The 55,583-nt window shown below is 69.8% G+C and carries 55 protein-coding genes and 4 tRNA genes (1 of these 59 running past the window's edge); 43 read left to right on the plus strand and 16 right to left on the minus strand.

The annotated features are described in order from the left end of the window. The first annotated feature begins 89 nt into the window (after positions 1-89). The 4 genes from ACYSUO_RS17115 (at position 90) to ACYSUO_RS17130 (ending at position 4,429) form a co-directional block, all read left to right on the plus strand. Positions 90-995 (plus strand): CHRD domain-containing protein, encoded by a 906-nt coding sequence (locus ACYSUO_RS17115; protein ID WP_461777014.1) that lies wholly within the window; start codon positions 90-92, stop codon positions 993-995. A gap of 253 nt (positions 996-1,248) precedes the next feature. Then, positions 1,249-2,490, plus strand: a complete 1,242-nt coding sequence (locus ACYSUO_RS17120) for a LolA family protein (RefSeq protein ID WP_461777015.1) — start codon at positions 1,249-1,251, stop codon at positions 2,488-2,490. 66 nt (positions 2,491-2,556) lie between these two features. After that, entirely contained in the window at positions 2,557-3,576 is a 1,020-nt protein-coding gene (locus ACYSUO_RS17125; protein WP_461777016.1) for an ABC transporter ATP-binding protein, read from the plus strand. Beyond that, a complete protein-coding gene (locus tag ACYSUO_RS17130) occupies positions 3,563-4,429 on the plus strand; it encodes an ABC transporter permease (protein ID WP_461777017.1) in 867 nt (288 codons plus the stop codon). The genes ACYSUO_RS17125 and ACYSUO_RS17130 overlap by 14 nt, the downstream gene beginning before the upstream one ends. Positions 4,430-4,448: 19 nt before the next feature. Here ACYSUO_RS17130 and ACYSUO_RS17135 read toward each other — a convergent pair whose 3' ends face one another. The 4 genes from ACYSUO_RS17135 to ACYSUO_RS17150 all read right to left on the minus strand — a co-directional run bounded on the left by ACYSUO_RS17135 (position 4,449) and on the right by ACYSUO_RS17150 (position 8,754). Beyond that, positions 4,449-6,047 (minus strand): SLC5/6 family protein, encoded by a 1,599-nt coding sequence (locus tag ACYSUO_RS17135; protein ID WP_461777018.1) that lies wholly within the window; start codon positions 6,045-6,047, stop codon positions 4,449-4,451. Positions 6,048-6,302: 255 nt separating this feature from the next. Further along, entirely contained in the window at positions 6,303-6,752 is a 450-nt protein-coding gene (locus ACYSUO_RS17140; protein ID WP_461777019.1) for a VOC family protein, read from the minus strand. Beyond that, positions 6,749-7,762 (minus strand): EamA family transporter RarD, encoded by a 1,014-nt coding sequence (gene rarD, locus ACYSUO_RS17145; protein WP_461777020.1) that lies wholly within the window; start codon positions 7,760-7,762, stop codon positions 6,749-6,751. Before rarD ends, ACYSUO_RS17140 begins: the two co-directional genes overlap by 4 nt. Positions 7,763-7,896: 134 nt before the next feature. Further along, positions 7,897-8,754 carry an SDR family oxidoreductase gene (locus ACYSUO_RS17150; protein WP_461777021.1) on the minus strand — a complete coding sequence of 286 codons (858 nt, stop codon included), beginning with the start codon at positions 8,752-8,754 and terminating at the stop codon, positions 7,897-7,899. Between the two features lie 136 nt (positions 8,755-8,890). Here ACYSUO_RS17150 and ACYSUO_RS17155 point away from each other — a divergent pair, with 136 nt between their 5' ends. Further along, positions 8,891-9,238 (plus strand): winged helix-turn-helix transcriptional regulator, encoded by a 348-nt coding sequence (locus tag ACYSUO_RS17155; protein WP_461777188.1) that lies wholly within the window; start codon positions 8,891-8,893, stop codon positions 9,236-9,238. Between the two features lie 60 nt (positions 9,239-9,298). Here the strand turns inward: ACYSUO_RS17155 and ACYSUO_RS17160 are convergent, their stop codons facing one another. The 5 genes from ACYSUO_RS17160 to ACYSUO_RS17180 form a co-directional block, all read right to left on the minus strand. Then, complete coding sequence (locus tag ACYSUO_RS17160) at positions 9,299-10,300, minus strand: 2-oxoacid:ferredoxin oxidoreductase subunit beta (protein WP_461777189.1); 1,002 nt, start codon at positions 10,298-10,300, stop codon at positions 9,299-9,301. Between the two features lie 121 nt (positions 10,301-10,421). Then, complete coding sequence (locus tag ACYSUO_RS17165) at positions 10,422-12,368, minus strand: 2-oxoacid:acceptor oxidoreductase subunit alpha (protein ID WP_461777022.1); 1,947 nt, start codon at positions 12,366-12,368, stop codon at positions 10,422-10,424. 309 nt (positions 12,369-12,677) lie between these two features. Further along, on the minus strand, positions 12,678-13,337 hold the full coding sequence (locus tag ACYSUO_RS17170; protein ID WP_461777190.1) for a LuxR C-terminal-related transcriptional regulator: 660 nt from the start codon (positions 13,335-13,337) through the stop codon (positions 12,678-12,680). A gap of 891 nt (positions 13,338-14,228) precedes the next feature. Then, positions 14,229-15,638: a sensor histidine kinase gene (locus ACYSUO_RS17175; RefSeq protein WP_461777023.1), complete on the minus strand. Its 1,410-nt coding sequence runs from the start codon at positions 15,636-15,638 to the stop codon at positions 14,229-14,231. Between the two features lie 140 nt (positions 15,639-15,778). Further along, entirely contained in the window at positions 15,779-16,972 is a 1,194-nt protein-coding gene (locus ACYSUO_RS17180) for a sensor histidine kinase (RefSeq protein WP_461777024.1), read from the minus strand. 229 nt (positions 16,973-17,201) lie between these two features. Between ACYSUO_RS17180 and ACYSUO_RS17185 the strand changes: the two genes are divergently transcribed. The 13 genes from ACYSUO_RS17185 to ACYSUO_RS17245 all read left to right on the plus strand — a co-directional run bounded on the left by ACYSUO_RS17185 (position 17,202) and on the right by ACYSUO_RS17245 (position 29,063). Then, positions 17,202-17,600, plus strand: a complete 399-nt coding sequence (locus ACYSUO_RS17185; RefSeq protein ID WP_266712948.1) for an NADH-quinone oxidoreductase subunit A — start codon at positions 17,202-17,204, stop codon at positions 17,598-17,600. Positions 17,601-17,605: 5 nt separating this feature from the next. Continuing rightward, complete coding sequence (locus tag ACYSUO_RS17190) at positions 17,606-18,253, plus strand: NADH-quinone oxidoreductase subunit B (RefSeq protein ID WP_461777025.1); 648 nt, start codon at positions 17,606-17,608, stop codon at positions 18,251-18,253. Then, positions 18,250-19,314: an NADH-quinone oxidoreductase subunit C gene (locus ACYSUO_RS17195; RefSeq protein WP_461777026.1), complete on the plus strand. Its 1,065-nt coding sequence runs from the start codon at positions 18,250-18,252 to the stop codon at positions 19,312-19,314. The genes ACYSUO_RS17190 and ACYSUO_RS17195 overlap by 4 nt, the downstream gene beginning before the upstream one ends. Next, the gene (locus ACYSUO_RS17200) at positions 19,311-20,279 is read left to right on the plus strand and encodes a complex I subunit 1/NuoH family protein (protein WP_461777027.1); all 969 of its coding nucleotides are present in this window, start codon (positions 19,311-19,313) and stop codon (positions 20,277-20,279) included. The genes ACYSUO_RS17195 and ACYSUO_RS17200 overlap by 4 nt, the downstream gene beginning before the upstream one ends. Beyond that, positions 20,279-20,938, plus strand: a complete 660-nt coding sequence (locus ACYSUO_RS17205; RefSeq protein ID WP_461777028.1) for a NuoI/complex I 23 kDa subunit family protein — start codon at positions 20,279-20,281, stop codon at positions 20,936-20,938. Before ACYSUO_RS17200 ends, ACYSUO_RS17205 begins: the two co-directional genes overlap by 1 nt. Then, entirely contained in the window at positions 20,935-21,534 is a 600-nt protein-coding gene (locus ACYSUO_RS17210) for an NADH-quinone oxidoreductase subunit J family protein (RefSeq protein ID WP_461777029.1), read from the plus strand. The genes ACYSUO_RS17205 and ACYSUO_RS17210 overlap by 4 nt, the downstream gene beginning before the upstream one ends. Beyond that, entirely contained in the window at positions 21,534-21,929 is a 396-nt protein-coding gene (gene nuoK / locus ACYSUO_RS17215) for an NADH-quinone oxidoreductase subunit NuoK (protein WP_461777030.1), read from the plus strand. The genes ACYSUO_RS17210 and nuoK overlap by 1 nt, the downstream gene beginning before the upstream one ends. Beyond that, positions 21,926-23,953 carry an NADH-quinone oxidoreductase subunit 5 family protein gene (locus tag ACYSUO_RS17220; RefSeq protein WP_461777031.1) on the plus strand — a complete coding sequence of 676 codons (2,028 nt, stop codon included), beginning with the start codon at positions 21,926-21,928 and terminating at the stop codon, positions 23,951-23,953. Before nuoK ends, ACYSUO_RS17220 begins: the two co-directional genes overlap by 4 nt. Before the next feature lie 6 nt (positions 23,954-23,959). Next, positions 23,960-25,552, plus strand: coding sequence for a complex I subunit 4 family protein (locus ACYSUO_RS17225; RefSeq protein ID WP_461777032.1), 1,593 nt, complete (start codon positions 23,960-23,962; stop codon positions 25,550-25,552). Then, entirely contained in the window at positions 25,549-27,084 is a 1,536-nt protein-coding gene (locus tag ACYSUO_RS17230; RefSeq protein WP_461777033.1) for an NADH-quinone oxidoreductase subunit N, read from the plus strand. Before ACYSUO_RS17225 ends, ACYSUO_RS17230 begins: the two co-directional genes overlap by 4 nt. Before the next feature lie 84 nt (positions 27,085-27,168). Further along, positions 27,169-27,624 carry an MscL family protein gene (locus ACYSUO_RS17235; protein ID WP_461777034.1) on the plus strand — a complete coding sequence of 152 codons (456 nt, stop codon included), beginning with the start codon at positions 27,169-27,171 and terminating at the stop codon, positions 27,622-27,624. Positions 27,625-27,810: 186 nt separating this feature from the next. Continuing rightward, complete coding sequence (htpX, locus tag ACYSUO_RS17240; protein WP_461777035.1) at positions 27,811-28,674, plus strand: zinc metalloprotease HtpX; 864 nt, start codon at positions 27,811-27,813, stop codon at positions 28,672-28,674. After that, entirely contained in the window at positions 28,671-29,063 is a 393-nt protein-coding gene (locus ACYSUO_RS17245) for a YccF domain-containing protein (protein ID WP_461777036.1), read from the plus strand. The genes htpX and ACYSUO_RS17245 overlap by 4 nt, the downstream gene beginning before the upstream one ends. Here ACYSUO_RS17245 and ACYSUO_RS17250 read toward each other — a convergent pair. Continuing rightward, the gene (locus ACYSUO_RS17250; protein WP_461777037.1) at positions 29,060-30,328 is read right to left on the minus strand and encodes an APC family permease; all 1,269 of its coding nucleotides are present in this window, start codon (positions 30,326-30,328) and stop codon (positions 29,060-29,062) included. The genes ACYSUO_RS17245 and ACYSUO_RS17250 overlap by 4 nt on opposite strands. A gap of 168 nt (positions 30,329-30,496) precedes the next feature. On the opposite strand from ACYSUO_RS17250, the gene ACYSUO_RS17255 reads away from it, so the two are divergent. Beyond that, a complete protein-coding gene (locus ACYSUO_RS17255) occupies positions 30,497-30,769 on the plus strand; it encodes a GlsB/YeaQ/YmgE family stress response membrane protein (protein ID WP_385755817.1) in 273 nt (90 codons plus the stop codon). Positions 30,770-30,867: 98 nt separating this feature from the next. On the opposite strand, the gene ACYSUO_RS17260 is transcribed toward ACYSUO_RS17255, so the two are convergent. Continuing rightward, on the minus strand, positions 30,868-31,356 hold the full coding sequence (locus tag ACYSUO_RS17260) for a YajQ family cyclic di-GMP-binding protein (RefSeq protein WP_425830669.1): 489 nt from the start codon (positions 31,354-31,356) through the stop codon (positions 30,868-30,870). 224 nt (positions 31,357-31,580) lie between these two features. Here ACYSUO_RS17260 and ACYSUO_RS17265 point away from each other — a divergent pair. The 4 genes from ACYSUO_RS17265 (at position 31,581) to ACYSUO_RS17280 (ending at position 34,751) form a co-directional block, all read left to right on the plus strand. Then, a tRNA-Tyr gene (locus ACYSUO_RS17265) sits at positions 31,581-31,662 on the plus strand. A 219-nt stretch (positions 31,663-31,881) separates the two neighbouring features. Further along, on the plus strand, positions 31,882-33,792 hold the full coding sequence (locus ACYSUO_RS17270; RefSeq protein WP_461777038.1) for a RiPP maturation radical SAM C-methyltransferase: 1,911 nt from the start codon (positions 31,882-31,884) through the stop codon (positions 33,790-33,792). Further along, positions 33,789-34,442 carry a DUF5825 family protein gene (locus ACYSUO_RS17275; protein WP_461777039.1) on the plus strand — a complete coding sequence of 218 codons (654 nt, stop codon included), beginning with the start codon at positions 33,789-33,791 and terminating at the stop codon, positions 34,440-34,442. Before ACYSUO_RS17270 ends, ACYSUO_RS17275 begins: the two co-directional genes overlap by 4 nt. Positions 34,443-34,532: 90 nt before the next feature. Further along, positions 34,533-34,751, plus strand: a complete 219-nt coding sequence (locus ACYSUO_RS17280) for a hypothetical protein (RefSeq protein WP_266713014.1) — start codon at positions 34,533-34,535, stop codon at positions 34,749-34,751. A gap of 96 nt (positions 34,752-34,847) precedes the next feature. Here the strand turns inward: ACYSUO_RS17280 and ACYSUO_RS17285 are convergent, their stop codons facing one another. Together ACYSUO_RS17285 and ACYSUO_RS17290 are read right to left on the minus strand one after the other, a co-directional pair. Continuing rightward, positions 34,848-35,504 carry an SDR family oxidoreductase gene (locus ACYSUO_RS17285; RefSeq protein WP_461777040.1) on the minus strand — a complete coding sequence of 219 codons (657 nt, stop codon included), beginning with the start codon at positions 35,502-35,504 and terminating at the stop codon, positions 34,848-34,850. A gap of 68 nt (positions 35,505-35,572) precedes the next feature. Next, positions 35,573-36,823: an amidohydrolase family protein gene (locus tag ACYSUO_RS17290; RefSeq protein WP_461777041.1), complete on the minus strand. Its 1,251-nt coding sequence runs from the start codon at positions 36,821-36,823 to the stop codon at positions 35,573-35,575. Between the two features lie 247 nt (positions 36,824-37,070). Between ACYSUO_RS17290 and ACYSUO_RS17295 the strand changes: the two genes are divergently transcribed. From ACYSUO_RS17295 to ACYSUO_RS17335, 9 genes are all read left to right on the plus strand, one after another. Further along, positions 37,071-37,143 (plus strand) — tRNA-Thr (locus ACYSUO_RS17295). Between the two features lie 34 nt (positions 37,144-37,177). Next, a tRNA-Met gene (locus ACYSUO_RS17300) sits at positions 37,178-37,250 on the plus strand. Between the two features lie 94 nt (positions 37,251-37,344). Next, complete coding sequence (gene rpmG / locus ACYSUO_RS17305; RefSeq protein ID WP_003948671.1) at positions 37,345-37,509, plus strand: 50S ribosomal protein L33; 165 nt, start codon at positions 37,345-37,347, stop codon at positions 37,507-37,509. Positions 37,510-37,607: 98 nt separating this feature from the next. Next, positions 37,608-38,060 carry an FAS1-like dehydratase domain-containing protein gene (locus ACYSUO_RS17310; protein ID WP_461777042.1) on the plus strand — a complete coding sequence of 151 codons (453 nt, stop codon included), beginning with the start codon at positions 37,608-37,610 and terminating at the stop codon, positions 38,058-38,060. 5 nt (positions 38,061-38,065) lie between these two features. Then, the gene (locus tag ACYSUO_RS17315; protein ID WP_461777043.1) at positions 38,066-38,494 is read left to right on the plus strand and encodes a MaoC family dehydratase; all 429 of its coding nucleotides are present in this window, start codon (positions 38,066-38,068) and stop codon (positions 38,492-38,494) included. Positions 38,495-38,635: 141 nt separating this feature from the next. Continuing rightward, positions 38,636-39,190, plus strand: a complete 555-nt coding sequence (locus ACYSUO_RS17320; RefSeq protein WP_461777044.1) for a TetR/AcrR family transcriptional regulator — start codon at positions 38,636-38,638, stop codon at positions 39,188-39,190. Between the two features lie 85 nt (positions 39,191-39,275). After that, entirely contained in the window at positions 39,276-40,712 is a 1,437-nt protein-coding gene (locus ACYSUO_RS17325; RefSeq protein ID WP_461777045.1) for a DHA2 family efflux MFS transporter permease subunit, read from the plus strand. A 43-nt stretch (positions 40,713-40,755) separates the two neighbouring features. Then, positions 40,756-41,136, plus strand: coding sequence for a DUF3291 domain-containing protein (locus ACYSUO_RS17330; RefSeq protein ID WP_461777046.1), 381 nt, complete (start codon positions 40,756-40,758; stop codon positions 41,134-41,136). 59 nt (positions 41,137-41,195) lie between these two features. Then, positions 41,196-42,251 carry a UDP-N-acetylmuramate dehydrogenase gene (locus ACYSUO_RS17335; RefSeq protein ID WP_461777047.1) on the plus strand — a complete coding sequence of 352 codons (1,056 nt, stop codon included), beginning with the start codon at positions 41,196-41,198 and terminating at the stop codon, positions 42,249-42,251. 31 nt (positions 42,252-42,282) lie between these two features. On the opposite strand, the gene ACYSUO_RS17340 is transcribed toward ACYSUO_RS17335, so the two are convergent. Further along, complete coding sequence (locus ACYSUO_RS17340) at positions 42,283-42,915, minus strand: NAD(P)-dependent oxidoreductase (RefSeq protein WP_461777048.1); 633 nt, start codon at positions 42,913-42,915, stop codon at positions 42,283-42,285. Positions 42,916-43,023: 108 nt separating this feature from the next. Here ACYSUO_RS17340 and ACYSUO_RS17345 point away from each other — a divergent pair, with 108 nt between their 5' ends. Continuing rightward, positions 43,024-43,638, plus strand: coding sequence for a TetR/AcrR family transcriptional regulator (locus tag ACYSUO_RS17345; RefSeq protein ID WP_461777049.1), 615 nt, complete (start codon positions 43,024-43,026; stop codon positions 43,636-43,638). Positions 43,639-43,666: 28 nt separating this feature from the next. Here ACYSUO_RS17345 and ACYSUO_RS17350 read toward each other — a convergent pair whose 3' ends face one another. Both ACYSUO_RS17350 and ACYSUO_RS17355 read right to left on the minus strand, forming a co-directional pair. Further along, positions 43,667-44,689, minus strand: coding sequence for an adenosine deaminase (locus ACYSUO_RS17350; protein WP_461777050.1), 1,023 nt, complete (start codon positions 44,687-44,689; stop codon positions 43,667-43,669). Positions 44,690-44,815: 126 nt separating this feature from the next. Then, on the minus strand, positions 44,816-46,063 hold the full coding sequence (locus tag ACYSUO_RS17355; protein WP_461777051.1) for a pyridoxal phosphate-dependent aminotransferase: 1,248 nt from the start codon (positions 46,061-46,063) through the stop codon (positions 44,816-44,818). A 203-nt stretch (positions 46,064-46,266) separates the two neighbouring features. On the opposite strand from ACYSUO_RS17355, the gene ACYSUO_RS17360 reads away from it, so the two are divergent. The 10 genes from ACYSUO_RS17360 to rpoB all read left to right on the plus strand — a co-directional run. Further along, positions 46,267-46,339, plus strand: a tRNA-Trp gene (locus ACYSUO_RS17360). Between the two features lie 107 nt (positions 46,340-46,446). After that, positions 46,447-46,731: a preprotein translocase subunit SecE gene (gene secE / locus ACYSUO_RS17365; RefSeq protein ID WP_326020884.1), complete on the plus strand. Its 285-nt coding sequence runs from the start codon at positions 46,447-46,449 to the stop codon at positions 46,729-46,731. A gap of 78 nt (positions 46,732-46,809) precedes the next feature. Then, a complete protein-coding gene (gene nusG / locus ACYSUO_RS17370) occupies positions 46,810-47,697 on the plus strand; it encodes a transcription termination/antitermination protein NusG (protein WP_461777052.1) in 888 nt (295 codons plus the stop codon). Positions 47,698-47,901: 204 nt separating this feature from the next. Continuing rightward, complete coding sequence (gene rplK / locus ACYSUO_RS17375; RefSeq protein WP_040252631.1) at positions 47,902-48,336, plus strand: 50S ribosomal protein L11; 435 nt, start codon at positions 47,902-47,904, stop codon at positions 48,334-48,336. A gap of 77 nt (positions 48,337-48,413) precedes the next feature. Beyond that, a complete protein-coding gene (gene rplA / locus ACYSUO_RS17380) occupies positions 48,414-49,145 on the plus strand; it encodes a 50S ribosomal protein L1 (protein WP_385755853.1) in 732 nt (243 codons plus the stop codon). Positions 49,146-49,283: 138 nt separating this feature from the next. After that, the gene (locus ACYSUO_RS17385; protein ID WP_461777053.1) at positions 49,284-49,982 is read left to right on the plus strand and encodes a LolA-like protein; all 699 of its coding nucleotides are present in this window, start codon (positions 49,284-49,286) and stop codon (positions 49,980-49,982) included. Positions 49,983-50,056: 74 nt separating this feature from the next. Continuing rightward, positions 50,057-50,995, plus strand: coding sequence for a hypothetical protein (locus tag ACYSUO_RS17390; protein WP_461777054.1), 939 nt, complete (start codon positions 50,057-50,059; stop codon positions 50,993-50,995). Between the two features lie 288 nt (positions 50,996-51,283). Then, entirely contained in the window at positions 51,284-51,814 is a 531-nt protein-coding gene (gene rplJ, locus ACYSUO_RS17395; RefSeq protein ID WP_461777055.1) for a 50S ribosomal protein L10, read from the plus strand. A gap of 121 nt (positions 51,815-51,935) precedes the next feature. After that, a complete protein-coding gene (gene rplL, locus ACYSUO_RS17400; RefSeq protein ID WP_385755860.1) occupies positions 51,936-52,325 on the plus strand; it encodes a 50S ribosomal protein L7/L12 in 390 nt (129 codons plus the stop codon). A 584-nt stretch (positions 52,326-52,909) separates the two neighbouring features. After that, positions 52,910-55,583, plus strand: partial view of a DNA-directed RNA polymerase subunit beta gene (gene rpoB / locus ACYSUO_RS17405; protein WP_461777056.1) — the 5' portion only. It continues 812 nt past the right edge of the window; only the first 2,674 of its 3,486 coding nucleotides appear in the window; the start codon lies at positions 52,910-52,912; the stop codon falls past the right edge of the window.

Raw genomic sequence — 55,583 nt, forward strand, 5'->3', positions numbered from 1 at the left:
TGATCACGTTGAGCGTGAGTCGGCCCCCGGCCGTATCTCCCCCGAAGGCCGACGCGGAGTGCGTCGGGTCGACAGGGGGAGAACTGAACATGGGCACATTGGGTACACGCATGATCGCGGTCTCCGCGGTCGTCGGAGCCGCCGCCGTCACCGGGCTCGCCGCTCCGCAGGCCCTCGCCGCGGAACCGGGGGCCACCGGGACCGTCCTCGCCACCAGCCTCAACGGGGCCAACGAAGTGCCGGCCGGAGACAGGGACGGCGCCGCCCTGGAGTTCGTACGGGTCAAGGGCGATCAGGTGTCCGTGGCCGTGAAGTGGCAGGGGGTCGGGAAGCCGACGGCCCTGCACCTGCACGAGGGCGCCAAGGGGGCCAACGGCGACGTACGGGTCGACTTCACCAAGGTGCTCGGGGACGCCAAGGGGCACCGCGTCACGGGCACCGTCACCGTCAAGGACGCCGCGCTCCTCGGGCGGCTCACCGCCGACCCCGGTGGTTTCTACGCCAATCTGCACACGGACGCGTTCCCCAAGGGCGCGGTCCGCGGGCAGCTCCACCGGGTCAGCGAACCGACCGACTTCGGCCACGCCCTCGACAATTTCCAGGCGTCCGTGGTGCGCGGCCGGCAGATCTACGAGTGCAAGACGGACGCCGCCACCGGAAAGGCGGCCTTCGCGCAGCGCGATGTGAGCGCCGTGCTCGCGGGGCACATCCGGCACTCGTTCACCGCGCCCAACTCCGGTGTCCCGCAGTGGGTGGCTCCCGACGGCAGCGCCGTGACCGGAGCGGTCGTCTCCCGGACGCCGAACGGTGCGGGCAACATCGCCGAACTGGACCTCAAGGCCACCCAGTCCGGGAAGCCGCGCGGGCTGCTCGCGGACACCGTCGAGATCCTGCGCCTCAACACCGTGGGCGGCGTGGCCCCTTCGGGCAGCTGTGACCCCGGGGCGATCGTGGGCGTGCCCTACAGGGCGGACTACGTGTTCCTGAACGGCTGAGCACGCCCGATCCACGTACCGCGTTCGGCGGCGTCGCCCCCTACGGGTCGGGGGTGGCGCCGCCGTGATGCGTCATCCCGTAGGTGTACGCGGAGTTGATCCCGGGGTCTGACGCTTCCTTGTGGCCGGTTTGGTCAGATTGGGTACACCACTCCAGACCAATCCGGGTGAGAATGGCGGCTTGGGGTGGACGCAGACTGGACGAGTGCACAGGACGGTAAGCCGCCGCCGATCACGGAGGTAGGGCAAGAAGATGGCACCGTACGCATCCGAAGACAGCGAGAGCCGCATGCGCCGCAAGGCCGTGCGCTACGCGGTCCCCGTGGCCGTGGTGGGGGTGGCCGCGGCGACGATCGGGCTCGTTCCGGCCCTCGCCAGCTCCGGCGACCCGGACCTTCCCGACATCACCGCGCGACAGCTCATCGAGAAGATCGCCACATCGGACACCGAGCAGCTCTCGGGCACCATGAAGATCCAGACGGATCTGGGCCTGCCCTCGATCGGCGGCGCCGCGGGCGGCGGTCTCATGGGCGGCGGCAGTGGGAGTGGCGGCGAGGGCGGATCGTCGGCCGACCCGCAGTCGAAGCTGACCGAGCTGGCCACCGGCTCGCACACGCTGCGCGTCGCGGCGGACGGCGCGGACCGGCAGAAGCTGTCGATCCTCGACGACGCCTCCGAGTACAGCGTGATCCACAACGGCGACGACGTGTGGGCCTACGACAGCAAGTCGGACGAGGCGTACCACGCGAAGCAGAAGCAGGGCGCGCACTCCGACGGCTCGGGCGACCACGCGAAGAAGGCCCCGAAGGGCGTTCCGGCGACGCCGAAGGAGCTGACGGACGAGATCCTCAAGGCCGGCGGCGACACCACGTCGTTCACGGTCGACGGCACCTCGCAGGTCGCGGGCCGGGACGCGTACCGGCTGCAGATCAAGCCGAAGCAGTCCGGTTCGACGGTCGGCGCGGTCACCGTGTCCGTGGACGCGAAGACCGGTACGCCGCTCAAGTTCAGCCTGACCCCGGCGGGCGGCGGCGCGGCCGTGGTCGACGCGGGCTTCACCAAGGTCGACTTCGCGAAGCCGGCCGCCTCCACCTTCGACTTCAAGCCGTCGAAGGGCACGAAGGTCACCGAGGCGGACGAGCTGGCGAAGGCGCAGCGCGGCGAGCGCGGGGCCGTGCCCGAGGACTTCAAGGCCGATGACCTCAAGGCGGGCGGCCTCGACGACCTGAACGTGATCGGCAAGGGCTGGACGTCGATCGCCGAGCTGAAGCTGCCGAAGGAGGCCGGTGGCCTGGCCGCGGGCAAGGGCTCGGCCGAGATGCCGCCCGACGCGCAGAAGTTCCTCAGCTCCCTGGGCGACCAGGTGAAGGGCGAGTTCGGCTCCGGCACCGTGTACTCGACACGCCTCGTGAACGTACTGGTCACCGAGGACGGGAAGGCGTACGCAGGTGCGGTCACCAAGGACGCGCTCGTGAAGGCGGCGAACGCGGGCTGATCGCAGGGAAGTCCGAGGTGAGGGGGCGGTGCGCACCGCCCCCTCACCCGTATGCATAGGAGGGGCATGGCGGAGCAACCGGGCACGGATCAGCTGGAGACGGAGCAGCCGAGCACGGAGCGACCGGGCACGGAGCAGCCGGACACCGAGCAGCCGGTCATCGAGACGCGGGAGCTCAGCAAGCGGTACCGGGGCGGGCAGCTCGCCGTCGACGGACTCAGCCTGAGCGTTCCGCGCGGCGCCGTCTTCGGCTTCCTCGGGCCGAACGGCTCCGGGAAGACCACCACCATCCGGATGCTGATGGGCCTGATCGAGCCGACCTCGGGGGCCGCCCGCGTCCTCGGCCGCCCCATGCCGCGCGCGGTGCGGACCGTGCTGCCGCAGGTGGGCGCGCTGATCGAGGGGCCCGCCCTGTACGGCTTCCTCAGCGGCCGGGACAACCTGCTGCGCTACGACTCCGCCGACCCGACCGCCGACCCCCGCACCCGCAAGGCGCGGGTCGGCGAGGCCCTCGACCGGGTGGGCCTGACGGCCGCGGCGGGCAAGAAGGCCAAGGCGTACTCGCTCGGCATGAAGCAGCGGCTCGGCCTCGCCTCGGCCCTGCTCACACCGCGCCGGCTGCTCGTCCTCGACGAGCCGACGAACGGCCTCGACCCGCAGGGCATGCGTGAAATAAGAAGTCTGGTACGGGAGTTGGCCTCCGACGGCACCACCATCTTCCTGTCCTCCCACCTGCTCGACGAGATCGAGCAGGTCTGCACGCACGCCGCGGTGATGGCGAAGGGCCGCCTCCTCACCCAGGGGCCCGTCGCCGAACTGGCCGCCGGAGTACGCGGAAAGCTCGCCGTCACCACCCCGGACCCGGCCGACGCCGCCCGCGTCCTCAAGGAGCACGGCCTCACGGTCCTCGACCTGGAGGACGAGCGGGTCACGGCCGAACCACCGCCTCCCGAAACGGACTTGGCGGATCTGAACACGGCACTGGTCACCGCGGGCGTACGCGTGCGCGGCTTCGGCGTCGAGCGGGCCTCGCTGGAGGACGCGTTCGTCGCGCTGACGGGGGAGGGCTTCGATGTCGCGGGTTGAGACGATGGGCGCGGCACCGGCGAACCCCCTGTGGACGCTCGGCCTGCTGCGCAGCGAGCTGACCGTGACCCTGCGCCGCTGGCGCACGCTCGCGCTGCTCGCCGTCCTCGCCGGGGTGCCGATCCTGATCGGTGTCGCCGTGAAGATCGAGACGAGCGGGGACGGGACGGCCGGCGGGGGCGGCCCCGCGTTCATCGCGCAGATCACGAACAACGGCCTGTTCCTGGTGTTCACGGCGCTCGCCGCGACGCTGCCGTTCTTCCTGCCCATGTCGGTCGGCGTCGTCGCGGGCGACGCCGTGGCGGGTGAGGCGAACGCCGGGACGCTGCGCTATCTGCTGGTCGCCCCCGCGGGCCGGACCCGTCTGCTGCTCACCAAATACGCGACCGTGCTGGCCTTCTGCCTGCTGGCGACGCTGGTGGTGGCGGTCTCCGCGCTCCTCACCGGACTGCTGCTGTTCCCGCTCGGCGACGTGGTCACCATCTCCGGCACCCGGATCGGCTTCGGCGAAGGGCTGTGGCGGGCGTTCCTGATCGCGCTCGTGGTCGCGGCGTCCCTGGTCGGCATCGCGGCCGTCGGGCTGTTCATCTCCACGCTCACCGGCAGCGGTATCGCGGCGATGGCGACGACGGTGGGCCTGCTGATCACCGTCCAGATCCTCGACCAGATCCCGCAGCTGCACGCGATCCAGCCCTATCTGTTCTCGCACCAGTGGCTGTCCTTCGCCGACCTGATGCGAGCGCCGGTCTACTGGGACGACGTGGTCAAGAACCTTGAACTGCAGGCCCTGTACGCGGCGGTGTTCGGCTCGGCCGCGTGGGCGCGGTTCACGGCGAAGGACATCACGTCGTGAACCGCGCCGGGGGATCCGGTCAGCCGGCCCTGGTCGGGTAGGGGGCCTCGGCCCGCTCCTGGGCCGCGGCGGCGTCCCGCGTCGGGCGGTCGCCGCGCCGCGGCCGGGCGAGCAGGAAGCCGACGGGCGCGCCCACCAGCACGGAGGAGTGGAACGGCCAGAAGTTCCAGTCCAGGTCGGGGAAGAGCGCGTACGGGGTGCCCGAGACCGAGGGGGAGAAGAAGGTGACGAGCAGGATCGCCGCCGTGCTCCCGTAGACGCAGCGCTTCATGGCCGCCGCGGTCATCGGGCGCTCGCTGCGCAGCCCGTGGATGACGAGCGGGAGGACCGTCGAGGTCGTCACGGTGTAGGACAGGATCAGCCAGAACTGCGGGCTGACGTCGGGGGTGAGGGCGGCGAGCAGAATGCTCACGCCGCCGATGGTGACCATGGTGAGCCGGGCGCGGCCCGCGCTGACGCTCTTCGTGCCGTCGGCCTTGAGCCCTTCCGGCTTGGCCACCGCGCCGCTCGTGCTGAGGTCGCGGACGACGGAGGCGGCCGCGGAGAGCAGGAGAACGGCGGCAGCGGCGAGGACCATCAGGAAGGTGGCGCAGAGCACGAACAGCAGCCACTTGCCGAGCCCGTCCTCGCCTCCGTCCAGGGCGATGGCGAGGCGGGCGATGATGTTTCCGCCGAACTGCCCCTGCGCGATCAGCTTCTCGTGGGGCACGAGGGCCGCCGCGCCGAAGCCGATGAGGGCGGCCATGGCGCACATCGGGCCGATGACGGCGAAGCCGATGCCCGCGACGCGGCGCGCGTCGGCCGGCTTCGAGGCATCGGTGAAGCGCGCGATGAGGTACGGCATGAAGGCCGCGCCGGTCAGCACGCAGAGGCAGAACGCGGCGAGATCGACGAAGCCGACGGGGCCGTCTCCGAAGAGCTGTCCCAGCTCCAGATAGCCGGACGAGCCGGACCGCTGCCGGTCGGCGGCGTCGAAGATCGAGCCGAAGCTGCCGTTGAACCTGATCAGGACGAGCAGGCCGAGGAGCGGAGCGATGATCACCAGACCGGCCATCTTGGCCATCTGCAGCACGCTCGCGCCGCGGGTGGCGCCGATCGCCGCGCAGGAGACGATCAGCGCGCCCATGAGCACGATGAGCAGCTGCCGCGTCCCGAGGTCGGTGATGCCGACCATCTGGGCCGTGTCGCCGAGGGGCTGGAACTGGGCGGTCAGCAGCGGCACCGTCGCGGCGAGCATGGCGAAACCGGCGGCGCGGCGGCCGGGCCCGGGCGGCAGATGGCGGGCGACGGTCTCGCCGAAGGAGCGTCCGCCGACGCCCGCGAGGCGCTTCGCCAGCCACTGCCGCATCAGCAGCGGGGACAGCGCCGCGGCCAGGGCGACGATCAGACCGTCCCCGCCGGCCACGGCGACGACCCCGACGAGGTACATGACGGCGGCGGCGTTCGCGATGTCGCCGGAGTAGGCGAATCCGGTCATGCGGGTACTGAGCCGCTTGCTCTCGCCGACGCGGAAGAACTCGTCGCCGACGCGGAGATCGGGGCTGGCCCACATCGACAGGAACAGGCAGGCGCCGATGAAGAGGAGGAACAGGAGCAGGGCGATCACGAGTCCGCCCATCACGCACCGCCCCCGTGGGCCGGACGCGGTGCGGTGCGGGCGCCCAGGAGGCGTGCGTAGGTCAAGGCTCCTCCAGGAGCAGAACGTGCGGCTCAGGCGCGGGCGGGACGCGACACAGGCATCGACCGCCCGAAAGGTCGAACACACGTTACCGGCGGTTAGGAGGAGCGCCATGAGGTGAACAGGGGGGATTCCGCGAAGAGTTGGTGACCGACCGCCCGCCGGTTCGACGGGCGGTCGGCGGGCCTCACCGGGTCACTGGACGCAGAACTCGTTCCCCTCGGGGTCGGCCATCACCGCCCACTCCCCGCCCTGCGCCTTCACCTCGTTCAGGACGCGCGCGCCGAGGCCGGTGAGCCGCTCGACCTCGGCCGCCCGCTGCCCTGCCTCGGCGTGTACGTCGATGTGCAGCCGGTTCTTGCCGCTCTTGGCCTCGGGCACCCGCTGGAACAGGATCCGGCGGCCGAGCCCGGTGCCGGTGTCCGCGTCCACCGGGTCGTCGGGGTGGCGCACGGCGACCAGGTCACGGAAGGCGTGGCGCCCCCACCGCGTCACGGTGTCCGCCTCGCTCACCGCCCCGAACCCGAGGAGCCGTTCGATCAGCGCGGCGTTGTCCTCGATCTCGTAGCCGAGGGTGGCCGCCCAGAATTCGGCCTGGGTGTGCGGATCGGCGGCGTCCACGACGAGCTTCCAGTGCAGAGTCATGCCCCAGTTATAGGCCGAACTTCCTCCGGGTGGGCGGAAGTTGGCGTCTGACGCGCCGCCTCCGCGGCCGCTTGGGCCAGCCGGGCCCGGTTGATCCGCGCCGTACGCAGCGCGTCCCAGGTCAGCACGGCGAGCGCCAGCCACACCAGCGCGAATCCGGCCCACCGCTCGGGCGGCATCGCCTCGTGGAAGTACCAGATGCCCAGCACGAACTGGAACACGGGCGCCAGGTATTGCAGCAGCCCCAGCGTCGACAGCGGCACCCGGATCGCCGCCGCCCCGAAGCACACCAGCGGGATGGCCGTGACCACGCCGGTCGAGGCGAGCAGCGCCGCGTGCCCGACGCCCTCCGTCTCGAACGTCGACCGGCCCTGCGCCGCCAGCCACACCAGGTAGGCGAGCGCGGGCAGGAACTGCACGGCGGTCTCGGCGGTGAGCGACTCGAGCCCGCTGAGGTTGACCTTCTTCTTCACGAGCCCGTACGTGCCGAAGGAGAACGCGAGCACCAGCGAGATCCACGGCGGCTGCCCGTACCCGATGGCCAGCACCAGGACAGCGGCGAACCCCGTCCCGACGGCCGCCCACTGCGCGGGCCGCAGCCGCTCCTTCAGGAGCAGGACGCCGAGCGCGATCGAGACGAGCGGGTTGATGAAGTACCCGAGTGAGGCCTCGACGACATGGCCGGAGTTCACGGACCAGATGTAGACGCCCCAGTTGACCGTGATGACGGCGGCGGCGATGGCGACGAGTCCGAGCCGCTTCGGCTGCCGGACCAGCTCCTTCGCCCAGCCCCACTTCCGTACGAAGAGCAGCGCGACGCCCACGAAGACCAGTGACCACACCATGCGGTGGGCCAGGATCTCCACGGATCCCGCGGGCTTGAGCAGTGGCCAGAACAGCGGGACGAGGCCCCACATCCCGTATGCCGCGAACCCGTTGAGGAGCCCGATGCGCCCCTCGTTCGCGCCCTGGCCCCCTGCCTTCGGCTCCGTGCCCGCCCCGTCCTGCATGAACCCTCCCTCGTGACACCCGGCAGCCCCGCGGCGGCCTCCACGAAGGTAGCGCCGCCGGGCCCCGCCCGTCATGCCCGTATCGCCATACGGTCCTGACGGATGTGCCGGGGCAGGGGGTGTCCGGAAGGGGTCTAGCGCAGCGCGGCGGCGATGGCGTCGGCGATCGGGGTGGTGGGCCGCCCGATGAGGCGGGCCAGGTCGCCGTTCTGCCGCGCGAGCAGGCCCTGCTCGACCGCGGTGTCCACGCCCACGAGGATGTCGGCGAAGGGGGCGGGGAGGCCCGCGCCGAGCAGGATCTCCCGGTTCTGCTCGGGCGTGACGGCCCGGTAGACGATCTCCTTGCCGGACTGCCGCCCGACCTCGGCGGCGTACTCGGCGAGCGACCACGCGACGTCGCCGCTCAGCTCGTACGCCTTGTTCTCGTGGCCCTCGCCGGTCAGTACGGCGACGGCGGCCGCGGCGTAGTCGGCGCGGGAGGCGGAGGCCAGCCGGCCCTCGCCCGCGTTCGCCACGACGGCGCCGTGCTCCAGGACCGGGGCCAGGTTCCCGGTGAAGTTCTCGTGGTACCAGCCGTTGCGCAGGAACGTGTACGGCAGGCCGGAGTCGAGGATCGCCTGCTCGGTGACCTTGTGCTCGGCGGCGAGCTCGAAGTCGGCGTCCGGGCCGCCGAGCACTCCGGTGTACGCGAGGAGCGCGACGCCCGCCGTCTTCGCCGCGTCGATCACGGCCTGGTGCTGGGCGACGCGCTGCCCGACCTCGCTGCCGGAGATCAGCAGGACGCGGTCGCCCGCACGGAAGACGCCGTCGAGCGTCTCGGGCGCGCTGTAGTCGGCGACGCGCAGCTCGACGCCGCGCTCCGCGAGGTCGGAGGCCTTGTCCTTGTTCCGCACGACGGCGGCGATCTCCGCTGCGGGAACGCCCGCGTCGAGCAGTCCCGCGACGACCAAACGGCCGAGCTGTCCGGTGGCGCCGGTGACGACGAAGCTCATGTCTGAAATCTCCTTGATGAGGGGGGTTCCCCTTCACCGTAGGACAGCCACTAACGAATCGTAAGTACCCACTTTGAAGTAAGGTACTGGTGTGACGGTAAGCAGGGTCAAGGAATGGACGACGACCGGCGAGGGCATGTGCCCGCAGCGTCTGGTCCTGGAGCACGTCACCAGCCGCTGGGGCGTCCTCGTGCTGATGGCGCTGGCGGAACGGTCGTTCCGGTTCAGCGAACTGCGCCGGGAACTCGGCGGGGCCGTCAGCGAGAAGATGCTCGCGCAGACGCTGCAGACCCTGGAGCGCGACGGCGTCGTGCACCGCGACGCCAAGCCCGTGATCCCGCCCCGCGTCGACTACTCGCTCACCGCTCTGGGCCGCGAGGCCGCCGCGCAGGTCGGCGCGCTCGCGGACTGGACGGAGCGGAGGCTGCCCGAGGTGCAGTCGGCACGCCAGGCGTACGACGAGGGGCGCGCGGACGGCGCGTAACGCAGGAAGTCCGGGCGCGCGGTGGCCGCGCGCCCGGACTTCGCCCTGTTTGCCGGGCGCTCAGCCCACGACGGTCCAGGTGTCGCCGCCGGCGAGCAGCGCACCCAGTTCGCCCTTGCCGTCCCGCTCGATCGCGGCGTCGAGCTGGTCGCTCATCTGCACGTCGTAGACGGGCCGTTCGACATCGCGCAGGACACCGATCGGGGTGTGGTGCAGCGTGTCCGGGTCGGCGAGCCGGGAGAGCGCGAAGGCCGTGGTCGGGGACGCCGCGTGGGCGTCGTGGACCAGGATGTCCGCCTTGTTGTCCTCCGTGACCGGCACGACGCTGAGGTCGCCGGTGGCCGGGTCGCGCACGACGCCCTTCGAGGCCTCGGGCCCGAAGGTGATCGGCTGCCCGTGTTCGAGGCGGATGACGGCTTCCTCGGCCTGCTGCTTGTCCTTGAGGACCTCGAAGGCGCCGTCGTTGAAGATGTTGCAGTTCTGGTAGATCTCGACGAGCGCCGTCCCCTGGTGGTCGGCGGCCGCCCGGAGCACCGACGTGAGGTGCTTGCGGTCGGAGTCGACGGTGCGGGCCACGAAGGACGCCTCGGCGCCGATGGCGAGCGACACCGGGTTGAAGGGCGCGTCGAGCGAGCCCATCGGCGTCGACTTGGTGATCTTGCCGACCTCGGACGTCGGGCTGTACTGGCCCTTGGTGAGCCCGTAGATCCGGTTGTTGAACAGCAGGATCTTCAGGTTCACATTGCGGCGCAGCGCGTGGATGAGGTGGTTGCCGCCGATCGACAGCGCATCGCCGTCACCGGTCACGACCCACACGCTCAAGTCCCGCCGGGACGAGGCGAGTCCGGTGGCGATGGCCGGGGCGCGGCCGTGGATGGAGTGCATCCCGTAGGTGTTCATGTAGTACGGGAAGCGGGACGAGCAGCCGATCCCGGAGACGAAGACGATGTTCTCCTTCGCCAGCCCGAGCTCGGGCATGAAGCCCTGCACGGCGGCGAGGACCGCGTAGTCGCCGCAGCCCGGGCACCAGCGCACTTCCTGATCGGACTTGAAGTCCTTCATGGACTGCTTGGCCTCGGCCTTGGGAACCAGCGACAGAAGCGTCTGAGCGCCGTCCCCGGTCTCCCCCGGAGCCTCTTCCGCGGCCTGGCCGCCGGCCTCCCGGGACTCCCTGGTCTGCGTATCAGCCATCGATGGCCTCCTTGAGAGCGGTGGCGAGCTGCTCAGCCTTGAACGGCATTCCGTTGACCTGGTTGTAGCTGTGCGCGTCCACCAGATACTTCGCCCGTACGAGTGTGGCGAGCTGACCGAGGTTCATCTCGGGGATCACCACCTTGTCGTAACGCTTCAGGACCTCACCCAGATTCCGCGGGAACGGGTTGAGGTGGCGCAGATGGGCCTGCGCGATGTGCTCACCGGCCGTGCGCAGGCGACGCACCGCGGCCGTGATCGGGCCGTACGTAGAGCCCCAGCCGAGGACGAGCGTGCGGGCCTCGCCGGTGGCGTCGTCGACCTCGATGTCGGGCACGTCGATGCCGTCGACCTTCGCCTGCCGGGTGCGGACCATGAAGTCGTGGTTGGCCGGGTCGTACGAGATGTTGCCCGTGCCGTCCTGCTTCTCGATCCCGCCGATCCGGTGCTCCAGGCCCGGCGTGCCGGGGATCGCCCAGGGGCGCGCGAGGGTCTGCGGGTCGCGCTTGTACGGCCAGTAGACCTCGGTGCCGTCCTCGGTGGTGTGGTTCGGCCCGGAGGCGAACTGGACGCGCAGGTCCGGGAGTTCGTCGACCTCGGGGATGCGCCACGGTTCCGAGCCGTTGGCCAGGTAGCCGTCCGAGAGCAGCATGACCGGGGTGCGGTAGGTGACGGCGATCCGGGCCGCTTCGAGGGCGGCGTCGAAGCAGTCGGCGGGGGTGCGGGGTGCGACGACCGGGATCGGGGCCTCGCCATTGCGCCCGTACATGGCCTGGAGCAGGTCGGCCTGTTCGGTCTTGGTCGGCAGTCCGGTGGAGGGGCCGCCGCGCTGGATGTCGATGACGAGCAGCGGCAGTTCGAGGCTCACGGCGAGGCCGATGGTCTCGGACTTGAGCGCGACGCCGGGGCCTGACGTCGTGGTGACGGCGAGGCTGCCGCCGAAGGCGGCGCCGAGCGCGGCACCGATGCCGGCGATCTCGTCCTCCGCCTGGAAGGTGCGCACGCCGAAGTTCTTGTGCTTGCTGAGCTCGTGGAGGATGTCACTCGCGGGAGTGATCGGGTACGAGCCCAGGTACAGCGGCAGGTCCGCCTGCTTCGAGGCCGCGATCAGCCCGTACGAGAGGGCCAGGTTCCCGGAGATGTTGCGGTAGGTGCCGGGAGGGAAGGCGGTGGAGGCGGGGGCGACCTCGTAGGAGACCGCGAAGTCCTCGGTCGTCTCACCGAAGTTCCAGCCCGCGTGGAACGCCGCGAGGTTCGCCTTCATGATCTCGGGCTTCTTGGCGAACTTGGCCTTGAGGAACTTCTCCGTGCCCTCGGTCGGCCGGTGGTACATCCACGACAGCAGGCCGAGCGCGAACATGTTCTTGGAGCGCCCCGCGTCCTTGCGCGAGAGCTCGAACTCCTTCAGCGCCTCGACGGTGAGCGTCGTCAGCGGCACGGGGTGCACGTGGTACCCGTCGAGCGAACCGTCCTCGAGGGGGCTGGTGTCGTAACCGACCTTCTGCATCGCCCGCTTGGTGAACTCATCGGTGTTGACGATGACTTCGGCGCCGCGCGGTACGTCCCCGATATTGGCCTTCAGTGCGGCCGGGTTCATCGCCACCAGTACGTTCGGCGCGTCGCCCGGCGTCAGGATGTCGTGGTCGGCGAAGTGGAGTTGGAAGGAGGACACGCCCGGCAGCGTCCCTGCGGGGGCGCGGATCTCGGCCGGGAAGTTCGGCAGCGTGGAGAGATCGTTGCCGAACGAAGCGGTCTCCGAAGTGAAGCGGTCCCCCGTGAGCTGCATGCCGTCACCGGAGTCACCCGCGAACCGGATGATCACCCGGTCGACGCGCCGTACGTCCTTGCTCGATTGTCCTGCCGACGTTCGCTGCCCGCCGACAACAGCGCTGTCGGTCCCGTCGGCCTGCTCGGTGGTGCTACTGACCTGGCTGGTCACTGAACTGGACCTCCCTCGAGGCGGCTGTGCGGGCACGGCCGTCCCACCGGCCTTCCCACGGCCCCACCCTACGTCTGTAAGGGTCGCCTTCCTGAGGCGATTCGCATGGTGGACCGCCAAATGAGACGGCGGGTCGCCCCGATTTGTGTGTTGATTCCCCCTGTGGAGACGCGCTCGGTCGGTCGATGGTTCTGTGGCGCCTCCATTATCTGACGGGACGTCAGTTAATCAAGACGGTGATGGGTTCAGGCAGGAAGGCGGGGACGGGTTCGGGTCGGAAGGCGGTCATGAGTTCCGGGAGGAAGGCCTTCATGAGTTCAGGTAGGTCAGGACCGCCAGTACGCGGCGGTGGTCCCCGTCGCTCTGGGACAGCCCCAGCTTCAGGAAGATGTTGCTGACGTGCTTCTCGACCGCGCCGTCGCTCACCACGAGCTGCCGCGCGATCGCCGAGTTCGTACGCCCCTCCGCCATCAGGCCGAGCACCTCGCGCTCGCGGGGCGTCAGATTCGCCAGCACGTCCTGCTTGCGGCTGCGGCCGAGCAGCTGCGCGACCACCTCGGGGTCGAGCGCGGTGCCGCCCTCGGCGACCCGGACCACCGCGTCCACGAACTCCCGCACCTCGGCGACCCGGTCCTTGAGCAGGTACCCGACGCCGCGGCTCGAACCGGCGAGCAGCTCGGTGGCGTACTGCTCCTCCACGTACTGCGACAGGACCAGCACGCCGAGGTCGGGGAACCGGGCCCGCAGTCGCACCGCCGCGCGCACGCCCTCGTCCGTGTGCGTGGGCGGCATGCGCACGTCCGCGACGACCACGTCGGGCAGCTGTCCCTGATCCCCCAGCTCGACGATGGTCTTGATCAGCGCTTCCCCGTCGCCGACACCCGCGACGACCTCGTGACCGCGGTCCGTGAGCAACCGGGTCAGGCCCTCCCTGAGCAGCACTGAATCCTCGGCGATGACGACCCGCACCTTGTCCTCCACGTTCTTCGGCCCCCCAGCACACGAGCGCCCCGACACGCTGCGCGCCGAGATCACCCGATCCTGCCCCCAGCATTCCAGGCTCGGGGGGTGGAGGGGCAGGGTTCTTCGGGCGGGTGTCGGGTGGAGGGAGCCGCTCGGGCTCGGCCCGGGACGTGGCCGTTCCTAGGCCACAGGCTTCGTCCGGGGCCCGGCCGTCCCTACGCCACGGGGCTCCGCCCCGGACCCCGCGCCTCAATCGCCGGCGGGGCTGGTTTTGCCGGACCGGCGTTACGGCCTCGGGGCACTGTCCACTGTCCCGGACCTCGCGAGTCCCGTCCCAGAGCGGGGCTTGATTTGTCCCACCCACCCGCAGACAATCGCCCCGTTCCCCCGCCCATCTCCCACCCACCCGCCCCCTCCGGGGGCGTCGGCCCGACGGGGTGCCGCCAGAGCCTTGGGCGATCCGGTGGCGGCCACGGCTCCCGCTCGTTGCGGTCGACGCTGCCCCACCTCGGGTAACCTCCGCCAGCCGCGGCTCCCCACCCATTTGCGGCCGACGCCGTCCCGCCTTGGGCAACGCCAACCCCGGCTCCCCACCCGCCACGGTCGGCCGCCCCCGCCTTGGGCAATCTGCCGCCTGGGGCGGCAGGGTGGGCAAGGCGGCGCCCCGGTGCGGCGCAACGGGAAACAAGGGGCCCGGCCACGGGTGGGCGGACAGCGCACGGTGCCGCGCAACGGGAAACGAGGGGCCCACCACGGGTGGGCGGACAGTGCACGGTGCCGCGCAACGGGGACCAGGGGCCGGCCACGGCACGGTGCCGTGCCACGGGGAGTCCGCCCCGGCCACGGGTAGGCCAGGGCGGACGGTGCCGCGGAACCACCCACGGGCTCACCCCCGCGTCACGGCCGACGCCACGGCAACTCCGCCGTCACCCGCGTCGGCCCACCCCCGGGCGACTCGACCACCAGAATCCCGTCGACCGCATCGAGACGCCCGGCCAGCGCCGCCAACCCCGACCCGCCGGAGGCCACCGCTCCGCCGCCCCCGTTGTCGTACACCTGCACCATCAACCGGTCCCGCGCCCGCCACACGTCGACCTCCGCCCGCGTCGCCCCGCTGTGCGCGCTCACGTTCTGGAGCAGCTCGGAGACGGTGAAGTACGCGATGCCCTCGATGGCCGGCGCCGGCCGCTCCACCAGGTCGACCTCCACCCGCACCGGCACCGCACACCGCGACGCCACCGCCGACAGCGCCGCGTCGAGCCCGCGGTCCGTGAGCACCGCCGGGTGGATCCCGCGCGCCAAGTCCCGCAGCTCCTGCAGCGCCGTCTTCACCTCACCGTGCGCCTCGCCCACCAGGCGCGCCGCCGTCTCGGGGTCCTCGCTCAGCTTCTCCTTGGCGACACCGAGGTCCATGGCCAGATTCACCAGCCGGGCCTGCGCCCCGTCGTGCAGATCCCGCTCTATGCGCCGCAGGTCGGCCGCCGCCGTGTCGACCACGACACCCCGGTCCGACTCCAGCTCCACCACGCGCGACGCGAGCCGCGAGGGGCCGAGCAGTCCGATCACCATCAGCCGGTCCACCGTCGTCAACGCCCGGATCACCCACGGCGTGACCAGCGTGACGAGCAGCCCGAGCCCCGCGGTCACCGTGATCTCGAAGGGGTTGTCGAGGTAGATGGCGTGGCCCGCGTCCCCGTACAGCTGGATGCCGTCCTGTCCCACGTACGTGGGAAACACCCAGCGCCAGAGCGGATACGTGAGCATCGTCCAGCCGGTCGCCCAGAAGCTCAGCCCCACGGCGAACCCGAACACCGCCCACGGCATGTGCAGCACCCCGTACAGCAAGTGCCGCCACGAGACGCCGCTCTTGAGCGTCGCCCCTATCCACCCCATCGGCCCGCCCGTGCGCGGCCGCAGCGGCTCCGGCGTACCGACCTCGACGCCGAGCAGCCCGCGTGCCCGCACCCGCTCCAGCGCACCGAGCCCGCGCGACCCGGCGAGCGCCGCCGCGAGCACCGGAACCCCGATGAACGTGATCAGCAGGCCCACACCCAGCGAGGTCATCGTCACGGCCCACACGAACCCGATGATGCTGAGCGGCAGGCTGAGCAGCAGATATCCGAACTCCCGCCACGTCCGCCCCTCGATCGGCGCCCGCAACCCGGCCGGCAGCCGGTTCAGGCCCCGACGCGGGCCCGAACGGTCGTCGTGGCCACCGTCGAAGCCGTGCCCGGCGTCGCGGTTCTCGTCGTACGAGTACGCGTACGCGTCCCTCTGGTCGCGATATCCGTACGAGTGCGTGGCCATCGTGTCCGTCCGTTCTGCTCAGTACCGCTCAGGTCTGTGGGGGAGCCGTCGCTCTGCTCACTTGGGCTCTGCATCAAGCCTCCTCGCGGGCGCGCCCCGCGACCATGCGGCGGGTCGGCGTCTTCGACCGGGGGTTTTCCCTACCTCTGCCGTATCGGCTCGGTCCGATCGCGCCACGGCAGCTCCGCCGTGACCGTGGTCGGGCCGCCCTGCGGCGAGATCACGACGAACAGGCCGTCCACCGCGCCCAGCCGCTCCGCGAGGCCCGCCATGCCCGTCCCCTTGGTCACGCTCGCGCCGCCCCGCCCGTCGTCGTACACCTGGATGAGCAGCCGGTCCTTCGAGCGCCACACGTCCACCGAGGCCAGCGTGGCGCCGCTGTGCTTGCTGATGTTCTGAAGCAGCTCGGAGACGGTGAAGTACGCGATGCCCTCGATCGCCTCCGCCGGCCGGCCCGTCAGTTCCGTCGTCACCTTCACCGGCACCGTGCAGCGCGAGGCCACGGAGGACAGGGCCGCGTCGAGCCCGCGGTCGGTGAGGACGGCCGGGTGAATGCCGCGCGCCAGGTCCCGCAGTTCCTGCAGCGCGAGCTTGACCTCGCCGTGCGCCTCGTCGACCATCGCCGCCACCGCGTCGTCGGCCCGGCCCTCCAGGAGCTTCTCCTTCGCGAGACCGAGCCCCATGGCCAGATTGACCAGCCGGGCCTGCGCCCCGTCGTGCAGATCGCGCTCGATGCGCCGCAGGTCGGCGGCGGCCGTGTCGACGACGACGCCCCGGTCCGACTCGAGCTCCTCGATCCGCCGCTCCAACTCGTCGGAGGGGGAGAGCAGCGCCCGCACCATCGCCCGGTCCGCGTTGCCCAGACCGCGCGCGATGAACGGCAGCACCGGCCACAGCACGAACAGACCGACCAGCGTCAGGGCGAACGTCAGCACGGCCCACGGCAACCGGATCACCTCGTACAGCACCGTGCGCCAGCCCACCGGGTCCTTGAGTCCGGTCCACAGCCAGCCGAAGAAACCGCCCGCGCGCCGCACCGGCAGCGGGCTCGGCTCGTCGATGCGCACGCCGAGCAGCGCCCTCGCCCGCCCGCGCTCCGCCTTGCCGAGCAGCCGCGCACCCCTGAGGCCGGCGGCGATCAGCGGAAGTCCGATCACCGTGACCGTCAGCCCCGCGCCGAGCGACACCATCGTGACCGCGTACACGAATCCGAAGACGGACAGCGGGAAGCTGCTCAGGAGATAGGCGATCTCCTTCCACGTGGCGCTGTCGTACCCCAGTCGTGGCGGTGGCAGCACCGGATGGTCTTCGGGAGTGTCGAGTGGCTCGGTCATAGCGGCAAGAGTGCCCTGGCCCGGGGCGGGGCGCCATGAGGACGACCGCCAACTTGACCGGGGGTTAACCCCACCACGAGCCCCACCTCGACTCCCGGCTCAAGTCCCGCCTTGAGCCCTACCTTGCCCAAGCCCCTCGCCCCGGGCTGCTTACCGTCCCTTTAACAGGGCCTAGACTCCCGTGCGTACAGATCGTCGAACACAACGAACTCGCGAGGGGCGCAGGTACGTGACGGGATCGGACGGGACCGTCATCGCGGCGGACTACTTCCAGTCGTACTCGGTCGTCGGGCTGCTCGCCGTCGTCGGCGTGCTCTTCGTCGCCGTCGCCTTCGGCTCGGGGAAGCTGCTGCGCCCGGTGGTTCCCACCAGGGAAAAGTTCCTGACGTACGAATGCGGCGTCGACCCCGTCGGGGACGGCTGGGCTCACACCCAGGTCCGCTACTACGTGTACGCCTTCCTCTACGTGATCTTCGCGGTCGACTCGATCTTCCTCTTCCCTTGGGCCACGGTCTTCGCCGCGCCGGGATACGGCGCGACGACCCTCGTCGAGATGTTCATCTTCCTGGGCTTCCTCACCGTGGGCCTGCTGTACGCATACAAGAAGGGCGTCCTTACGTGGACGTGAGTGCCGTGACTCCTGCCCCCGAGCCCGCTCCTGCCCCCGTGGACCTGCCGGACCCCGTCGGCTCCCTCGGGCCGAAGAAGCTGGGCGTGCTCTCGCGGCTCGCCCCCGAGCCGATGAAGGTGGTCCTCAACTGGGGCCGCCGCTACAGCTTGTGGGTGTTCAACTTCGGCCTCGCCTGCTGTGCCATCGAGTTCATCGCCGCGTCCATGGCGCGCCACGACTTCATCCGGCTCGGCGTGATCCCGTTCGCACCGGGCCCGCGCCAGGCCGACCTGATGGTGGTCTCGGGCACGGTCACCGACAAGATGGCCCCCGCCGTGAAGCGGCTGTACGAGCAGATGCCCGAGCCGAAGTACGTCATCTCGTTCGGCGCCTGCTCCAACTGCGGCGGCCCGTACTGGGATTCGTACTCGGTGACCAAGGGCGTCGACCAGATCATCCCCGTCGACGTGTACGTGCCCGGGTGCCCGCCCCGACCCGAGGCGCTGCTCCAGGGCATTCTCAAGCTCCAGGAGAAGATCGCCCGCGAGTCGCTCGGCGAGCGGTACGCCTCCGCCGACGCGGCGGCCGGGCGGCCCTCGGCGGCCGCGCTGAGCAGCGGACTCGTCCAGCCGCCTGCACCCTCCGGGAACCCGTCCGGGGGTGACCGATGAGCTGGCTGCCGGCCCCCGTGGAGGAGCTGTTCGGCGCCGAGGCCACGGTCGAGGAGGCGTACGACCTGCTGACCGTCGATGTCCCGGCGGCCGAGTGGATCGCGGCTCTGACGACGGCCCGTACGACGCTGGAGTGCACGTATTTCGACTGGTTGAGCGCGGTCGACGAGCCGGAGGCCGGGTTCCGCGTGTGCGCGCACGTCGCCGCCGTGGCGCCCCGGTCCGTACGTCGCCTGCTGCTGCGCACGACCGTTCCGCACGCGGCCCCCGTGCTCGCGTCGGCGGTCGACGTGTACGCGGGCGCGGCCTGGCACGAGCGCGAGACGCACGAGATGTTCGGCGTCGACTTCACCGACCACCCGGGCCTCGACCCGCTCCTGTTGCCCGACGGCTTCGAAGGTCACCCGCTGCGCAAGGACTTCGTGCTCGCGGCCCGCGTCGCGAAGGCGTGGCCGGGTGCGAAGGAGCCGGGGGAGTCCGAGCACGGCGGCCCCAAGCGGCGCCAGATGCTGCCGCCCGGCGTCCCCGACCCGAACGAATGGGGCCCGCTGAAGGGTCAGTTGCCGCCTGCCCCGGCCCGGCCCGCGCGGGGCGCGCGCGCCGGTGCGGCAGGGCGCGCGGCGGGTGCCGCGGGTGCCGCGGGCGCCGAGGGGCGTGCGGCGGGGGAGCGGCCCGCGCGGCGCACCCGGTCCGCGACCCAGGGGTCGGCGAGCCAGGCGGCCGCGCCTGCGGCTGAAGCCTCGGAGGCACCGGAGGCCCCGAAGGCCCCGGAAGCGTCGCCGCGTCCGGTACGGCGCTCCCGCAGCGCCTCCCAGGGCTCTGCCTCGCAACGCGAGACGCCCACCGAACCCCCGGCCCAGAGCCCGGAACCCGCACCGAAACCCCGCTCGAGCGACGCACCCTGGCACCACGCCAAACCCGCGTTCGACGAGGAGCCGAAGAAGCCGGAACCCACCCCGGACGAGCCCTCGACGGACAACCCCGGGACTCCGGTGGAGACCCCCGAGACCCCGACGGACACCCCCGAGACCCGGCCGGACAACAACGGAGGCAACGAGTGAACGACGCCCTCGACGTCGCCCTGCGCCTCGTCGTCGTCTTCGTCGCCTTCCTGGTGCTGCCCCTGGTCGTCGGCCAGACCGAACACAAGGTCATGGCGCACATGCAGGGCCGCCTCGGCCCCATGTACGCGGGCGGTTTCCACGGCTGGGCCCAACTGGTCGCCGACGGCGTCAAGTTCGCGCAGAAGGAGGACGTGGTCCCGGCCGATGCCGACCGCCGCGTCTTCCAACTCGCCCCCGCGGTCGCCCTCCTCCCGTACCTCCTCGTGCTGCTCGCCATCCCGGTCGGGCCCGGCGACGGCGCGGTCGGCGCCGTCATCGACGCGGGCATCTTCTTCGTCCTCGCGGTCATGGGCGTCGGCGTCCTCGGCTCGCTGATGGCGGGCTGGGCGAGCGCCAACAAGTTCTCCCTCCTGGGCGGTCTGCGCACGGCCGCCCAACTCCTGGCGTACGAACTCCCGATGCTGCTCGCGGCGGCCTCCGTGGCCATGGCCGCGGGAACGGTCTCCCTTCCCGGCATCCTCGACGCCTTCGAGTGGTGGTGGCTGCCCTGGCAGATCGTCGGCGCCGTCGTCTTCTTCGTGGCGGGTCTCGCCGAACTTCAGCGTCCTCCCTTCGACATGCCGGTCGCCGACTCCGAGATCATCTTCGGCGCGTACACCGAGTACACCGGGCTGCGTTTCGCGCTCTTCCTCCTCGCCGAGTACGCGGGAATCGTGGTGCTCTGCGGCCTGACCACGGTGCTGTTCCTGGGCGGCTGGCACGGACCGTGGGGCGCCGACGGCCTGGGCTGGGTGTGGACCCTGCTCAAGACCGCGGTCCTGGCCTTCGTCGTCATCTGGCTCCGCGTCACGTACCCGCGTCTGCGTGAGGACCAGCTGCAGAAGCTCGCCTGGACCACCCTCGTCCCCTTCGCCCTCGCGCAGATCGCGCTCACCGGAATCGTGAAGGTGGCGATCAACTGATGCCCCCGATCCCTGGCAGCGGCCTGGCCAAGGGCCTCGCCGTCACCCTCCGCACGATGACGAAGAAGACCGTCACCGAGCAGTACCCGGAGCACCAGCCCGAACTCCCGCCCCGCACCCGCGGCGTCATCGGGCTCTTCGAGGAGAACTGCACGGTCTGCATGCTGTGCGCCCGCGAATGCCCCGACTGGTGCATCTACATCGACTCCCACAAGGAGACGGTTCCGCCTGCCGTCGAGGGCGGCCGCGAGCGCAGCCGCAACGTCCTCGATCGTTTCGCCATCGACTTCTCCCTCTGCATGTACTGCGGTATCTGCATCGAGGTGTGCCCCTTCGACGCGCTGTTCTGGTCCCCGGAGTTCGAGTACGCCGAGACCGACATCCGCGAGCTCACCCATGAGCGCGACAAGCTCCGCGAGTGGATGTGGACGGTCCCGTCCCCACCCGCCCTCGACCCCGCGGCCGAGGACCCCAAGGAACTCGCGGCGGCCCGCAAATCCGCGGACAAACTGGCAGCGGCCCAGGAGGCAGCGGCCCAGGAGGCAGCCGCTCAGGAAGCAGCCGCCCAGGAGCCCCCGGCCGCCGGACCGAAGGCCACCCCCGGCGACCCCAATAACCCCAATAACGCCAACGACCCCGGAGAGGAGCCCACCGCATGACCCTCGCCGCATCGGCGGCCGTCGCCACGGCAGCCGACAGCCCTGGGTTCCTCTCCCCGTCCGGCGTCGAGATCGCCTTCGTGCTCGTGGGCCTCGTGACCTTCGCCGCGGCGATCGTCACCGTCACCACGAAGCAGCTGGTGCACGCCGCCCTGTGGCTGGTCGTCGCCCTCGGCGGGCTCGCCGTCGAGTACCTCCTGCTCACAGCCGAGTTCATCGCCTGGGTGCAGGTCCTCATCTACGTCGGTTCCGTCGTGGTCCTCCTCCTGTTCGGCCTGATGCTGACCCGCGCGCCCATCGGCCGCTCACCGGACGCGGACAGCCCCAACCGCTGGGCCGCCCTGACCGTGGCCGTCGCCTCCGCCGCCGCCCTGATCTGGGTCGTCGTCGACGCGTTCCGCACGACCTGGATCGACCTCGACGGCCCGGTGCAGGGCAGCACGGACGTGACCGGCTCGATCCTCTTCAAGCACTGGGTCCTGCCGTTCGAGGCGCTCTCGGTCCTGCTCCTCGCCGCCCTGGTGGGCGCGATCGTCCTGTCCCGCAGGAACAACGCCGACACCGCCCCGGCAGCCGAAGGCGAGGGAACCCGCTGATGCACCTCGCCTACCCCGCCGTCCTCTCCTCCCTCCTCTTCTGCACGGGCCTGTACGGCGTACTGGCCCGCCGCAACGCGATCCTGGTCCTGATGTCGGTCGAGCTGATGCTCAACGCCGTCAACCTGAACCTCGTCGCCTTCGACGTCTGGCTGCGCGACACCCTCCACGCGGGCCAGGCCCTCACCCTGTTCACCATCGCCATCGCCGCCGCCGAGATCGGCATCGGTCTGGCGATCGTCCTGGCCGTCTATCGGAACCGCGGCACGTCGGACATCGACAAGCTGCGCGACTCCGCCGAGCCCCACGACCCGGACGACGACCCGCACGACCCGTCCGAGACCCCGGCCCCCACCGCCGGCACCGCGGACGAGAAGGCCGAGGCCACCGCGTGACCACGACGAACCTCGCCGTCCTCGTCCCCCTCCTGCCGTTCCTCGGCGCCGTCGCCGGCCTGCTCCTCGGCCGCACGGCCCCGGGCTTCGCCCGCCCGCTGGCCGTCCTGCCGACGCTGGCCGCGCTGGCCCTCGCCGTCGTGGTCGCCCTCGACCAGGGCGGTGGCACGGGCAACGGCACCGCGGCCCTCGACGCGCACACCCAGCTCGCCCCGACCGGCTCCGTGCCGATCGAACTCGCCCTGCACATCGACGGCTTCGCCGCCCTCGTCGCCGTCCTCGTCGGCCTGGTCGCGACCTGCGTGCAGATCTACTCGACGGGCTATCTGCGCGACGACCCGCGCTACCCCTCGTACGCCGCCCTCGTCTCGCTCTTCACCTCCGCGATGCTCCTGGTCGTCTACTCGGGCGACCTGATGGTCCTGCTAGTCGGCTGGGAAGTCATGGGCATCTGCTCGTACTTCCTCGTCGGCCACTACTGGGAGACCCCCGAGGCACGGGCCGCCTCCCTCAAGGCGTTCCTGGTCACGAAGCTCGGCGATGTCCCCTTCCTCATCGGCCTGTTCGCGCTCGCCGTGGACACGGGCTCGTTCCGCATCACGACGATCCTGGGCAAGGTCACGACCGAGGGCGGCCTCGACCACCCGACCCTGATCGCCCTCCTGCTGCTTGCCGGTGTGGCGGGCAAGTCCGCGCAGTTCCCGCTGCACACCTGGCTGCCCGACGCGATGGCGGGCCCCACGCCCGTCTCCGCGCTGATCCACGCCGCGACGATGGTCGCCGCCGGTGTCTACTTCGTCGCCCGTCTCCTCCCGGTCTTCGCCGCCTCGCAGGCAGCCATGATCGTGATGGCCGTGATGGCCGCGGTGACCATGCTCGGCTCGGCCCTGGCTGCGCTCGCCCAGGACGACATCAAGCGGGTCCTCGCGTACTCGACCGTCGGCCAGCTCGGCTATATGACCGGCGCCCTCGCCGTCGGCAGCCGCGACGCCGCCGTCTTCCACCTCCTCGCGCACGGCGCCTTCAAGGCGCTGCTGTTCCTCGGGGCGGGCGTGATCATCCACGCCGCCGGCACCAACTCGCTGGCCGCGATGTCCCGCATGAAGGACCTGCGCGACCGCGTGCCGGACGCCTTCTGGACGGTGACCGTGGCGCTGCTCGCGCTCGCCGCGATCCCGCCGTTCAGCGGCTTCTTCTCCAAGGAGGCCGTCCTCGGCGCCGCCGAGCACACCGCCACCGGCCATGAGAACGGAGCCCTGACCGCGCCGACCGCGTCCGGCTGGATCGTCCTCGTGGCGGGCCTGCTCACGGCCCTGCTCACCGCCGCCTACGCGACCCGGTTCTGGCTCCTCGCGTTCAAGGGCAGCGGTGCCGAGGCCCCCGACCACGGCAAGCAGCCGGTCACGATGAACGTCGTCCTGTGGGTCCTGGCGATCCCCTCCCTCGGATTCGGACTGCTCGCGGGCGTACTGCCCGACTGGTTCGACGGCACGTCCCTCACCCCGACGCTGACCACCTCCGTCCTCGGCACCGGCTTCGCGCTCGTCGGCGGCCTGGTCACCTACGCGGCCTGGCGCCACACCACCGCGATGGCGGCCCGCCGCACCCCGATCGGCGCCGTCGCGGTCGACACCGAGTCCGGCGACGCGGGCCTGGTCGAGGCCGAGGCCATCGCGACACACACCCCCGCGTACGGGAACATCGCCGCCGCCCCCGACCCGGCCGACCCCGGCCGTCTGCTGCTCGGCCCGCTGCACCGCCACGCGGCCGTCGGCTTCCACCTCGACGCCGTCTACGCGGCGCTCTTCGTCCGCCCGGTGCAGGCCGGCGCCGCACTGGTCGGCTTCCTCGACCGGGCCGTCGTCGACACCTACGTACGCGGGGCGGCCGAAGCACCGAAGGTGCTGGGCTGGGCCGTGCGCAGGGCCCAGACCGGAAACGTGCAGACCTACCTCAGCGCACTGCTCGCAGGCACCGTCGTTCTGGTGGTCGCCGTCGTCCTCGTCGCCACCGCCGGAGCGTGAGCAGCCGTGATCGATATCAGCGAATCCGTGATGCAGTTCCTTCTCGCATTGATCGTCGTCGGCCCGCTCATCGGTGCCGTTCTCGCCCTTCTCCCGGCCCCGCCCGGGCTGAAGGGGAAGTCCCCGGACCAGGCCGTGCTCCGCCACGGCGTGACCGTGACCGGCGTGATCCTCATCGCCGCGATCGCCCTCGCGCTCGGCTTCGACCACGACCAGCCGTCGAAGATGCAGGCCACGACCGACATCAGCTGGATCCCCGCGCTCGACGTGCGTATCCACCTCGGCATCGACGGCATCTCCCTCCCCCTCCTCGTGCTCACGGCGCTGCTGACGTTCCTGTGCGCGCTGTACTCGTACTTCCACATGCCGGCCGGGCCGTCCCCCAAGGCGTTCGTCGCGCTGATCCTCGTCCTGGAATCGGGAACGCTCGCGACCTTCGCCGTCCTGGACCTCCTCCTCTTCTTCCTCGCGTTCGAGATGGTCCTCATCCCGATGTACTTCCTCATCGCCCGATGGGGCGGCGAGCAACGGGCGCAGGCGGCCTGGAAGTTCATCCTCTTCACGCTGCTCGGCTCGGTCGTGATGCTGCTCGGACTCCTCCTTATCGGCGTTAAGTCGGGCACGTTCGACATGATGGCACTCGCCACTGACAACGGTCGGGGTCTGAGTACATCCGTGCAGGTCATCGCGGTTCTGGCGATCGGTATCGGGCTCGCCGTGAAGACCCCGATGTGGCCGCTGCACAGCTGGCTGCCCGACGCCCACACCGCCGCCCCGACCGTCGGCTCGGTCCTCCTCGCCGGCGTCCTGCTGAAGATGGGTACGTACGGGTTCGTCCGGATCCTGCTCCCCATCGCGCCCGACGGGATGCGGACCTTCGCGCCGTACCTCGCCGCGCTCGCCGTCGTCGGGATCATCTACGGGTCCCTGGCCTGCCTGAACCTGGCCAAGCAGGGCGCGAAGGGCGACCTCAAGCGCCTCATCGCGTACTCCTCCGTCGGCCACATGGGCTTCGTCCTGCTCGGCATCTCGACGATGAGCCCGACCGGCGTGAACGGCGCGCTGTTCGCCAACATCGCCCACGGCCTCATCACCGGCCTGCTCTTCTTCCTCGTCGGCGCGCTCAAGGACCGGGCCGGCACCAGCGACCTCGACGCCCTCGCCGAGCAGGGCGGCATGGCCCTGTACGGCAAGGCGCCGCGCCTCGGCGGCCTCCTCGCGTTCGCTGCCGTCGCCTCGCTCGGGCTGCCGGGCCTCGCCGGTTTCTGGGGCGAAATGCTCGCGCTGTTCGGCGCGTTCAAGCCCGCCGACGACCTCAGCCGCCCGGCGTTCCTCGTCTTCATGGCGATCGCGGCCTTCGGCACGCTGCTCACCGCCGCGTACATGCTGATCGTGGTCCGCCGCGTCTGCATGGGCCCCCGCCCCAAGGAGGCCCCGGCGGCGCCGGAGGCTCCCGTGCTCGTCGATGTGCGCGGCTACGAGTTCGCCACCTGGACCCCGCTCGTCGCCCTCACCGTCCTCGCCGGCCTGTGGCCCGCCGCCCTGCTCGGCCTCACGAACCCGGCCGTGCAGAAGCTCCTCGCAGGAGGCCTCCAGTGATCGCCGTCGCCGCGCCCTCCGTGGCGTCCCTCGTCCAGTCCGTCGACTGGGTCGCCATCGCGCCGCCCACGATCGCGGCGGTCGTGGCCCTCGTCGTGCTGGTCGCCGACCTGTTCGTGGCGGAGCGCCGCAAGCCGGTCCTGGGCTGGATCTCCGTCGCGGGCCTGGTGGCCGCGGCGCTCGCTCTGCTGCCGCTGATCGGTGACGAGCGCTCCACGTTCTGCCTCAAGGGCGCCCCGTACGACGCCTGCAGCTACACGGCGGACCGCTTCACGCTCGTCATCCAGTTCCTCGTCCTGGCCGGCGCGCTGCTCACCGCGCTGCTCTCGATCAGCTCCCTGAAGGACGCGAAGAACGCGAAGAAGCCTCTCCCCGAAGGGGAGTTCTGGTTCCTCCTCCTGTCCTCCGCCGCGGGCGCGGCCCTGCTGCCCGCGTCCCGCGACCTGGCCACGCTCGTCGTCGCCCTGGAGGTCGCCTCGCTCCCCGCCTTCGCCCTCGTGGGCCTCAAGCAGGGCGACAAACGCTCCTCCGACGCGGCCCTGAAGTTCTTTCTCTCCTCGGTCACCGCGACCGCCGTCACCCTGCTCGGCGTGAGCTTCGTGTACGCGTCCACAGGCACCCTGCACCTGACGCGGGTCGCCACCGAACTCACCCACGTGGACGGCCAGTTCCACACCCTGGCCCAGACCGGCGTCGCGCTCACCCTGGTCGGCTTCGCCTTCAAGACGGCCGCCGTGCCGTTCCACTTCTGGGTACCCGACACCTACGTAGGCGCGCCGTTGCCGATCGCCGCCTACTTGTCGGTCATCGGCAAGGCCGTCGGCTTCTCCGGCCTCATCCTCGTCACGGTCGTCGCGTTCCCCTCGTACGCCGACGTGTGGGGTCCGGCCCTCGCCGCGCTCGCCGCGCTGACCATGACGATCGGAAACGTGGCCGCCATCCGCCAGCAGGCCACGCGCGCGTACAGCGCCGTCCGCCTGCTCGCCTGGTCCTCCGTCGGCCAGGCCGGCTACCTCCTGGTGCCGATCGCCGCGGCCGCCTACTCCGACGACCCCCAGAAGTCGATCGGCTCCACCCTCGCGTACGCCCTCATGTACGCCGCGGTGAACCTCGGCGCCTTCGCGGTGGCCGCTCTGGTCGCCCGTACGAAGCCCCTGAACCGCATCAGCGACTACCGGGGCCTGTACGCCTCGAACCCGCTCGCCGCGCTCGTCCTGGGCTTCTTCCTGCTGTGTCTCGCGGGCCTGCCGCCGGGCATCATCGGCCTCTTCGCGAAGGTCACGGTCTTCTCGGCGGCCGTCGACGCGGGGCTCGGCTGGCTCGCCGTCGTCATGGCCGTGAACGTCGTGATCGCGCTCTTCTACTACCTCCAGTGGACCGCGACCCTCTTCCGCGCCCCTGAAGGCGAACCCGCCGTCCACCGCGCGTCCAGGCCGCTCACCGCGGCGATCGCCGTCACGGCCGTCATCGGAGTGGCTCTCTCCGGCGCCCCCCAATTGGTCCTGCGTTTTGCCTCGACGGGCCTCTTCTAGGCACCCTCGTACGGCATCACACGTACGGGCCGCTCACTGGCCCCACACCAATGACTACAGCCCCACATCAAGGAGACAGACGTCGTGCTGAGCGGGTTCAAGGACTTCATCCTTCGCGGAAACATCATCACGATGGCCATCGGCCTCGCGGTCGGAACCGCGTTCACGGCTGTGGTCACGGCGCTCAGCACGGCGTTCATCGCGCCGCTCATCGGTATCGCCACGAAGTCGACCGGTGACTTCAGTGAGGCGCACTTCACGGTAGAGGGCACCGACTTCCCGTACGGCAAGTTCGTCAGCGCGATCATCGCCTTCGTGATCACCGCCGCGGTGCTCTACTTCTGCATCGTCGTCCCGATGATGAAGCTCCAGGCGCGCCTGGACCGCGGCAAGCCCGTCGACATCAAGGCGGCCCTGCGCGACTGCCCGCGCTGCTACACCCAGATCCCCGGAATCGCCACCCGCTGCGCGCACTGCACGAGCGAGATCGAGGCGGACTCGGAGGCCCTGGAACTGGCGGGGCTGCCGCAGCAGCGCTGACCCGGTCGGCCTACACGCCCGCACGGGCCCGTCCCGGGCGGACAAGGGAACTCGTCCTCCTCGTCTGGCGTTGACCAGTCAGGGAGGGTCCACTGGACGTGGAAACGCACACAGGCTCCAGACCCAGTGGAAGCAGCAGACAAGCAAGCAGTGGGTTCCCCTGCCGCACCATCAGGAGGACGTACCGTGCACCGCCGGCACAACGGGTTGAAGACCGCCGTACTCCTCGGAGGCCTGTCCGCCCTCATCCTCGTCATCGGCAGCTTCTTCGGCCGTACGGGGCTCATCGTCGGGCTCGTCATCGCCCTGGGGACAAACGCGTACGCGTACTGGAACAGCGACAAGCTGGCCCTGCGCGCGATGCGTGCCCGCCCGGTGAGCGAATTCGAGGCGCCCGCGCTGTACCGGATGGTGCGCGAGCTCTCCACGCAGGCGCGTCAGCCCATGCCGCGCCTGTACATCTCTCCCACGGAGGCGCCGAACGCGTTCGCGACGGGCCGCAATCCGCGCAATGCCGCGGTGTGCTGCACCGAGGGAATCCTGCGCCTCCTGGACGAGCGCGAGCTGCGTGGTGTCATCGGGCACGAGCTGAGCCACGTCTACAACCGCGACATCCTGATCTCCTCCGTCGCCGGAGCCCTCGCCTCCGTGATCATGTTCCTGGTCAACTTCGCGTGGCTGATCCCGGTCGGCCGCTCGAACGACGACGACGGACCCGGCATCTTCGGAATGCTCCTGATCATGATCCTGGGGCCGCTCGCGGCGTCCCTGATCCAGCTCGCCATCAGCCGCTCCCGCGAGTACGAGGCCGATGCCTCGGGCGCCCAGCTGACCGGTGACCCGCTGGCCCTGGCGAGCGCCCTGCGCAAGCTCGGGGCGGGCACGAAGCAGCTGCCCCTGCCGCCCGAGCCGCGTATCGAGACGGCCAGCCACATGATGATCGCCAACCCCTTCCGCCCCGGCCAGGGAATGTCGAAGATGTTCTCCACGCACCCGCCGATGGCGGACCGCATTTCCCGTCTCGAGCAGATGGCAGGTCGCCAACAGTGAAGACAATCCTGAACGTCATATGGCTCGTCCTGAGCGGCTTCTGGCTGTTCCTCGGCTACGTTCTGGCAGGCCTCCTGCTGTGCATCACCATCATCGGGATCCCGTTCGGGATCGCCGCCTTCAGGATCGGCGTCTACGCCCTGTGGCCCTTCGGGCGCACAGCGGTCGAGCGCCGGGACGCGGGCGCGCCCTCCTGCATCGGCAACGTGCTGTGGCTGATCCTCGCGGGCTGGTGGCTGGCCCTGGCGCACATCGTCACGGGCGTCGCCCTGTGCGTGACGATCATCGGCATCCCGTTCGGCATCGCCAACTTCAAGATGATTCCGCTCTCGCTGCTGCCGCTCGGCCGTGAAATCGTGCCCACGGACCAGCCGTTCGCGACGCGCTAGGCCGCGCCGCCTCCGGCACCGTGCGCACCACGCGCGCGTAGCCGGACGACGTAGGCGAGCGCCCCCAGGGCGAGGACACCCGCCCCCGCCGCAACGGACGACACGGGCAGCGAGCACGCCAGCGCCAGGCACCCCGCGGCCCCGAGCGCCGGCACCGCCCGCGCGCGTACCGCGGAACTCAGCGTCCACGCCGAGGCATTGGCGATCGCGTAGTACACCAGCACGCCGAACGACGAGAACCCGATCGCCCCCCGTACGTCGCCGAAGGCCGCCACGACGGCCACCACGGCCCCGACCGCGAGCTCGGCCCGCCGCGGCACCTGGAAGCGCGGGTGCACGGCCGCCAGGGCGCCCGGCAGATGCCGGTCCCGCGCCATCGCGAGCGTCGTCCGGGACACCCCCAGGATCAGCGCCAGCAGCGACCCGAGCGCCGCCACCGCCGCCCCCGCCCGCACCACCGGCACGAGGCCGTCCACGCCGGCCGCCCGTACGGCGTCGGCCAGCGGGGCCGAGGCCCGCGCGAGCCCGTCCACGCCGAGCACGGCGACGGCGGCGGCGCCCACGGCGGCGTACACGACCAAGGTGATCCCGAGCGCCACGGGGATCGCCCGCGGAATGGTCCGCGCCGGATCCCGCACCTCCTCGCCGAGCGTCGCCACGCGCGCGTACCCGGCGAACGCGAAGAACAGCAGCCCGGCGCCGCTCAGCACGCCGCTCACGCCCTCGGAGAGCCCAGGAGCGAGCCGCCCGCCCTCGGTGCTCCCCGAGCCCGCACACGCCACCACGACGGCTGCCAGGACGGCGAGCACGACCGCGACGACGATCCGCGTCAGCCAGGCCGACTTCTCAACCCCGAAGCAGTTCACGGCAGTCAGCGCCACGACCGCCGCGACCGCCACCGCATGTGCCTGCCCCGGCCACACGTACGTTCCCACGGTCAGCGCCATCGCCGCGCACGAGGCCGACTTGCCGACGACGAACGCCCAGCCCGCCAGATACCCCCAGAAGGGCCCGAGCCGCTCCCGCCCGTACACGTACGTGCCTCCGGAGACGGGATACACGGCCGCGAGCCGCGCCGACGACATCGCGTTGCAGTAGGCCACCACGGCCGCCACCGCGAGTGCGTACAGCACCCCCGTACCGGCCGCCCGCGCCGCGGGCCCGAGCGCCGCGAAGACGCCCGCCCCGATCATCGACCCGAGTCCGACGAGCACGGCGTCCCGCACACCCAGCGCCCTACGAAGGGGAGTTCCCGACTGTGTCATGCGCCGCACACTAAAGGGCTCGTGCAACCACACCATGCCTACCCGTCGTCCTTCTGGGCAGCAGGTGGCCAGGGCGGCGACGCACACGGCGACCCGGCAAGAACGACGCAACAAGGCGCTGCAGCAAGGCAGTACGCGCCACAGCACTACAGAAGGGCAGAACGCGGCATGGGCATCATCGGCTGGATCATCCTTGGACTGCTGGCCGGTGCCATCGCCAAGTTCCTGTTGCCCGGCCGGGACCCGGGCGGCCTGATCGGAACGACCCTCATCGGCGTCGCGGGTTCCTTCATCGGCGGCTGGATATCGTCCCGTTGGCTGGACCGCCCCATATCCACGGACTTCTACGACGGTGCGACCTGGGTCGCCGCGATCGGTGGCGCGCTCGTCCTCCTGATCGCCTACCGCATCTTCTTCGGCGACTCGCGCAGTCGCCGCTGAGCTGCAGCCGGCAGCAAGGAGGGGCGGCACCCGCCGGGTGCCGCCCCTTCGCTTACGTAGACGCCTACGTAGACGCTCACATGGGTGCTCAGGCAGTCCTACCTGTAGTTCACGAACTGCAGCGCGAAGTCGAAGTCCTTGCCCTTGAGCAACTGCTGGACGGTCTGCAGGTCGTCACGGCTCTTCGAGCTGACGCGCAGCTCCTCGCCCTGCACCTGCGCCTTGACGCCCTTCGGGCCCTCGTCGCGGATCGTCTTCGCGACCTTCTTGGCGTTCTCCTGGGAGATGCCCTCCTCGATGGAGGCGAAGATCTTGTACTCCTTGCCGGAGAGCTGCGGCTCGCCCGCGTCCAGCGACTTCAGCGAGATCCCGCGCTTGACCAGCTTGGTCTGGAAGATGTCGAGGATGGCCTTGACCCGCTCCTCGCCGTTGGCCTCCATCAGGATCTTCTCGCCGGACCAGGAGATGGATGCGCCCACGTTCTTGAAGTCGTAGCGCTGCGAGATCTCCTTGGCGGCCTGGTTGAGGGCGTTGTCGACCTCCTGCCGCTCGACCTTCGAGACGATGTCGAAACTGGAGTCGGCCATGTCCTGTGGCTCCTTGTATCGGGGGTGGATCGGGTACTGGTCGGGTTGCGACCGGGTTCTGCTCTGGCTGCGCGCCGGGGAAGTCGCGCCAAGAGCAGCCTAGCCACCGTGCCGCGCCCGGCCGCCGATCAATCGGGTGGCGAAGCACCCCCGTGCATCAGGTATTGTTTACGTCGTTGCCAGCGAGCACCGCCGCAAAGCGGGGCCCGGGGCAGCGAACCCAAGGCGGTGTGCCCGAGCGGCCAAAGGGAGCAGACTGTAAATCTGCCGGCTCAGCCTTCCCAGGTTCGAATCCTGGCGCCGCCACACTTTGGGGGAAGCCCCCTCTGAACTGCGTAAATGCAGTTCAGAGGGGGCTTCGTCGTGTTTTCGGGGTGATCTTTTGGGTGGGACCGAAATGCGGTGATCTGTGTCACATTGGGCCGCTTGTGGGGGAACTCTGGGGCCCGTCCGTACTCCCTTGTGTGGCGGATGGGACGCCCATAGGGTGAGCCGGCTTGTGGCGGCAAGAAGAGGCGGGGCGGTATGCGCGTTGGGCTGGTGACCATGCCCTGGCACGCGATAGACCTGCCCTCCCTCCAGGTGGGCCTGCTGCACCAGCTGCTGCGCGAGGTCCGCCCGGACGACGAGGTGCGCGAGTTCCACGGCTCGCTGCGCTGGGCGGAGCTGCTACTCGAGCGCTCGGGCGGCCGACTGGGCCCCAGCGACTACGAGGCGATCGGCAGCGACTCGATCTTCCACGGGATCGGCGACTGGGTGTTCTCCGGAGTCCTCTACGACGACGAGGACTGGGGCGCCGCACAACTGAGGTCGTACGCGCGCGAGCGCGGTGTGCCCGCCGACACCCTGGACACCGCCTTCGAGATGCGCCGCCATGCCGCCGCGTACATCGAACGCTGCGCGACCGAGGTGCTGGCGCACGAGCCCGACGTCGTCGGGTTCACGAGCACCTTCATGCAGAACGTGGCGTCCCTCGCCCTCGCCAAGGAGCTCAAGCGCCGTCACCCGGAGTTGACCGTCGTCTTCGGGGGCAGCAACTGCGAAGGCCCCATGGGCCACGCCCTGCACCGCAACCACCCCGACGTCGACCATGTCGTGCGCGGCGAAGGGGAGTACGCCTTCCCGGCCCTCCTCGCCCACCTGGACGCGGGCACGCCCCCCGGCGACGTTCCGGGCCTCTGCTGGTGGGACAACGGTGTCTCCCGGGCCAACACAGAACCCCACCGCACCGTGGCTCCGGCCCACATACCCTCGCCCGATTACGACCAGTGGCAGGCGGAGATCGAGGCATCACCCGTCCTCGAACACGTGTATCCCAAGCTGGTCGTCGAGGGTGCCCGCGGCTGCTGGTGGGGCGAGAAGCACCACTGCACCTTCTGCGGCCTCAACGGCAGCGCCATGGCATTTCGCGCCAAGCCCGGCGACCGGCTGTGGAGCGAGATCGAACGCCTCGTGCGTCGCCACCGCATCCTCGACATCGTCACCGTCGACAACATCATCGACATGGCGTACTTCAAGGACTTCCTGCCGCTCGCCGCCGACAGCGGCTGGGACCTGCGGATCCACTACGAAGTGAAGTCCAACCTCAACCGGGAGCAGATCGCCCAACTCGGCGCCGCCGGCGTGGTGCTGATCCAGCCAGGCATCGAAAGCCTCAGCAACCGCGTCCTCGACCTGATGGACAAGGGTGTCACCGGCGCCCGCAACATCCGCACGCTGCGCGAGTTCGACAACCACGAGATCACCTGCACCTGGAACTACCTCTACGGGTTCCCCGGCGAGACCGTGCGGGACTACGCGCGCGTGCTCGACCAGATGCCCGCCCTCGTGCACCTCCAGCCGCCGAGCGGCGCCTTCCGGATCCAACTGGAGCGCTTCAGCCCGCACTTCACCGACCCCGCCCTGGGCTTCGGCAAGCGGCGCCCCGCCGACATGTACCAGCACGTGTACGAGCTCCCGGAGTCCGAACTCGCCGACCTGGTCTACCTGTTCGACACCGAGGACGCGGGCATCGGTGGCGACACGGAGGACCGGCTGCTGCGGGCCGTGGCGCAATGGCGCGCGCAACACGCCACGTCGACCCTCGTCATGGAGCAGGCAGGCGAGGACGAGAACACGCTCCTCGTACGGGACCGCCGCGAGGGCTGGCCGCGCCGCACCTACTGGTTCAACGGCTGGGAGGCGGCCGCCCTGCGCATCCTGGAGGAGGGCGCCAGTGAATCCGCCCTGCAGCGCAAACTCGCCGCCACAGGCCACGACGTACCGGCCGAAGAACTGGGGGAGTGGGTCGCGCAGGCCGTCACGTTCGGCCTCCTCTTCCGCGACACCGGAACGTACGTCTCCCTGCCCACCCGCACCGCACCGATCCGCATCGAGAGCGAACCCACAGGCCTCTCCGGCCCCGCCGGTCCCTCCGCCCCGGCAGCCTCCGGATGACCGCGCTCCCCGCCCTCGTCCCGCACCGCGTCATCGGCACCCGCGTCCGCGTGACCGAGCCGTTGCCCCTGGCCGGTGACGGCCGCACCACCACCCGGGCGGTCCAGTTCCTGCGCGAGTGCCAGGCCGCGGGGCTGAGCACCCACTGGGAGGCGGCCGCCGCCCCGCGTCATACGTATGACGGAACCGAGGCTCCTGAGTGCGCGGCGGGTGTTACGTATGACGGCCCCGCCCCGGCGGCGAGTGTTACGTATGACCGACTCGCAGCCACAAGCCGTGTCACGTACGACCTCCGCACCCTGCACCACCTCCCACCCCCGGCCCAACAGCCCGACGAACCAACCGAGTTGACGACCTGGCGCGCCGAGCACGCCTACGGGATGCTCTACCACCGCCGCGGCCCCGGATTCGTCACGGTCATGGACCGCCGCGAGCGCCCCGCCTCGGCGCGCTTCACGCTCGACCACCCCGACCTGCTCGCCGCCTTCGACGCGCTGAGCGACGCCACACGGCTGGACACGCTCGCCCCCGCCCACCAAGAGGCGGCCCTCCACCTGGCGGATGAAGGGCTCACGTTGATCGTGGACGGATGGGCGGTGGCGCTGCCGCCCCGCATGCGTCGCTGGCCGGTGCCGTGCATGGGGATCTGACGCCGCGTCGCCGTACAAGGAACCCCCTCAGGAGCCTTCCTGAGGGGGTTTCAGCGTGTGTCCGCGGCGATCACGACGCAGACTGAACGCATGCCGACCACATCCCGCCGCCGACACTGCCCCGAATGCCGCCGCGAGATCGCGGTCGTGGCTGGCCGCTTCGCCCGCCACGATCCTCCTGGCACCCGCGCCGCGGGAGAGCTGGTCTCGTGCCCCGGTTCACGCCGCCCCGCCCAGCTCGGCGCCGTCCAGGACGCGCTCGACGGGTACGTGGTCCCGCACGTGCCGGGCCAGATGCCGCTGTTCTGAAGTCCGCGCTTCTGAGGCATACGCCGCCGTTCCGCTCCCAGGCGCACGCCGCCGCTCCGAGGCGCACACGCACCCGGGCCGCCCCCCGTACGCGACTCAGTTGCCCGCGACCGACTTCACCGCCACCGTGACCGGCGTGGAGCCGGAGATCAGCTCCAGCGTGAGCCCCGCCGTGGCGGGCGTGTCCACAAGGTCCGCGAGGACGGCCGCCACGTCGTCGCGCGGCACCGGCCCGCGCCCGGTCGACGCCTCCAGACGGACGAGCCCGGTACCCGCGTCGTTCGTCAGCTGCCCCGGCCGCAGGATCGTCCAGTCGAGCCCGGTACGGCGCCGTACGTCGTCGTCGGCCGCGCCCTTGGCCCGCAGATACACGTCGAAGACATCGTCGCCCTGGTGCGCGGCGTCCGCCGCCATCGACGACACCACGATGTAGCGGCGCACCTTCGCCCGCTCCGCGGCATCCGCGAACAGCACGGCGGCGTCCCGGTCCACGGTGTCCTTTCGGCCGGCGCCGCTGCCCGGACCCGCGCCCGCCGCGAAGACGGCCGCGTCCGCACCCTGCAGATGCGCCGCGACCTCCTCCACGGACGCCGACTCCAGGTCGCACAGCACGGGTTCCGCACCGGCGGACCGCAGGTCGTCACCCTGCTCCGACCTGCGGATGATCCCGGCTACTTCGTCCCCGCGCGCGGAGAGCAGACGCTCGAGCCGCAGCGCGATCTGACCATGACCCCCAGCGATGACAATGCGCATGTCTCCGACGGTACGCCCGAGGCGGACGGTTCACCGTGCAACCATCGCGCCCGGCCCCGTACGGGTGTTCAGGCGGGGCCGCCACCGCCGTGCTTCGCCGCCCGGCCCTGCCGCGGCAGATCGAGGGCGACCGCGGCGGCCGAGTCGCAGTACTCCCGCACCGCGCTGGTCCGCGCCACCACGCGTCCCCGGTGCACGACGATCCGGCTGTACGCGAGGGAGAGCACGCCCGCGAGCCGGTCGCCCCGCACCGCGAGCAGCTCCGCGGGGAACCCCGCCTCCACGCGCACCTCCGGCAGGCCGAGCGCCGCCCTGGCTGTGGAACTCACCGCTGCGTAGGCGTCCTCCGGGCGCATCCCGTAGCGCGAGGCCAACAAGTAGGCGGCCTCCAGCGGGTCGCCGCGCCCCACGGGGTTCGACACGTCGCGCAGCGCACCGCTGCCCGCCGCGATCGGTACCCCTGCCGCCCGCAGCAGCCGCACCGGAGCGACGGCGCGCTCGTCCACCCCCGCGCACCCTCCCTGCGGCAGGCACGTCACCGTCACACCGGCGGCCGCGAGCCGGTCCACGGCGGGCCGTGCCGCTTCCTCCGGCAGTCGGGAGAGCCCGCCCAGCGGTCCGACGGTGACGCCCGTGTGCAGCCCGCCGACCGCCGCCGCGAGCCGCCCGAGCCGCGCCGGATCGGCCCCGTCCGTGTGCAGGTCGACCGGGCACCCGTGCTCGGCGGCGACTTCAAGAACCGCCTCTACGTAGCCCGTTGGGTCGGGGTCCAGGTCGGGGCAGCCGCCTACTACGGAGGCGCCCATTTTCACGGCGTCCCGCAACATGGCGAGCCCGTCGGCCCCGGCGAGCCCGGTCAGCAGCCGGGGCATCGCCACCGTTCGCAGATCCGCGAGCCCCACCAGCGAACGCCGCGCCTGGAGCACCGCCTCCATCGAACCGAGCCCCTCCATGTCGCCGATACGCACATGGGAGCGCAGGGCGGTGGCCCCGTGGCCGAGCTGCAGCAGGGTGCTCTCGGTGGCCCGGCGCTGGACGTCCTCGGGGTCGTACGGGACGGGGCCCTCGCAGTCGGCCGAGAGGGCCGTGTCCGCGTGCGCGTGCGGCTCTACGGGGGCCGGGAGCAGCAGCCAGCCCGTGAGGTCCAGGCGCGAGCCGTGCGCGGTGAGGCTGCCGGCCGTGCCGACCGCCTCGATGCGCCCGCCGTCGAGCCGTACGTCCACGGTCCTGCCGTCGGGGAGCCGGGCGCCGCTCAGGAGAAGTCCGGAGCCCTCGGGCACGCCCGGTGACGGTGGCTGCTGTGAGGGGCTGTGGGGCATCGCGCTCCTGAGGGCTCGGCGAGGACGCGGTTCGCGCGCAACAAGATCACCGCGTAACAAGATCACGCAGGGTGCGTCGAGCCTAGGACCGCGACAGGGGCGCTTCGAGGACCGCCGAAATAGTCGTACTGGTGGGGTCCGAGGGGCTCATGTGCCCCTCGCGAGAAGGCGGCTTCGTTCCCGGCGAGTGGGGGCGCGAAACGGATTTGGGCGATCGGCGCGCAACCGTGTAATGTCTTCATCGCTCGCCCCAATAGCTCAGTCGGTAGAGCGTCTCCATGGTAAGGAGAAGGTCTGCGGTTCGATTCCGCATTGGGGCTCTGGTGCAGACGTCGTTCGCGTCGCTTGCATCACAGCGGTGTAGCTCAGTCGGTAGAGCAAGCGGCTCATAATCGCTGTGTCACCGGTTCAAGTCCGGTCACCGCTACTGACAGTAGCCGATTCTGGGGTCGGTCCTTCGATCGGCTACTCTTGTATGCGTTAAACCTTTGTCCCATCCGTTCGTCAAGGAGTGCACTCACGTGGCTGCCACCGACGTCCGCCCGAAGATCACGCTGGCCTGCGTGGAGTGCAAGGAGCGGAACTACATCACCAAGAAGAACCGGCGTAACAACCCGGACCGTCTTGAGATGAAGAAGCACTGCCCGCGTTGCAACGCGCACACCGCGCACCGCGAAACGCGATAAATCAGGCTCGTACACGAGGCCGTCCCCACTTCGGGGGCGGCCTCGTGTCGTTTCGTAGATCAGGCAGATCGAGAACACATCCAGGAGGTACCGAGCCCATGGCGCTCGACCAGTCCTTCGTGGGGCGGACCTATCCGCCCACCACCTCGTACGAGGTCGGCCGGGAGAAGATCCGTGAGTTCGCGGAGGCGGTGGGGGACACGAACCCCGCGTACGTCGACCGTGCCGCCGCCGAGGAGCTCGGCCACCCCGATGTGATCGCGCCGCCGACCTTTGTGTTCGCGATCACCTTCAAGGCCGCCGGCGAGGTCATCCACGACCCGGAGCTGGGGCTCGACTACAGCCGCGTCGTGCACGGCGACCAGAAGTTCACCTACACGCGCCCGGTGCGGGCCGGCGACAAGCTGACCGTGACCTCCACCATCGAGGGCATCAAGTCCCTCGCGGGCAACGACATCATCGATGTCCGTGGTGAGGTGCACGACGAGACCGGTGAGCACGTCGTGACCGCCTGGACCAAGCTCGTCTCGCGCGCCGCTGAGGAGGCCTGATCGCCATGGCGACGAACATCAAGTACGCCGATGTCGAGGTCGGCACCGAGCTGCCCGCGCAGTCCTTCCCCGTGACGCGCGCCACGCTCGTGCAGTACGCGGGCGCCTCCGGCGACTTCAACCCGATCCACTGGAACGAGAAGTTCGCGGTCGAGGTCGGCCTGCCGGACGTGATCGCGCACGGCATGTTCACCATGGCCGCGGCGATCCGTGTCGTCACCGACTGGGCCGGCGACCCGGCCGCCGTCGTCGAGTACGGCGTCCGCTTCACCAAGCCGGTCGTCGTGCCGAACGACGACAAGGGTGCCGAGATAGAGGTCAGTGCCAAGGTCGCGGCCAAGCTCGACGACAATCGCGTACGAGTCGACCTGATCGCCATGAGCGCGGGACAGAAGGTGCTCGGGATGTCGCGGGCGGTCGTTCAGCTGGTCTGAGCGCCCTGTCTGAGCGCTCGGCCTGATGGCCATCTACGTAGCTGTGCGTAAGGGGCGCCCTCCTGGAGGGCGCCCCTTACGTGTGTCTCTGCTCACAAGTGGGGGTTGACTTAGATAGTGATTGGCCACTAACTTTGCCGCATGGTCAGGATGAGTGCGGAGGAGCGGCGCGAGAGCGTCATCCGTGCGGCGATGGTCGAATTCGCCCGCGGCGGCTACAAGGGCACGTCCACCGAGGCGATCGCCAAGCGTGTGGGTGTCTCGCAGCCGTATCTCTTCCGGCTCTTCCCGGGCAAGGAGGCCATCTTCCTCGCGGCGTCCCGGCGTTGCTGCGAAGGCGTCACCGACATGTTCCGGAAGGCGGTCGAGGGGGTGGAGGCGGCCGAGGTCGAGGAGGCCTTGGGTGCGGCCTATCTGTCGCTCATCGCAGACGACCCGGACATGCTGCTCATGCAGATGCAGATGTACGTCGCCGTGGCCGCGGCCGAAGCGTCCGGTGACCCGGAGTTCGGCGAGGAACTGCGCGGCCTGTGGATGGAGATGTACGACACCGTCCTGCTGGCGATGGGGGCGGACGTCGAAGAGACGAGCCAGTTCCTCGCGGTGGGGATGCTGATCAACGTCCTGGTGTCGATGGGGTTCCCGCCCGAGCACCGGGTCTGGACCGGCTGTTTCGCGTCACCGAAGTCCAAGTAGCGCAGCGTGTGTCACAAGGGTGCGCTTTTTTGTGCCCGTGAAAGTTAGTCATCAATAACTAACCAAAGGTCACTGGGGGGAAGCAATGTCAGGCACCACAGCACCAACGCAGCGCGGGGGAGCCGTCTGGGCCCTCGTCATCACCAGCGTCGCCGGATTCATGGCGGCCCTCGACAACCTCGTCGTCACCACGGCCCTGCCGTCCATCCGGCAGGATCTCGGCGGCGCGCTCGACGACCTGGAGTGGACGGTCAGCGCCTACACGCTCACCTTCGCCGTCCTGCTGATGTTCGGCGCGGCGCTGGGGGACCGCTTCGGGCGCAGGCGGCTCTTCCTGGTCGGGATCACGATCTTCACTGTCTCCTCCGCCGCCGCGGCCATGTCCACCGGCATCGACGCGCTGATCGCCGCCCGCGCCGTGCAGGGCGTCGGTGCCGCGATCATGATGCCGCTCACCCTGACCCTGCTCACCGCGGCCGTCCCGGCGGCCAAGCGCGGCCTCGCGTACGGGATCTGGGGCGCGGTCAACGGACTCGCGGTCGCCTCAGGGCCGCTCATCGGCGGCAGCCTCACCGAGCACATCTCCTGGCACTGGATCTTCTGGCTGAACGTTCCGCTGGGCATCGCCCTGCTGCCGCTCGCCCGGCTGCGCCTGAAGGAGTCGTACGGCTCCGGCGCCCGGCTCGACATCGTGGGCACCCTGCTCGCCAGCGGCGGTCTGTTCGGCATCGTGTACGGCCTGGTGCGCTCGCCCGTCGTCGGGTGGACCGACACCCTCGTACTGACCGCCCTGTTCGCGGGGACGGCGCTGCTCGCCGGGTTTGTGCACCACGGAATCCGCAACGAGAACTCCATGCTGCCCATGCGGCTCTTCCGCTCCCGGGCCTTCGCCGGGATAAACGCCGCGAGCCTGCTGATGTTCCTCGGGATGTTCGGTTCGATCTTCCTGCTCAGCCAGTTCCTGCAGGGTGTGCTCGGCTACTCGCCGACCGAGGCGGGCCTGCGGATGCTGCCCTGGACCGGCATGCCGATGCTCGTCGCACCGATCGCCGGGATCCTCTCGGACCGCATCGGCGGCCGGCCCGTCGTCGCGGCGGGGCTCTTCCTTCAGGCCGTCGGACTCGGCTGGTTCGCCGCCGTGGTCTCCGCCGACGTCTCGTACGCCGCCCAGCTGCCAGCCCTGATCGTCAGCGGCGTCGGCATGGCCCTCTACTTCGCCCCCGCCGCCAACCTGGTCATGTCCAGCGTCCTGCCGCAGGAGCAGGGCATCGCGTCCGGCGCCAACAACGCGCTGCGCGAGGTCGGCGGCGCGCTCGGCATCGCGGTCATGGCGTCGGTCTTCTCGGCCCAGGGCGGCTACGACTCCGCACAGCACTTCGTGGACGGCATCGAGCCCGCGCTGTGGGTGGGCGCCGCGATCGTGGCCGTGGCCGGTGTCGCGGCCCTGTTCATCCCGCGGGAGGGGCGCGCCAAGCCCGGCGCGCGGGATTCCGAGCCCGTTCCGGCCCTGGAAAACGCCTGATCACCGGCCCCTTCCTACCGGCCCCCTTCCCAGGAGGAACGCCATGCCGACTCTGCCCTGGACCACCCCGACCACCCCACCCGCGCGCGTGGAGGCCCATGTCTTCGCCTCCCGCTTCGAGACCCGCACCCTGTGGGGCGCCCTGAAGTTCTTCTTCCGCACGCCCGCCGTCTGGCACCAGGTGGGACGGGCACCGGGCGCCTACGGAGCGACGCTGAAGGCGGCGCCCTTACGACGCACCTTCTGGACCCTGTCCGTCTGGGAGTCGCCCAAGGCCCTGCGGGACTTCGCGGCCACCATGCCGCACGCGACGATCTCCGCCGGCCTGCGGGGGCAGATGAAGGATTCGACCTTCCTCACCTGGGAGACGTCGACCGACGAACTGCCGCTCGACTGGAAGGACGTCCTGTCGCGTTTCCAGTGAGTCCGGCCACGACAGCGGCCCCGTCCGAGCGGCGGGGCCGTTCTCGTACCCTTGAGCGCGTGCAGGAACTCCACGACGCCCCTCTCGCCCCCCTGACCACCTTCCGGCTCGGCGGGCCCGCCACCCGGCTGCTCACCGCGACCACCGACGCCGAGGTGATCGACGCGGTGCGCGAGGCCGATGCCACCGGCACGCCGCTGCTGATCATCGGCGGCGGCAGCAACCTCGTCATCGGCGACAAGGGCTTCGCGGGCACCGCCCTGCGCATCGCCACGAAGGGCTTCGAACTCGACGGTACGAAGCTGGAACTGGCGGCCGGTGAGACCTGGACCGACGCCGTCGAGCGCACCGTCGAGGCCGGTCTCGCGGGCGTCGAGTGCCTCGCCGGGATCCCCGGCTCCGCGGGCGCGACGCCGATCCAGAACGTGGGCGCGTACGGCCAGGAGGTCTCCTCCACGATCACCGAGGTGATCGCCTACGACCGCACGACCGGCGAGACCGTCACGATCCCGAACGCCGAGTGCGCCTTCTCGTACCGGCACAGCCGCTTCAAGGCCGAACCCGACCGCTACGTAGTGCTGCGTGTGCGGTTCGAGCTGGAGGACGCGGGCGGCCTCAGCGCGCCCCTGAAGTACCCGGAGACCGCGCGCACCCTCGGCGTCGAGGCGGGGGAGCGCGTGCCCGCCGCTCTCGCGCGCGAGACGGTTCTGAAGCTGCGCGGCGGCAAGGGCATGGTGCTCGACCCGGAGGACCACGACACGTGGTCGGCGGGCTCGTTCTTCACCAACCCGATCCTTACGGATGCGGAGTTCGCGGCCTTCCACGCGCGCGTGGCTGAGCGTCTGGGGGCGGACGCGAAGGCCCCCGCGTTCCCCGCGGGGGAGGGCCTCACCAAGACCTCCGCGGCCTGGCTCATCGACAAGGCGGGCTTCACCAAGGGCTACGGCTCCGGCCCCGCCCGCATCTCCACCAAGCACACGCTCGCCCTGACCAACCGCGGCGAGGCCACCACGGAGGACCTGCTCGCGCTCGCCCGCGAGGTCGTCGCCGGGGTCAGGGACGTCTTCGGCGTGACGCTGGTCAACGAGCCGGTGACGGTCGGCGTCAGCCTCTGAGCCGCCCCCGGCCCCGGGTCGCCTACGGTCCCTAGTAGGCGACCCCGACGCCCTGCTTCACCGTCGCCGGGTCGTCCACCATCGCCAGCATCGCGTGCGCCACGTCCGCGCGGCCGGCGAAGCGGCCCGCACGCGGGAAGCCGCCGATGACCGTGCGGTACGAACCGGTGAGCGGCTTGTCCTGGAGGCGGGGCGGCCGCACCGAGGTCCAGTCCGTGGCGCTGCGCGCCAACTCGGCCTCCATGGCGGCCAGATCGACGTAGACGCCCTTGAGGATCGCGCCGATCATCTTCAGCATCACGCGGTCGACCAGCGGCGAGTCCGCAGGCTCGGGGCCCACCGGTCCCGCGCTGACCACCAGCAGCCTGCGCACGCCCTCCGCCTCCATCGCCTTCAGGACCGACCGCGTGAGCTCCGTGGCGATGCCCGCGTCCGCGCGCCTGCGGGCGCCCAGGCCGGACAGCACGGCGTCCCGGCCCGCGACCGCGGGGCGCAGCGACTCGGGATCCTTCAGGTCGCCGCGGACCACCTCCAGGCGCTCGCCGGACACGGTGAGCCTCGCGGGGTCGCGGACCACCGCCGTGACCTCGTGCCCGGCCGCCAGGGCCTGCTTGACGATCTCCTGTCCGATCCCGCCCGTCGCACCGAAAACCGTGAGCTTCATGGCGTACCTCCAGGTGTGCGTCGCGTGGTGGGTGAGTATTCACTCACCTCGATTCACCTTTAGAGTGAGTGAGTACTCACCCCCGCGTCAAGCTTGGTTGGAGACCGCATGGACCAGAAGCCGGCCCGTGTCCGCATCGTCGAAGCGGCCCACGAACTCATGCTGAGCATCGGTCTCGCCCGGACGACCACCAAGGAGATCGCCAAAGCGGCGGGCTGCTCCGAAGCGGCGCTCTACAAGTACTTCGCCAACAAGGAGGAGCTCTTCGTGGCGGTGCTGGGCGAGCGCCTCCCGAAGCTGGGTTCTCTTCTCGGTCGACTCCTCAGGGAAGGCGCGGAAGGTGCAGGAGGCGCCGACCGTACGGTCGAGCAGAACCTCACCGAGATCGCCCGTGAAGCGGCGCTCTTCTATGAGCAGACGTTCCCGATGGCCGCGTCCCTGTATGCGGAGCCCAAGCTCAAGCGCCGCCACGAAGAGGTGATGCGGGAACTGGGCACTGGCCCGCACAAGCCGATCCAGGGCCTCGACGCCTACTTGCGGGCCGAACAGAAGTCCGGACGCATCAGCGCCGAAGCCGACACGTACGCGGCCGCCTCGCTCCTCCTGGGCGCGTGCTCCCAGCGAGCCTTCGCCTACGAGATGTCCCCGGACGGCAGACCGCCTCAGCCGGTGGACGAGTTCGCGGCCCACATCGCGCGCACCCTACTGAGCGGGATCGCCTGAGCCGACAGCTGACAGGCCGACCGTCGGCTCAGGCCGCGAGCCACTCGTCCACGCCGCTCAGAAGCTTCTCCCGTACGTCCTCGGGGGCCGCTGAGCCGCGCACCGACTGCCGCGCCAGCTCGGCCAGTTCGGCGTCGGAGAAGCCGTGGTGGCGACGCGCGATGTCGTACTGGGCGGCGAGCCGCGAGCCGAACAGGAGCGGGTCGTCGGCGCCCAGCGCCATCGGCACCCCGGCCTCGTACAGCGTGCGCAGCGGCACGTCCTCGGGCTTCTCGTAGACGCCGAGCGCGACGTTCGAGGCCGGGCACACCTCGCAGGTCACGCCCCCGTCCGCGAGGCGCTTCAGCAGCCGCGGATCCTCGGCGGCCCGCACGCCGTGGCCGACCCGCGTGGCGTCCAGGTCGTCGAGGCAGTCGCGCACGGACGAGGGCCCGGTCAGCTCGCCCCCGTGCGGCGCCGAGAGCAGCCCGCCCTCGCGCGCGATGTGGAAGGCCCGGTCGAAGTCCCGCGCCATGCCCCGCCGTTCGTCGTTGGAGAGCCCGAAACCGACGATGCCCCGGTCCGCGTACCGCACCGCGAGCCGCGCCAGCGTACGGGCGTCCAGCGGGTGCTTCATACGGTTCGCGGCGACGAGGACCCGCATCCCGAGCCCGGTCTCCCGCGAGGCGCTGTCGACGGCGTCGAGGATGACCTCCAGGGCCGGGATCAGGCCCCCAAGGCGCGGCGCGTACGACGTCGGATCGACCTGGATCTCCAGCCACCCGGACCCGTCCGCGATGTCCTCCTCCGCGGCCTCCCGCACCAGACGCTGAATGTCCTCGGGGGCCCGCAGGCAGGAACGCGCCGCATCGTAGAGCCGCTGGAAGCGGAACCAGCCCCGCTCGTCCGTGGCCCGCAGCTTCGGCGGCTCGGCCCCGGTCAGCGCGTCCGGGAGCCGCACTCCGTACTTGTCGGCGAGTTCCAGCAGGGTCGTGGGCCGCATCGACCCGGTGAAGTGCAGATGCAGGTGGGCCTTCGGCAACTGACGTACATCACGTCCTACACGCTCCATCCCAAGATCCTGCCGTACACACCTGTCGTACCGGTAGCGCCTTTCCACCTTCGGGGACCCGTCCGAACGAACAAGCGGGCCGCCTCCGTAGGGAGACGGCCCGCTTGCACACGCTTACGTAGAAGCTCAGTCGCGCGCCTCGGCGAGCAGCTTCTGGATGCGCGAAACGCCCTCGACGAGGTCCTCGTCACCGAGCGCGTACGAGAGCCGCAGGTAACCCGGCGTGCCGAAGGCCTCGCCCGGAACCACCGCGACCTCGGCCTCCTCCAGGATGAGCGCGGCCAGCTCGACGCTGTCCTGCGGGCGCTTGCCGCGGATCTCCTTGCCCAGCAGGCCCTTCACCGACGGGTACGCGTAGAAGGCACCCTCGGGCTCCGGGCAGACGAAGCCGTCGATCTCGTTGAGCATCCGCACGATCGTCTTACGACGCCGGTCGAAGGCCCCGCGCATCTTCTCCACGGCCGTCAGGTCGCCGGACACGGCGGCGAGCGCGGCCGCCTGCGCCACGTTGGAGACGTTCGAGGTGGCGTGCGACTGAAGGTTCGTCGCGGCCTTCACCACGTCCTTCGGGCCGACGATCCACCCGACGCGCCAGCCGGTCATCGCGTACGTCTTCGCGACACCGTTGACCACGATGCACTTGTCGCGCAGCTCCGGAAGGAGCGCCGGCAGCGACGTGAACTTCGCGTCTCCGTATACGAGGTGCTCGTAGATCTCGTCCGTCATCACCCACAGGCCGTGCTCCACGGCCCAGCGGCCGATGGCCTCCGCGTCGGCCTCGCTGTACACGGCGCCCGTCGGGTTCGACGGCGACACGAACAGCACGACCTTCGTGCGCTCGGTGCGCGCGGCCTCCAGCTGCTCCACGGAGACGCGGTAGCCGGTCGTCTCGTCGGCGACGACCTCCACCGGCACACCGCCCGCGAGGCGGATCGACTCCGGGTAGGTGGTCCAGTACGGGGCCGGGACGATGACCTCGTCGCCCGGGTCGAGGATGGCGGCGAACGCCTCGTAGATGGCCTGCTTGCCGCCGTTGGTCACCAGGATCTGCGAGGCGTCGACCTCGTAGCCGGAGTCGCGCAGCGTCTTCGCGGCGATCGCGGCCTTCAGCTCGGGCAGACCGCCGGCCGGGGTGTAGCGGTGGAACTTCGGGTTCTTGCAGGCCTCGATGGCCGCCTCGACCACGTAGTCCGGCGTCGGGAAGTCGGGTTCACCGGCGCCGAAGCCGATCACTGGGCGCCCGGCGGCCTTGAGGGCCTTGGCCTTGGCGTCGACGGCGAGGGTCGCGGACTCGGAGATCGAACCGACCCGGGCCGACACCCGACGCTCGGTGGGAGAGGAACCTGCGGACGGAGAAGGAGTTGCAGCGCTCATGACCCCATCGTTCCAGACCGGAAACCCGCCCGGCACACGGGTTTCGAAGACCATGGGATCCGCTCTTGATCCACTTGCGGATGTTGCTCGTTCGACGGAGGGCTCCGGAACACGTACACTCACTGCTCGTTGGCCTTCAACGGCCGCGCCTTCCGAACCGCACTCCGTGCGTCCGGGTGGATGCGGTACGTTGGGGGAGACAAAGGGTCGTAGCTCAATTGGTAGAGCACTGGTCTCCAAAACCAGCGGTTGGGGGTTCAAGTCCCTCCGGCCCTGCTACACACTCCTTCGCCAGGATGTGTGCGCATGTACGTACTGCATTGCACCGCCGTGCGGCTCCACCGGGCGCGGCACGGCCACGACCCGGAATCAGGTGAGGACGAGTGACGGACGCCGTGGGCTCCATCGACAAGCCTGATGCCCAGGACGAAGCACTGGAGTCCAAGAAGGCCCGCAAGGGTGGCAAGCGCGGAAAGAAGGGCCCCTTCGGCCGTCTCGCGCTCTTCTACCGCCAGATCGTCGCGGAACTCCGCAAGGTCGTCTGGCCGACTCGCAGTCAGCTTTCGACGTACACCACAGTGGTGATTGTGTTCGTCGTCATCATGATCGGTCTTGTCACCGTGATTGACTATGGCTTCAACCACCTTGTCAAGTACGTATTCGGCTGAGCCGAAAAGCGGAGGGCGCCGAGTCCGGCGCCCCTTTCGCGCGTTCCACCCCTATGTATCCAGGAAGAAGCAGCCACAGTGTCTGACCCGAACCTGAACGAGGCGATCGAGCCGGTCGAGTCCGCTGAGGACGAGCTCGACATCGTCGAGGCGGCGGACGCCGAGGACCCGGACCAGGCAGAGGCTGCCGACATCGCTGCCGGCGAGCCCGCCGAGGAAGCCGCGGTCGAGACCGTGGTGGACGCCGACGCCGAGGCCGTCGAGGAAGCCCAGGCGGAGGACGCCCCGGCCGAGGCCGAGGAGGCCGACGCCGAGGCTGAGGCCGAGGAAGCCGTCGAGGAGGAGCCGGTCGACCCGATCGCCGCGCTCCGCGAGGAGCTGCGGTTCCTGCCCGGCGACTGGTACGTGATCCACACCTACGCGGGCTACGAGAAGCGCGTGAAGGCGAACCTGGAGCAGCGCGCCGTCTCGCTCAACGTCGAGGAGTTCATCTACCAGGCCGAGGTCCCCGAGGAAGAGATCGTCCAGATCAAGAACGGCGAGCGCAAGAACGTCCGGCAGAACAAGCTGCCCGGTTACGTTCTCGTCCGCATGGATCTGACGAACGAGTCCTGGGGCGTCGTCCGTAACACGCCCGGCGTCACCGGCTTCGTGGGCAACGCCTACGACCCGTACCCGCTGACCCTGGACGAGATCGTCAAGATGCTCGCCCCGGAGGCCGAGGAGAAGGCCGCCCGCGAGGCTGCCGAGTCCGAGGGCAAGCCGGCGCCGCAGCGCAAGGTCGAGGTCCAGGTCCTGGACTTCGAGGTCGGCGACTCGGTCACCGTCACCGACGGCCCGTTCGCGACGCTGCAGGCGACGATCAACGAGATCAACGCCGACTCGAAGAAGGTCAAGGGCCTCGTCGAGATCTTCGGTCGCGAGACCCCGGTCGAGCTGAGCTTCGACCAGATCCAGAAGAACTAGCCCTTTCCGGCGCCTTCTGGGCACACGCTTCCGAACAGGTCAGACGGGCCCCAAAGCCTGTCTGACCTGCTCGGTTTTTAGCCGCGCATGGATACCCGTTATCGTTGTGCGGTATGCCTCCATCCGGATGATCTGGACGATCATCGATCAGCCTTGATCAGGATGGCGGCCGAACACTCTCACTAAGACCCGGAGAGAGAGCACATGCCTCCCAAGAAGAAGAAGGTCACGGGGCTTATCAAGCTCCAGATCCAGGCCGGCGCCGCCAACCCGGCCCCGCCTGTCGGCCCCGCGCTGGGCCAGCACGGCGTGAACATCATGGAGTTCTGCAAGGCCTACAACGCCGCGACCGAGTCGCAGCGCGGTTGGGTCATCCCGGTGGAGATCACGGTCTACGAAGACCGTTCCTTCACCTTCATCACCAAGACCCCGCCGGCCGCGAAGATGATCCTCAAGGCCGCTGGTGTCGAGAAGGGCTCCGGCGAGCCGCACAAGACCAAGGTCGCCAAGATCACCGAGGCGCAGGTCCGCGAGATCGCCACCACCAAGATGCCCGACCTCAACGCCAATGACCTGGACGCCGCGTCCAAGATCATCGCCGGCACCGCCCGCTCCATGGGCGTCACGGTCGAGGGCTGACCTCCACCTCACAGATCCATCCGTGGCAGGGCCTGCTCGGCCCGCACCACGACTCCTCTAGAACTCAGGAGAAGCAAGTGAGCAAGCGCAGCAAGTCTCTCCGCGCTGCGGACGCCAAGGTCGACGGGGCCAAGCTCTACGCCCCGCTCGAGGCCGTCCGTCTCGCCAAGGAGACCTCCACGTCGAAGTTCGACGGCACCGTCGAGGTCGCCTTCCGCCTGGGCGTTGACCCGCGCAAGGCCGACCAGATGGTCCGTGGCACCGTGAACCTCCCGCACGGCACCGGTAAGACCGCCCGGGTCCTGGTCTTCGCGACCGGTGACCGTGCTGCGGCCGCGGAAGCCGCTGGCGCCGACATCGTCGGCTCCGACGAGCTCATCGCCGAGATCGCCAAGGGCGACCGCCTGAACGAGTTCGACGCCGTTGTCGCCACCCCGGACCTCATGGGCAAGGTCGGCCGCCTCGGCCGCGTGCTCGGTCCGCGTGGCCTCATGCCGAACCCGAAGACCGGCACCGTGACCCCGGACGTGGCCAAGGCCGTGACCGAGATCAAGGGCGGCAAGATCGAGTTCCGCGTCGACAAGCACGCGAACCTGCACTTCATCATCGGCAAGGTGTCCTTCGACGACGCCAAGCTGGTGGAGAACTACGGCGCGGCCCTGGAGGAGATCCTCCGTCTGAAGCCGTCCGCCGCCAAGGGTCGCTACATCAAGAAGGCCGCCATCAGCACCACGATGGGCCCCGGCATTCAGCTCGACTCCAACCGCACCCGGAACCTCCTCGTCGAAGAGGACCCGGCCGCGGTCTGAGCCCCATAAGGCTCGCTGAAGTCGGCTACGGGCCCCGCACCTTTCGAGGTGCGGGGCCCGTTCCGCTTTTCCGGCCCGTACGGCGTGGTGGCTGCGCTAGCTTCGCGGTGACCGAGCGGTGACCGACTGGGGGAGTGGATGCTGCGGTACGCGCGCGTGGTGACGCCGGCAGCCGTGGGCATCCTGCTCACCGCCTGCGGCGGGATACCGGAGCACGGGGCCGGCGAGGTGCGCGAAGCACGCGAGGCGCTGCGCACGGCCCGGCAGCAGGTCGTCGCGGCGGGCTCGGCGCGCGTCGACGCGACGATGGCCACCGGTAAGCGGCTGACCTCGCGCAGCACGGGCGCGCTCGGCTGGTCGGACGGCGTGGAGGGCACCCTGACCGTGCGGGTCACCGGCGGTGAACTGGCCGCCTCCACGCGCGCGTTGGGCGGTGACCCGTCCCAGACGCGCTTCCTTCCGGACGCCCAGTACACGCGCATGAGCGACCGGTTCGCCGAGCTCCAGGGCGGTCGGCACTGGATCCGTCGCCCCTACGACACCCGCAGCGACCTCACCCCGGCCGACGCCCTCAAGGACCTCATCGGGGCCGAGGACGTCCACAAGGTGGGCCGGGAGGCCGTGCGCGGCACACGGGCCACCCACTACCGGGGGACCGTCGGCCGCGGGCACATCGACGTATGGCTCGATGCCCGGCACCACCTGGTGCGGCGCACCCAGCACGTGGGCGACTTCACGGTGACCGTCCACTACCGCGAATACGGCGCCCCGGCGGCGGCCGAACGCCCGGCAGCACGGGACACCGTCGACTTCGCGGACGTCACGGGCGCCGGATGAAGCTGTGGGCGGGCTGTCCGAGCCGTCCGCTATCGTGCGGACAGATCGAGACGCACCAAGGGGTGGGATTCAAGATGACTGTTTCCGTACGACGTGTGGTCGGCGCCGCCGCTGCCACAGCACTGCTGTGTTCGGCCGTCGCCGCCTGCGGTGGTGGGGACGACAAGGGCAGCGAGAAGGCCTCCGGGACGGGGTCCCAGTCGGTGGCGCAGGCCGTCAAGGCCGCGTACACGAAGACCTCCGCGGCCAAGTCCGCCAAGGTCGAGATGACCATGAAGATGCCGACGGCTGCCCAGGGCGGCGGCGACATGAAGATGTCCGGCACCATGGGCTGGGACCCGACCGTCATGGATATGACGATGTCCGGCGCCGCGCTCTCCGGGGGCGGCTCCGACGCGCCCAAGAACATCCGCATGCTCATGCAGGACAACGTGATGTACATGGACATGGGCGCCAACGCGGCCAAGACCATGGACGGCAAGCGCTGGATGAAGATGGACCTCGCCGCCATGGCGAAGAAGTCCGGCGACGAGAAGCTGGCGAGCCAGATGACCGGCAGCCTGGACAACATGAACCAGGACCCGGCCCAGCAGATCGCCGTCCTGCTGGACTCGCCCAACCTGAAGCACCTCGGTTCGGCCACGGTGGACGGCGCCGAGACGGAGCACTACAAGGGCAAGCTGACGGTCGACGAGATGCTGGCGAAGAACGACTCGCTGAAGGTCCTCGGCAAGTCCGAGCGCGACCAGCTGCTCAAGAACGTCAAGAAGGCCGGTATCAAGACCTACGACACCGAGCTGTGGATCAACAAGGACGACCTGCCGGTCCGGCTCGACGTCACGATGGACAGCTCGCAGGGCGCCATCAAGATGTCGGAGAAGTTCTCCGACTACGGCGCCGCGGTGAAGGCCGATGTGCCGCCCGCGAGCCAGACCTTCGACATGATGAAGATGCTCAAGGAGCTCGGCGGAGCCTCCGGCGGCGCCGGCAGCAGCGCCGGTTCTGCCTCGTAGGGGGTCGACCGCGGCGTCTGAGCGGATTTGCTCGACACGCTCTCTTTCACGTAACCTTCCACAGAAGCCAAAGACCGCTGGTCGTTGCCGTGCGCTCGCAAGAGGGTTCGGTGGCCGAAGGATCCGCTGAAACTGCGGACGACCCGCGCAGGTGACCGTGGAAGTGCTCCTGGAACCCCTTCGGGGAATCCGGTCGAGCTCACGCCCCGTGCGCCTGCGCCGGGGCGTTTCGTTTTCCCCAGCCTCCTTGCGAGCGGTCCTCATCACCCGGAAGGAGGCTGACGCTCTATGCCGACGCCCGACAAGGCTGCCGCGGTAGCCGAGCTCACGGACAAGTTCCGCAGCTCGAGCGCCGCTGTGCTGACCGAGTACCGGGGTCTCACCGTGGCCCAGCTCAAGCAGCTGCGCCGTTCGCTCGGTGAGAACTCCGAGTACGCCGTGGTGAAGAACACGCTGACCAAGATCGCGGCCAACGAGGCCGGGATCAACACGCTGGACGACCTGTTCAACGGTCCGACGGCGGTTGCCTTCGTCACCGGTGACCCGGTGGAGTCGGCCAAGGGTCTTCGTGACTTCGCCAAGGAGAACCCGAATCTCGTCATCAAGGGCGGTGTCCTTGACGGCAAGGCGCTGTCCGCCGACGAGATCAAGAAGCTTGCGGACCTCGAGTCCCGCGAGGTTCTGCTGTCCAAGCTGGCCGGTGCCTTCAAGGCGAAGCAGTCGCAGGCTGCCTCCGTCTTCAACGCGCTGCCGACGAAGCTCGTCCGCACCGTGGACGCGCTCCGTGCCAAGCAGGACGAGCAGGGCGGTGCCGAGTAACTCGGCTCGCTTTTTGATCCTCGCCGCCTGATCGGGCGGCAGGGATCGCAGCGGGCCCGAACGTACGCCCGCCTCACCCAGTACATCCGGCACCTGCCGATTTAGTGGAAGGACCGCCATCATGGCGAAGCTCACCCAGGACGAGCTGCTTGCGCAGTTCGAGGAGATGACCCTCATCGAGCTCTCCGAGTTCGTGAAGGCCTTCGAGGACAAGTTCGACGTCGAGGCTGCCGCCGCCGCCCCGGTCGTCGTCGCCGGTGGTGCCGCTGGTGGCGCCGCCGCCGAGGCCGCCGAGGAGCAGGACGAGTTCGACGTCATCCTCACCGGCGCCGGTGACAAGAAGATCCAGGTCATCAAGGTCGTGCGCGAGCTCACCTCCCTGGGCCTCAAGGAGGCCAAGGACCTCGTCGACGGCACCCCGAAGCCGGTCCTCGAGAAGGTCGCCAAGGACGCTGCCGAGAAGGCCAAGGAGCAGCTCGAGGGCGCCGGCGCGGCCGTCGAGGTCAAGTAAGACCTCTTCGAGTCTGTCGACTCCTCTCCGGTGAAATTGCTCCCTCGGGAGCTGTAACGCCGAGGTACCGAAGGGCGATCACCCAACTGGGTGGTCGCCCTTCGGCGTTGTCCGGATCGCAGGCCGAGGGTGCCTTGCGCTGTCGGACGTGCAGAGTATGGTGATCTTCGTTGTGCCTGGCGCCACCCCTGTTCGGCCAAGAGGGGGCCTTGACGAACAGCACGCAGCGCGCAATTCTCAGGACGCGTCGTCACAACGATCCGGATCCGAGGCATGGATCGACGGCGAAGAGGGCAGTAAGGATGTGCGCTCAGCGCACAGGGAACGCCGCAGACGGTGAACGGATGAGAACAACGAGGGTCTCAAAAAACCCGCACTGGACATCAGTGGGCCTTCTGGCTACACTGTCCCTTTGCGCTGCCTGTTAGCTGCTCCCTGCCCGTCACCAGGGGCATGCCCTCGCCTCAGCACTGTGGATTGAACCGGCTCTGACCTGGCCATATGTCAGATCAGGGGCTCTGTCCCGTGTATGGCTTGGGACCGGTACGCGCGTAGTGAGTCCGAGCCCTCGGAAGGACCCCCTCTTGGCCGCCTCGCGCAACGCCTCGATCGCGAATACGAACAACGGCGCCAGCACCGCCCCGCTGCGCATCTCCTTTGCAAAGATCAGGGAGCCCCTCGAGGTCCCGAACCTGCTCGCGCTGCAAACCGAGAGCTTTGACTGGCTGCTCGGAAACACCGCTTGGCAGAGTCGGGTCGAGGCGGCTCTCGAGTCGGGTCAGGACGTCCCCAGGAAGTCCGGTCTGGAGGAGATCTTCGAGGAGATCTCCCCGATCGAGGACTTCTCCGGGTCGATGTCCCTGACGTTCCGCGACCACCGCTTCGAACCGCCGAAGAACTCGATCGACGAGTGCAAGGAGCGCGACTTCACGTACGCGGCCCCGCTCTTCGTCACCGCCGAGTTCACCAACAACGAGACCGGCGAGATCAAGTCCCAGACGGTCTTCATGGGCGACTTCCCGCTCATGACCAACAAGGGCACCTTCGTCATCAACGGCACCGAGCGTGTCGTTGTCTCCCAGCTGGTCCGCTCGCCGGGTGTCTACTTCGACTCCTCCATCGACAAGACGTCCGACAAGGACATCTTCTCCGCCAAGATCATCCCGTCCCGGGGTGCCTGGCTGGAGATGGAGATCGACAAGCGCGACATGGTCGGTGTGCGCATCGACCGCAAGCGCAAGCAGTCCGTCACCGTTCTCCTGAAGGCTCTCGGTTGGACGACCGAGCAGATCCTCGAGGAGTTCGGCGAGTACGAGTCCATGCGCGCCACCCTGGAGAAGGACCACACCCAGGGCCAGGACGACGCGCTGCTCGACATCTACCGCAAGCTCCGTCCGGGCGAGCCGCCCACGCGTGAGGCCGCGCAGACGCTGCTCGAGAACCTCTACTTCAACCCGAAGCGCTACGACCTCGCGAAGGTCGGCCGCTACAAGGTGAACAAGAAGCTCGGTGCCGAGGAGCCGCTGGACGCCGGCGTGCTCACGACCGACGACATCATCGCCTCCATCAAGTACCTCGTGAAGCTGCACGCGGGCGAGACGGAGACGGTGGGCGAGTCGGGCCGGGAGATCGTCGTCGAGACCGACGACATCGACCACTTCGGCAACCGTCGTATCCGTAACGTCGGCGAGCTCATCCAGAACCAGGTCCGTACGGGTCTCGCCCGTATGGAGCGCGTCGTGCGTGAGCGCATGACGACCCAGGACGTCGAGGCGATCACGCCGCAGACCCTGATCAACATTCGCCCGGTCGTGGCGTCGATCAAGGAGTTCTTCGGTACTTCGCAGCTGTCCCAGTTCATGGACCAGAACAACCCGCTGTCGGGGCTGACGCACAAGCGTCGTCTGAACGCCCTCGGCCCGGGTGGTCTGTCCCGTGAGCGGGCGGGCTTCGAGGTCCGAGACGTGCACCCCTCGCACTACGGCCGCATGTGCCCGATCGAGACCCCTGAAGGCCCGAACATTGGTCTGATCGGCTCGCTCGCCTCGTACGGCCGGATCAACCCCTTCGGCTTCATCGAGACGCCGTACCGCAAGGTCGTCGAGGGCGTCGTCACCGACGACGTCGACTACCTGACGGCCGACGAGGAGGACCGCTTCGTCATCGCGCAGGCCAACGCGCCGCTGACGGAGGAGCTGACCTTCGCCGAGGCCCGCGTCCTGGTCCGCCGTCGTGGCGGAGAGGTCGACTACGTGCCCGGCACGGACGTCGACTACATGGACGTCTCGCCGCGCCAGATGGTGTCGGTCGCGACCGCGATGATCCCGTTCCTCGAGCACGACGACGCCAACCGTGCCCTCATGGGCGCGAACATGATGCGTCAGGCCGTGCCGCTGATTAAGTCCGAGGCGCCGCTCGTCGGCACCGGCATGGAGTACCGCTGCGCCACCGACGCCGGCGACGTGCTCAAGGCCGACAAGGACGGTGTGGTCCAGGAGGTCTCCGCGGACTACATCACCACCGCCAACGACGACGGCACGTACAGCACGTACCGCCTGCACAAGTTCTCCCGCTCGAACCAGGGCACTTCTGTCAACCAGAAGGTCGTCGTGGACGAGGGCGCGCGGATCATCACCGGCCAGGTCCTGGCCGACGGTCCCGCGACCGAAGAGGGCGAGATGGCCCTCGGCAAGAACCTGCTCGTGGCGTTCATGCCGTGGGAGGGTCACAACTACGAGGACGCGATCATCCTGTCGCAGCGCCTCGTGCAGGACGACGTCCTCTCCTCGATCCACATCGAGGAGCACGAGGTCGACGCCCGTGACACCAAGCTCGGCCCGGAGGAGATCACCCGGGACATCCCGAACGTCTCCGAGGAGGTCCTCGCCGACCTCGACGAGCGCGGCATCATCCGTATCGGTGCCGAGGTCGTCGCCGGCGACATCCTCGTCGGCAAGGTCACGCCCAAGGGTGAGACCGAGCTGACGCCGGAGGAGCGCCTGCTCCGCGCGATCTTCGGTGAGAAGGCGCGCGAGGTGCGCGACACCTCGCTGAAGGTGCCGCACGGTGAGATCGGCAAGGTCATCGGCGTCCGCGTCTTCGACCGCGAAGAGGGCGACGAGCTGCCGCCGGGCGTGAACCAGCTGGTTCGTGTCTACGTGGCCCAGAAGCGCAAGATCACCGATGGTGACAAGCTCGCCGGCCGTCACGGCAACAAGGGCGTCATCTCGAAGATCAACCCGATCGAGGACATGCCGT

This window comes from Streptomyces sp. UC4497, from assembly GCF_054871485.1.

Excerpts from the sequence above, each read along its gene's own strand:
- ACYSUO_RS17155 (WP_461777188.1), top strand. The coding sequence starts at position 8,891 with ATGTGCCCGCAGCGTCTGGTCCTGGAGCACGTCACCAGCCGCTGGGGC.
- ACYSUO_RS17270 (WP_461777038.1), top strand. The coding sequence starts at position 31,882 with ATGCGCGTTGGGCTGGTGACCATGCCCTGGCACGCGATAGACCTGCCC.
- ACYSUO_RS17210 (WP_461777029.1), top strand. The coding sequence starts at position 20,935 with ATGACCCTCGCCGCATCGGCGGCCGTCGCCACGGCAGCCGACAGCCCT.
- ACYSUO_RS17385 (WP_461777053.1), top strand. The coding sequence starts at position 49,284 with ATGCTGCGGTACGCGCGCGTGGTGACGCCGGCAGCCGTGGGCATCCTG.
- ACYSUO_RS17150 (WP_461777021.1), bottom strand. The coding sequence starts at position 8,754 with ATGAGCTTCGTCGTCACCGGCGCCACCGGACAGCTCGGCCGTTTGGTC.
- rplK (WP_040252631.1), top strand. The coding sequence starts at position 47,902 with ATGCCTCCCAAGAAGAAGAAGGTCACGGGGCTTATCAAGCTCCAGATC.
- ACYSUO_RS17310 (WP_461777042.1), top strand. The coding sequence starts at position 37,608 with ATGGCGCTCGACCAGTCCTTCGTGGGGCGGACCTATCCGCCCACCACC.
- ACYSUO_RS17180 (WP_461777024.1), bottom strand. The coding sequence starts at position 16,972 with ATGACCGAGCCACTCGACACTCCCGAAGACCATCCGGTGCTGCCACCG.
- ACYSUO_RS17330 (WP_461777046.1), top strand. The coding sequence starts at position 40,756 with ATGCCGACTCTGCCCTGGACCACCCCGACCACCCCACCCGCGCGCGTG.
- rarD (WP_461777020.1), bottom strand. The coding sequence starts at position 7,762 with ATGCAGGACGGGGCGGGCACGGAGCCGAAGGCAGGGGGCCAGGGCGCG.
- ACYSUO_RS17120 (WP_461777015.1), top strand. The coding sequence starts at position 1,249 with ATGGCACCGTACGCATCCGAAGACAGCGAGAGCCGCATGCGCCGCAAG.
- ACYSUO_RS17350 (WP_461777050.1), bottom strand. The coding sequence starts at position 44,689 with ATGGAGCGTGTAGGACGTGATGTACGTCAGTTGCCGAAGGCCCACCTG.
- ACYSUO_RS17340 (WP_461777048.1), bottom strand. The coding sequence starts at position 42,915 with ATGAAGCTCACGGTTTTCGGTGCGACGGGCGGGATCGGACAGGAGATC.
- ACYSUO_RS17390 (WP_461777054.1), top strand. The coding sequence starts at position 50,057 with ATGACTGTTTCCGTACGACGTGTGGTCGGCGCCGCCGCTGCCACAGCA.
- ACYSUO_RS17115 (WP_461777014.1), top strand. The coding sequence starts at position 90 with ATGGGCACATTGGGTACACGCATGATCGCGGTCTCCGCGGTCGTCGGA.
- ACYSUO_RS17205 (WP_461777028.1), top strand. The coding sequence starts at position 20,279 with ATGCCCCCGATCCCTGGCAGCGGCCTGGCCAAGGGCCTCGCCGTCACC.
- ACYSUO_RS17325 (WP_461777045.1), top strand. The coding sequence starts at position 39,276 with ATGTCAGGCACCACAGCACCAACGCAGCGCGGGGGAGCCGTCTGGGCC.
- ACYSUO_RS17130 (WP_461777017.1), top strand. The coding sequence starts at position 3,563 with ATGTCGCGGGTTGAGACGATGGGCGCGGCACCGGCGAACCCCCTGTGG.
- ACYSUO_RS17195 (WP_461777026.1), top strand. The coding sequence starts at position 18,250 with ATGAGCTGGCTGCCGGCCCCCGTGGAGGAGCTGTTCGGCGCCGAGGCC.
- ACYSUO_RS17125 (WP_461777016.1), top strand. The coding sequence starts at position 2,557 with ATGGCGGAGCAACCGGGCACGGATCAGCTGGAGACGGAGCAGCCGAGC.
- ACYSUO_RS17355 (WP_461777051.1), bottom strand. The coding sequence starts at position 46,063 with ATGAGCGCTGCAACTCCTTCTCCGTCCGCAGGTTCCTCTCCCACCGAG.
- ACYSUO_RS17140 (WP_461777019.1), bottom strand. The coding sequence starts at position 6,752 with ATGACTCTGCACTGGAAGCTCGTCGTGGACGCCGCCGATCCGCACACC.
- ACYSUO_RS17175 (WP_461777023.1), bottom strand. The coding sequence starts at position 15,638 with ATGGCCACGCACTCGTACGGATATCGCGACCAGAGGGACGCGTACGCG.
- ACYSUO_RS17290 (WP_461777041.1), bottom strand. The coding sequence starts at position 36,823 with ATGCCCCACAGCCCCTCACAGCAGCCACCGTCACCGGGCGTGCCCGAG.
- ACYSUO_RS17275 (WP_461777039.1), top strand. The coding sequence starts at position 33,789 with ATGACCGCGCTCCCCGCCCTCGTCCCGCACCGCGTCATCGGCACCCGC.
- ACYSUO_RS17285 (WP_461777040.1), bottom strand. The coding sequence starts at position 35,504 with ATGCGCATTGTCATCGCTGGGGGTCATGGTCAGATCGCGCTGCGGCTC.
- rplL (WP_385755860.1), top strand. The coding sequence starts at position 51,936 with ATGGCGAAGCTCACCCAGGACGAGCTGCTTGCGCAGTTCGAGGAGATG.
- ACYSUO_RS17135 (WP_461777018.1), bottom strand. The coding sequence starts at position 6,047 with ATGGGCGGACTCGTGATCGCCCTGCTCCTGTTCCTCCTCTTCATCGGC.
- ACYSUO_RS17345 (WP_461777049.1), top strand. The coding sequence starts at position 43,024 with ATGGACCAGAAGCCGGCCCGTGTCCGCATCGTCGAAGCGGCCCACGAA.
- ACYSUO_RS17280 (WP_266713014.1), top strand. The coding sequence starts at position 34,533 with ATGCCGACCACATCCCGCCGCCGACACTGCCCCGAATGCCGCCGCGAG.
- ACYSUO_RS17250 (WP_461777037.1), bottom strand. The coding sequence starts at position 30,328 with ATGACACAGTCGGGAACTCCCCTTCGTAGGGCGCTGGGTGTGCGGGAC.
- ACYSUO_RS17260 (WP_425830669.1), bottom strand. The coding sequence starts at position 31,356 with ATGGCCGACTCCAGTTTCGACATCGTCTCGAAGGTCGAGCGGCAGGAG.
- nuoK (WP_461777030.1), top strand. The coding sequence starts at position 21,534 with ATGCACCTCGCCTACCCCGCCGTCCTCTCCTCCCTCCTCTTCTGCACG.
- ACYSUO_RS17160 (WP_461777189.1), bottom strand. The coding sequence starts at position 10,300 with ATGAAGGACTTCAAGTCCGATCAGGAAGTGCGCTGGTGCCCGGGCTGC.
- ACYSUO_RS17320 (WP_461777044.1), top strand. The coding sequence starts at position 38,636 with ATGGTCAGGATGAGTGCGGAGGAGCGGCGCGAGAGCGTCATCCGTGCG.
- ACYSUO_RS17255 (WP_385755817.1), top strand. The coding sequence starts at position 30,497 with ATGGGCATCATCGGCTGGATCATCCTTGGACTGCTGGCCGGTGCCATC.
- ACYSUO_RS17315 (WP_461777043.1), top strand. The coding sequence starts at position 38,066 with ATGGCGACGAACATCAAGTACGCCGATGTCGAGGTCGGCACCGAGCTG.
- rplJ (WP_461777055.1), top strand. The coding sequence starts at position 51,284 with ATGCCGACGCCCGACAAGGCTGCCGCGGTAGCCGAGCTCACGGACAAG.